The following is a 46,996-nucleotide window of genomic DNA, read 5'->3' on the forward strand; positions in this document are numbered from 1 at the left end:
CTAATGAAGAAGTACTACAGGAACTGGCGCTAGATTACCCGCTACCTAAGTTGATCATTGAGTATCGTGGTCTTGCGAAGCTGAAGTCTACTTACACTGACAAACTACCGAAGATGATCAACGCGGAAACGGGTCGTGTTCACACCTCGTATCATCAAGCGGTAACGGCGACAGGTCGTTTGTCTTCGACGGATCCAAACCTACAGAACATCCCAATTCGTAATGAAGAAGGTCGTCGTATCCGCCAAGCATTCGTTGCACAGCATGGTTGGAAGATTCTAGCGGTCGATTACTCTCAAATTGAATTGCGTATCATGGCGCACCTATCGGGTGATAAAGCGCTTCTGGAAGCTTTCCAACAAGGCAAAGATATCCACGCGGCAACCGCAGCTGAGATCATTGGCGTTAATATTGAGGATGTGACTTCAGAGCAACGTCGTCGTGCTAAAGCGGTTAACTTCGGTCTTATCTACGGCATGAGTGCCTTTGGCTTGGCTAAGCAGCTAGGTATTCCTCGTGGTGAAGCACAGCACTACATGGATACTTACTTCGAGCGTTACCCTGGTGTGATGCAGTACATGGAAGACACACGCAGCGCAGCTTCAGAGCAGGGCTTCGTTGAAACCATTTACGGTCGTCGTCTGCACCTACCTGAAATTCAATCTCGTAATGGCATGCGTCGTAAGGCAGCTGAGCGTGCAGCGATCAACGCGCCAATGCAAGGTACAGCCGCAGACATCATTAAGAAAGCGATGCTGCTGGTTGATGAGTGGATTCAAGCGGAGGGTGATGGTCGAGTTAAGCTACTGATGCAAGTACACGATGAATTGGTATTTGAAGTGGAAGAGTCATCTTTAGCCGAAATTGAAAGTAAAGTACAAGAATTGATGGAATCTGCTGCTGAGCTAGAAGTACCGTTGGTGGCGGAAGCTGGCCACGGTGATAACTGGGATCAAGCCCACTAATCAGTTTTTGACCTTATTGAGCAAATTAGTATGAGCCAGTGCACAAACACTGGCTTTTTTTTGTCTCAAATAAAGTCGGGTTGGGAAAAGAGTTTAGGTGTTTTAATAAAACATTCATGAAAAAAAACTACAAAAATTGTTTTCATTTCTGAGCAATTGTTGTACATTAAATCTCGTAGGGTACAGAGGTAAGATGTTCTATCTTTCAGACCTTTTGTTTCACGTTATTGGATTAGGCTGATTCAGCCGCCCCAGTCAGTATTTGACTGGGGCGTTTTTTCTTGTGCGAAAGAAAAACATTTCCACCCTACAACCCCCCTGAAAAACGCCCCATTTCTAGTGCTTTTATTACGCTTTTTAAGTGCCTTCTTTCTCTCTTTCATTCGTGGTGAATTTGGAATTCAATCAGCAATTGGTAATTTAAATCCACACATAAAATGATTGTTTTATCATTTGAAATAACTTTTATTTTACAAGTTGCCGATAAAGGATTGATCGCTCGCGCCCTATTTATCAGTGCATTGAGTGGGTGAATGCTCAATGTAGTCCATGATTTGCTGTTGTTTTTCTGTGCTGTACTTGAGGGCTTCGGCGGTGATCTGTATGGACTGCGCCATTGAGGAGATATTGTTGGTCGCCTTTACCAAGGTTTGCTGCATTGGCTTCAAGATCAGTAGATAAATCGCGGTTAGGGCGATAATAATCACACCGACAACGGCAACCAACGCGATGATGATTTTGGTTTGGATATCATCGATCAGCGTTTGGCTTGTTTGCTTAAAGGCGGCGCGTGATTGGTCTAAGGCTTGTGGCAGTTGCTTGAGCGAGGTTTTGGTGGTTTCGGCGAGTTTGTTAATGCTTTCAACCGTTTGATTAAGCGCCAGTTGTTGTTCGTCACTAAGGTTAGGGTTATTGACGATGGCTTGCAGTGACTGAGATATCACCTCCAGAGACTGGCTCGCATCTTGAGCATACCTCTCCATGCCATCAAGGTCTAAAGTCATATCAACGTTGATCAGTGGCGTTTCCGTTGCTTCTTTTTCAGAGGCGAGTCCTGAAAATGAAACCATTATCAGTGCCATTGTGGCTAGGGGTATTTTCCACATGAGTGTTCTTTTCTCATTGTACTGTTTATAAAAGTTTGTCTTTTAGTATGGTTCACTTCTGTTGTTTGTAGCGGGTTTATCTTGCTTTTTATTCTTGGTTTTTGAGTTTAAACCGCTAATTTATAGACAAAAAAATACCCCACCTATATAAGGCAGGGTATTGATAAGGTGAGATCTGTTGAAGTCGCGATCGATTCGCTATGTGTTCCCTCTATATATAGAGGTTACTCTGAATCGTTGTGCTCTTCGTTTTCTAGCTCGTCGATGAGTTGTTCAGCAAGCGCTGGAGCAAACCATTCATCCATCTTGTTACGCAGTTGGTCAACACCAATGCCTTTCAATGAAGAGAATACGTCAACGGCGACATCACCACCGAAAGATTCTGCATCTTTGCGAATCTTCAGCAGCTGTGCTTTACGCGCGCCTTGTTTCAGCTTATCGGCCTTAGTTAGCAGTACTTGTACTGGAATACGGCTATCAATGGCCCAGAAAATCATTTGTTGGTCTAGGTCTTTCATCGGGTGGCGAATGTCCATCAATACCACCAAACCTTTTAACGATTCACGTTTTTGTAGGTATTCACCTAGCGACTTCTGCCACTTTTTCTTCATCTCAAGCGGTACTTGAGCAAAACCGTATCCAGGTAAATCGACGATATGACAACCGTCCGTTACTTTAAATAGGTTAATAAGCTGAGTTCGACCAGGTGTTTTACTGGTTTTCGCCAAGCTTTTTTGGTTTGTAACGCGATTTAACGCGCTAGATTTACCAGCATTGGAGCGTCCTGCAAACGCAATTTCGATCCCTTCGTCTTCTGGTAAGTGACGAATATCAGGTGCACTGGTAATGAAATGCGTGTTTTGATAATGAATTTTTACGCTCACTGTTAACTCCATCTCGACTTTGTGTAGTCGATTGATTACTTTTTTGTGAATTTGTGTAAAATAACCGTGCTCGGCATAAGGTCGCCTATTGTACCATGAGTGGCAACATAGAGTGGTACTGGAAGCTTGATAATTATAATGGAATGTCATGAAGAAATTAGCGCTAATTTTGAGTCTTTTAGCCAGCTGCTCAGTATGGGCTCAAGGTAGTATTGAAGCTGGTAAAGCCAAATCACAAACATGTGTTGCCTGCCACGGTGCTGACGGCAACAGTCTGATCACTCAGTACCCTAAGTTGGCTGGCCAACATGAGAAGTACCTAGAGAAGCAGTTAAAAGAGCTTAAGCTAGGTATGACAAGTGGTGGTAAGCAAGGTCGTAATGAACCTGTAATGGGTGCAATGGCGATGCCTCTGTCTGAACAAGACATGGCTGACCTAGCGGCATACTACGCATCTCTGCCAATCTCTAACAACTCTACTCCTGAGAACGTAGTTGAAGAAGGTAAGATCCTATACACAGCGGGCAACGCAGAGCGCGGCCTAACAGCGTGTATCGCTTGTCACGGCCCTCGTGGTAACGGCACCGAGCTGTCAGGCTTCCCTAAAATTTCAGGCCAACACGCAGAATACATCAAGGCTCAACTTGAAAAATTCCGCGATGGTAGCCGTAATAACGACATGAATGCGATGATGCGTGATGTAGCTAAAAAGTTAACAGACGCAGAAATTGATACCTTATCGAAGTACGTTGGTGGTCTACACTAATTTGTCGGTTTCTCGCTCTTAGCCAGAGTGAAGAAATGTACGTTCGAGCGAGATTGAAGAAGACGCCCCGATCAGAAATGATTGGGGCGTTTTCTTTTTTAGGTCATTACCAATAGATATTTGTGATGGTTTATCTTTTTGTGTCTAATTTATCAATGTGTGATCAATTAGTGTTCGAAAGTGTGAAGTCGCACTATTGTAGTCTTTTTGTAACACGGTAAAGTAACCGCCATCAGCTAGGAGCTGACTTAGATACGGATGATCATCTAGTCTAACGGTATAGACAGAAACGGATCAGGCTAGGACAGCCCAGCAACAAGGTGTTAGAAAAGGATAGCCAAAACTCATCAGGACGATGAACAACAAACAAATTTGGCATGGAAAGCACCAATAACAAATGGAGATTTGTGTACCAAGTTGAGTATGCAAATTTTGGCCGATATAGGCAGATTTAGAGAGCGATAGGTTTTCCTATCGCTTTTTTTATTGATTTGATGAAAAAACACCCAATACCTCTCCACTATAAACGCAGTTTCTGGTATGTTTCGCATCCCTGTTTAAGGATGTGCTATGTATACTTGTCCCTTATGCCATCACCAAGGCGTGAATCACTATTTTGAAGACAAACGCAGAGCCTATCTGCAGTGTCAGCAATGTGAGCTGGTATTTGTAAAACCAGATCAAAGGTTAGAAGCAAACGAAGAGAAAGCGCACTATGATCTCCATGAGAACGATCCTAGTGATGCCGGCTATCGCCGCTTTTTATCTCGCATCGCGGATCCATTAACAGACAAAATTTCATCTAACTCACACGGGTTGGATTTTGGTTGTGGCCCGGGCCCTACGCTATCTATTATGTTAGAAGAAGCCGGACACACCATGGAGTTGTACGATATTTACTACCACCCAGAAACTTCTGTGCTGGAGAAAACGTATGACTTTATGACTGCCACCGAGGTGATAGAGCATCTTTACCACCCAGATAAGGTGTGGCAGCAATGGTTGAATTTAGTTAAGCCCAAGGGCTGGATTGGTCTGATGACCAAGCTAGTAATAGACGTGGACGCGTTTGCTGGTTGGCACTATAAGAATGACCCGACACATGTCGTCTTCTTTAGTCGTCAAACATTCCAGTTTTTGGCAGAGCGGGATAAGCTCGAACTCGAATTTATTGGAAATGATGTAATTTTACTGAGGAAGACCCAGTAATGAGCCGTAGTAAAAAATCTAGAAAGCCGGGAGCATATGGTGCTCCTGAAGTTATCGTTACTCGTAACCGTAGCGAATCTGACGTTGAAGGTCGTGAACGTAAGCGTCTGAAAAAGCGTAAAGGCCTAAAATCAGGCAGCCGCCACTCAGATGGTAGCGACGCGAAACAACGTAAAGCAGCACAAGCTCGCGACCCACGTTTAGGCAGCAAGAAAAAAATCCCACTGATCGTTGAACCAGTGAAGAAGCTAACTAAGCAAGAGCGCAAGCTATCTAACGAGCAAGAGTTAGAGATGCTTGAGAATGATCCACAACTGAACACGCTACTAGACCGTATCGAAAATGGTGAAAACCTAGGTGCAGGTCTACAGAAGTTCGTTGATGAGAAGCTTGATCGTATTGAGCACCTAATGGGCCGTTTGGGTCTATTAGAGCCAGAAGACGATGAAGAAGAGTTCTTCGAAGAAACGCCGGTAGTATCGAACAAGAAAGCAAACTCAGATGAAGACTTGCTATCTCAATTCGAAGACATCGACTTAGACAGCTTTAAAGGTTAATAGCCAATGAACGTAACCTTATTAGCAATTGCTGGTGGAATTATCATTCTCGGCTTGGGCTCTTACGCAGGTTACCTTCTACTTCAAGTGAAGAAGCAGACGGAGTTGCAAAAGCAGCATCAAGCACTAGCGATTGAAAAACGTAACGCGACGATTTACGAAAACGTAAATACTTTGTGTCTTGCGGGTATTCAAGGCCAGTGTGATTTGCCTGAGATCAGTATCCGAGTGTGTATCATCATGGATAATGTTCAGGGAGATGAGCGTGTCGATCTTGACGCAGAATATCCGGCCCTTTCCGAGCTGTACCATATTGTTAAAGATATGGCGCGCGGAGAAGAAAGGCAGGAGCTGACAAAGAAAGAGCGCATGCAGCAGAATCTCACACGCCACAAGGCAGAGACTCGCTTGAACGATGCTGTCATCGAGGATTTGAAAAGGTTGCAGGAGAAGGTTAAGCCTCTTAACAACCAAATCAACATCCAGATGATCTAGTCGCTAAGACTATTAAATATAGAGGCTTGTTTACTACCGGTGTTTTTAAGATGAATTATCTTTAACCCGAGTGCTAAATGAGCCTTCTTACCTTTTGCACCTCCGTATTCCGGTGCATTGTTAGTGATCAAGCTAGCAGTTCTGAGTTTTTATCTAGAAAATGGATTTTGTCTTGAAACGACCTTACAGGTCGTGTGGCAAAATAACCCATCTATATTTTAATGTATGTAAATTGATTTGAGAGAGCCTACGTTCTCGCGGATCTAAATTGGAAGTACCGCTATGTCGAGCAAGCCAGTAACAACGAATCAGCAAATCGTTTGGGACCAAGAAATCTTAAACAAGTACAACTATTCGGGACCTCGTTACACTTCATACCCAACTGCGTTGGAGTTCCATGAAGCGTTTACCGTCTCTGATTACGACATGGCGTGTACGCAATACCCAGAGCGTCCACTGTCGCTTTACGTGCATATCCCGTTCTGCCATAAGCTTTGTTACTACTGTGGTTGTAACAAGGTGATTACTCGCCACTCGCACAAAGCGGACGAGTACCTAGATGTGATTGAGCATGAAATCCGCCAACGTGCTTCTTTATTGAATGGTCGCGAAGTGACTCAATTGCACTTCGGCGGTGGTACACCAACCTTCCTAAGCAAGACACAAATCACGCGTCTAATGATGATCCTACGTGATGAGTTTAACTTCACTGCTGACGCTGAGATCAGTATCGAGGTTGACCCACGTGAGATTGAACTCGACGTACTGGATCACCTGCGTAATGAAGGCTTCAACCGCCTGAGTATCGGTGTTCAAGATTTCAATAAAGAAGTGCAAAAGCTGGTTAATCGTGAGCAAGATGAAGAGTTCATCGTCGCTATGGTTCAGCGTGCTAAAGAGCTTGGCTTCCGTTCAACGAACCTAGATTTGATTTACGGTCTACCGAAGCAGACTCAAGCATTGTTCGCTGAAACGCTGAAGCAAGTGCTTGAGATGAAACCGGGTCGTCTATCGGTATTTAACTACGCCCACATGCCACAACTGTTTGCGGCGCAGCGTAAGATTAAAGATGAAGACCTACCAAAAGCTGAAGAGAAGATGGCGATCTTGCAAGATACTATCGAGACTCTAACGGGTGCTGGTTACCAGTTTATCGGTATGGACCACTTCGCGCTTCCAGAAGATGAGCTAGCAGTGGCACAGCGTGAAGGTGTGCTGCACCGTAATTTCCAAGGCTACACGACTCAGGGTGAGTGTGACCTAGTAGGCTTTGGTGTGTCGGCTATCTCTATGGTGGGTGACTCTTACGCGCAAAACCAAAAAGAGCTGAAGAAATACTACGCTCAAGTGAATGACCTTCGTCATGCGCTTTGGAAAGGTGTCGCACTAGATAACGATGATTTACTGCGTCGTGAAGTGATTAAGCAGCTGATCTGTAACTTTAAACTCGACAAGACGATGATCGAATCTGAGTTCGCTGTTGATTTTAATTGTTACTTCAAAGAAGACTTAGAGCTTCTGCAAACTTTCATTAACGATGACTTGGTTGAAGTCGACGACAAAGAAATCCGTGTAACGCTTCGTGGTCGTCTGTTGATTCGTAACATCTGTATGTGTTTCGATAAATACTTGCGTGCTAAGGCTCGCCAACAGCAGTTCTCGCGCGTTATCTAATCACTCGTTCAAGAATAAACACATAAAAAATGCCAGCATCATGCTGGCATTTTTGTATTCGGCTTACTCTAATCTTAGCTTGCTTAGGCAGTAGTCTGTTTGCGGCCTTGTTTAGCGTTAGCAAGGTCAGTCGGCCATTGGTCAAACGGCACCGGGCGACTGTATAGGAAGCCTTGCGCCTGCGGACATTGCAGCTGTTTAAGCAAGTCAGCTTGCTGCTGAGTCTCAACCCCTTCAGCGACTAAGCTAACCTTGAAGCCTCTGGTGATATTGACGATAGCGGCAACAATTGAGCTGTCTAGGTTCTCTTTATCGAGCTTGCTGACAAAGCTGCGGTCGATCTTAAGGCAGTCGAAAGGCAGTTTTTGTAGGTAGGCCAGCGACGAATATCCGGTACCAAAATCATCAATCGCAATTGAGATACCTAATGCTTTGAGTGTCAGCATGTTGTCGATGACCGTTGGGTCGTTATCGACGATTCGCGATTCGGTGATCTCCAAGGTGAGGTTCTTCGCTGGTAGCTTAGTGTCACTCAGAGTCTTCTTCACTAAATCAATGAACCCATTCTCACTAAGCTGGTCAACCGAGAGATTAACGTGAATAGAGAAGTCTTCACTCCACTTGCCTGACTCGATTGCGATGGCGGTATCTCGACAGGACTTGTGCAGGATCTGCTTACCTATGTCGTAGATAAGGCCGCTCTCCTCGGCAAGAGGAATAAACTCTAATGGTGAGATAATGCCTTCATCTGTTACCCAACGCGCTAGCGCTTCAGCCCCTATGGTTGAGCCTGATTCGAGATCGATGATTGGCTGATAAAATGGTTCGAACTGTTGAAGGTCGATCGCTTTATTGAGGCGCGCCAACATCTTGGTTCTATGCCTAGAAGCGTTCCCCATTTCCGGGCTGTAGATACTGACGCGTGCTTTGTCTTGCTTGGCGTTACTCAATGCGATGCTGCTATTACGAAGCCACACGGTAAAATCTTGCTCATTGGACACATGGACAATACCGATTGAGACTTTAATCATCACGCTCTCAGATTCCATTGCAAACGGAGAGGCGAAGGTCTGCAGTAGGCGATTTGCCAGCAGCTGAACGTCACTCTCTTGAGTGACGCTCGGTGCGTAGATAGCAAACTCATCACCACCAGTACGAGCCAGTAGATACTCTGAAGGTAGCATGCCACGTAAGCGTGCCGCGGATATGATCAATAGTTGGTCACCATTGTAATGGCCAAGGCTGTCATTGATGTCGCGGAAGCGGTCAATACCCACCAAGAATAGCGTGCCTTTCTCGTTAGCTGCACTCTTCTTAGCGGCATCGATCAAACCTTCTCTACTATATAGCTTAGTGAGCGAGTCGTAGGTCAGTTGAGACTGCAATTGCTTAAATGAGGCCTTTAAGTTGTTGGCCATTTCATTGAACGCTTCAACCAACATACTGGTTTCATAGATATGGCCAGACCTCGGCATATTGGTATCCCAATCACCGTTGGCAAGGCGCTTTGCCGCATCAGCGGTTGAGGTGATTGGCTGAGTAATACGGTTAAAGGCGATTAAGCCTAGGATGATGCCAATGCAGCTCACGGTAAGTCCAATTAGCCAGCTATTTCTTTGATTTTCAGGCAGCTCGCCAAGCAAGTTGGTTTTGGGTATCGACATACCGATAAACCAAGTGATGCCATGCTCATCCTGGTAGGGAGTGATTTGATTGAAGTACTGTTCGCCATCTAGGGTAAACCTGAAGCGTTGGGCGCCCATATTTTCAATCAAGTGCTGCTGGTCAACGTAGCTGGCGCTCTCTCGTATCACAGGGTTAGCACTCTCGATGGCCAATAAGCGTTGGCCTTTATGTGTTTTTCCTGTCCCCCAAGAAACCACACTGCCACTACCTGAGTGGGCAACCAAGCGTTGCTGCTGATCGATGATGTAGACCGACGCATCGGTTTTTTCTTTCAGTTCTCTCAAGAATGCGTTGAAGGTGTTGATCTTGATATCGCTAACGATAACCGCTTTGAACTCGTTGTCGTCATAGATAGGAGCAAGAGCTGAAAGGGTGATCTCTTGGCGTTCGTCCGCGTTGGCATAGATTGGAGACCATGACGGCTGTTTGTCATTGACCACAGGGCGATACCAAGGACGAACTCTAGGATCGTATCCGGAAATGACCGAGCGAATATCGTCACTGATCTTACTGCCGCGATAGATAACCAGCTGATCTTGAGTGCGGTCATCTTGGAGCATTAAGGTATAGCCGTTGTTGGCCTCTTTACGAAAACCGACATAGTTACCGTCTTCTGAACCAAAGCCGATCACATCTAATTGAGGGACGGCTGTGAAATGGTCAGAAAACTTATAAAGGATGTAGTCTTGAACCTTGCTAAGGTTTCCAGGCTGATACAGCTTGTGATAGCCGATGTTTTGGCTTAACGAGAGGTTGGCGTGAAATGGCTTCTCTAAGAACTCATCTAGGCTTTGATGAACGTTATCTGTGAGTGATGTTAGCTGGCGTGCACTAATATCACTCACCATCTCTTGGTAGCTTTGCTTTTGAGTGAAAACCATTACGCCCATAGTGAACAGAAAAATCAGCACGAAGGGCAGAACCACAGCGGTTCTCAATGTAATTTGTGTTTTCAAAGACATCGTTGCTACAACTTTGGTGAATAGTGTACTGTAATTGTACCGACACTATTCAAACCAAGCGACACTTTTTTGGTTAAAAAGTAGCTGCATCGAGAGTCATATAAGGCCTAGTACAGTTCTTTGAGTTTACGAGTTAGGGTGTTTCTTCCCCAGCCCAAAACCTTGGCTGCGTCTTGTTTGTGACCATTCGTATGGTTGAGTGCAGCCTCTAGCAGTATACGTTCAAACTCCGGAAGAGCATAAGTGAGCAGCTCTTTTTCTCCTGAATCAAGCGCACATTTTGCCCAATTAGCAAGTAGCTGCTGCCAGTTATCTCCAGTACCTGATGGTGCGACGGTTTTTTCTTCCAATAGCTCCGGTGGTAGGTCTGAAGGAAGGATTTCACTACCGCTCGCCATCACGGTCAACCAACGACAGATGTTCTCTAGTTGACGCACGTTACCCGGCCAATTTAGCTGATTCAGCTTGATTATGGTTTCTGGGTGCAGTGTCTTCACTTCCACACCAAGTTCTTCAGCCGCTGAGGCTAGGAAGTGATGAGTCAACTTTTCGATATCTTGTTTACGTTCACGTAGTGCAGGAATGTGAATCCGAATAACGTTGAGTCGGTGGAACAAATCTTCACGGAAATCGCCTTCATGCACTAGTCGCTCTAGATCTTGGTGGGTTGCCGCAACGATACGAACGTCTACCTTAACTGCAGAGTGACCGCCGACACGATAGAACTGACCATCAGAAAGTACACGCAACAAACGAGTTTGAATATCGAGTGGCATGTCACCGATCTCATCCAGAAATAGTGTGCCGCCGTTGGCTTGTTCAAAGCGTCCTTGGCGAACGCTGTTAGCGCCGGTAAAGGCACCTTTCTCGTGACCAAACAGTTCGGATTCGATGAGGTCTTTCGGTATTGCCGCCATATTGAGTGCGATGAAAGGCTTTTTTGCTCTTGGGCTATGACGATGCAAAGCGTGAGCAACCAACTCTTTACCAGTACCCGACTCACCATTAATCAGTACTGATATTGATGAGCGAGACAGACGACCAATAGCCCGAAATACCTCCTGCATTGCCGGAGCTTCACCAATGATCTCTGGCGCATTGGTCTCTTCAGAGGCCTCACTGGCTTGTTCGCGCTTCTGCTCTTGGCTGTGGGCGATCGCTCGTTCTACGAGCGTTAGCGTCTCATCGATATCAAATGGCTTAGGCAGGTATTCAAAGGCACCTTTTTGATAAGCATTGACTGCAGCATCCAAGTCGGAGTGCGCCGTCATGATGATCACCGGGAGGTCGGGAGAGCGCTGATGCACTTGGTGCAATAGTTCGATCCCGTCAATGCCGGGCATACGGATATCAGACACCAGTACATCGGGCGTCTCGCGCTCAAGCGCAAGTAGTACGCTCTCTGCATCAGCAAATGTTTCACACTTTATATCAGCTGATGAAAGTGTCTTTTCTACTACCCAGCGGATAGAGCTGTCGTCATCGACGACCCAAACGTATCCCTTACTCATAATTCAATTCCTTTGCAGCCAAATCTATTGTGATAATCATTGTTTTTATTGTTCTGTATTCGTTCCTTGCCTGAAACTCAGTTTCTCATTGATAGGTGTCACTTCGTTTAAATCGGCAAGTAAATCGTAAATGTGGTGTTCCCTGGCCAGCTCTCAACATCGATTTTTCCGTTGTGCTGGTCGATCAGGTTCTGAGAAATGGATAGTCCCAGCCCCGTGCCGCCTTCACGGCCGCTGACCATGGGGTAGAACAGGGTGTCTTTTAATTCATCGGGGATGCCCGGACCGTTATCGCTGATCTCAATACGTGCCGCGAGTTTGTGTCGCTGACCATGAATGTTGGCTTGATGCACCGTTCTGGTGCGAATAGTAATTTTGCCTGAATCTTGTGCCTTTAAAATCTGCGCCGCATTGCTCACGATATTGAGCATCGCCTGTTCCACCTGCGCTGAGTCCATCACTATTGGTGGCAGGCTTGGATCGTAGTCTCGCTCAATCGCCAGTGTGGATCCGGACTCGAGCTCGACCAACTGTCTGACTTTTTCGAGTATCTGGTGGAGGTTCTCTTCAGACTTGGTTCCCGGCTTTTGTGGGCCAAGTAGGCGGTCGACCAGAGCGCGCAAGCGGTCGGCTTGCTCAATAATGATCTGGGTGTATTCATTCAGCGACTGATCGGGAAGCATCTTTCCAAGTAATTGCGCTGCCCCTCTTAAGCCACCTAAAGGGTTCTTTATTTCATGAGCTAAACCGCGCACTAACAGCTTCGCCGCTTGTTGTTGCGCATGTTGGTTTAACTCTTGGCTAAGGCGCCTTTGCTGGTCTATCTTGCGCATCTCTACGAGCAACAGGGTTTCACGCTGCCAGGTAATTGGACTAACCGTCACCTCAAGCATCAGCGGGCGGTTGTCGACGACAAAGGTAACGTCACTGTCAGTAATGCTCTGGCCGCTTTGTAGAGGTTGAGTTAGAAGCGCTAAGTCGAGCGAGGCGTGTTGGATAAGTTGACTTAATGGGTGATCAACAATGCGTCTCGCACTTTGTGAAAAGAGTTGTTCAGCCGCCGGGTTGGCGTATCGCACGTATAACTGTTCATCGAGCATCAATGTCGAAGTCACCATATTGTCGAGAATGGCGTTGGAAAGATGGTGTGTATCTATGCTGTCGCTTTTGGCTGATCGATTCACTGTTTCGTCCTTGAACTGGTGTTTTTCTCACTGCACCAAATTGGTGCGTAGCTAAGTTCAAGTATGGCGCATATCAATCAGAAGCTAAAGATAATTCATAAAAGTCGCGAAAAGCTGCTGAGAACAGGCAAAAATTGATGTTATTCAGTCTCTTTTAACCTATTGGCCTACTTGATCGTCGCTCGATGTAAATACACGGTGACTGGAGTAGTAGATGCAATAAGCTTGCCGCTTCTATGTGCTTGAATTGCAATGGTGTGAGTGCCACGATCGATATCTTTCAACTGCCAGTTGGGTTGGGTTTGTGGTGCGCCATAGCGTCGCCCATCGAGCATCAATTGCAGCTGCTCGCCAATGCCCAGTTTACGGTTGAGTTCGATTTGAATTGAGATGAAGCCACGATTACTGCGGATAGTTTGGTCGTGAATGGGAGTGAGCATAGTAAGAGCTAATGGCGCTGGGACTTCTCGCTCGGTCTGTTGTGCTTTTGGTTGCTCTTGGCTTGGAATAGCCGAGGCGCTTTGATCGTCAACGGGTTTCGATGGCTCGAATTTAGGTGCGGGTGCTGAGGCTTGAACATCCGGAAGCTCAAGAGACTTAGCACCCTTGCCTGTCGGTGTATCACTAAAATGAAGTACGCCATCTTCATCTACCCAGGTATAAACTGTTTGAGCAGAGCATGAGAATGCGACTGTTAACCCGAACAGGAACAGTATTTTTTTCATATGGTTGGCCCCTTTCACCGTTAGGTGATTTCACGTTTGGCGTTGGTTTGTTATTGATTTTATTGTATTTAGCTCGACAGCCTCTGAGGGCTTTTGTCTATTTTCTAAGGCATGTTACGAAGAAGGAGAGGTTGGGAGAATATAAAAAAGGCCCGCCTGCGAGGCGAGCCTAATATTTAGTCAGCGATTCTTACATGATTGCAGTAAGAAAGCTTATCTACCAGAGATTAAACAGAGTAGTACAGTTCGAACTCAAGTGGGTGAGTTGTCATGTTTACTTTCTCTACATCTTGAGACTTAAGGTCGATGTAAGAGTCGATGAAGTCGTCAGAGAATACACCGCCAGCTGTTAGGAACTCACGGTCAGCGTCTAGACACTCTAGAGCTTCTTTTAGTGAGTAAGCCACTGTTGGGATTTCTGCCGCTTCTTCAGCTGGTAGGTCGTATAGATCTTTATCCATAGCTTCGCCTGGGTGGATCTTGTTCTTAATACCGTCAAGACCAGCCATTAGCATTGCTGAGTAGCATAGGTATGGGTTCGCTGCTGGGTCACCAAAACGTAGCTCGATACGACGTGCTTTAGGGCTTGGTACCACTGGGATACGGATAGAAGCAGAACGGTTACGTGCAGAGTAAGCAAGCATAACTGGAGCTTCGAAGCCTGGTACAAGACGCTTGTACGAGTTAGTTGATGGGTTAGCAAATGCGTTGATAGCGCGAGCGTGCTTGATTACACCACCGATGTAGTAAAGTGCCATTTCAGATAGGCCGCCGTACTTATCACCAGCAAACAGGTTTACACCGTCTTTTGCTAGAGATTGGTGAACGTGCATACCAGAACCGTTATCACCAACTAGTGGTTTAGGCATGAATGTCGCTGTTTTACCAAATGCGTGAGCAACGTTGTGTACAACGTACTTGTAGATTTGAGTTTCGTCAGCTTTCGTTGTTAGCGTGTTGAAGCGAGTTGCGATTTCGTTTTGACCCGCAGTTGCTACTTCGTGGTGGTGCGCTTCTACAACTAGGCCCATCTCTTCCATTACTAGACACATTGCTGAACGGATGTCTTGAGATGAATCAACTGGAGCTACTGGGAAGTAACCGCCTTTAACGCCTGGACGGTGACCTTTGTTACCGCCTTCTACGTCAGAACCTGTGTTCCATGCTGCTTCGATGTCGTCGATCTTGAAGAAAGAACCTGACATGTCAGTTGCAAATTTAACGTCGTCAAATAGGAAGAACTCTGGCTCAGGACCGATTAGAACTGTGTCTGCGATACCTGTAGAGCGCATGTACTCTTCAGAGCGTTTTGCGATTGAGCGTGGGTCACGGTCGTAGCCTTGCATAGTTGCAGGCTCTAGAATGTCACAACGGATGTTTAGCGTTGCGTCTTCTGTGAATGGGTCTAGAACAGCAGATGATGCGTCTGGCATCATTACCATGTCAGATTCGTTGATGCCTTTCCAACCAGCTACTGAAGAGCCGTCGAACATTTTACCTTCTTCGAAGAAGTCTGCGTCAACTTGGTGAGAAGGAATAGAGATATGCTGCTCTTTACCTTTAGTATCTGTAAAGCGTAGGTCTACAAATTTAACTTCGTTCTCTTGGATCAGCGATAGTACGTTTTCTACTGACATCTTGGATAACCTCCAGTGTTATTAATTTGGTATTAGCTCGATTCGGTTGAAACTAGCATTGATTAATGTCTAACAAGTGCATTAATCGATGCTGATTTATCTATTGCCAAAAGCGTGCCAAAAAAAATTATTCCATTAATTTCAATGTGTTACTTGTTTTTCTGTTTCGCCTGTCTCTAGTTTTGCACCAAAATGATCTTTGGTTGCACTATATTGGTGCATTTATTTGTCGATGCACCAATATGAGACAAAAGCGAACACCATTCAGCAATGAATTGCAGACATTGTCAATCCACTTTTGTTATTTAGCCGGAGTTTTGGCGAGTTACTCGCGTACGAGACTTTTTAGAATCCTACAGATTTTGCTAGCCAACACTGTACTGAATCAAAGTTAAGCCAATGTGAATCGCTAACTAAGAAAAAAGCCTTGGTTCAGATCACATATTTCTGGGTTTTTGTCTAGAATCTGGTATATTATTGACCGTTTTTTTAATCAAGCTAGTGGCATTTCCTCTATTTTCAGAGGTCATTTGCGGCTACTTTTATGAGTGAATCGAGAATCCATGTCTACTCCACAGATTGATAAGTTAAGAAATATCGCGATCATCGCGCACGTTGACCACGGTAAAACGACTTTGGTTGATAAACTGCTACAACAGTCAGGCACTCTTGAGTCTCGTGGTGAAGCTGAAGAGCGTGTCATGGATTCGAATGACATCGAAAAAGAGCGTGGCATTACCATTCTTGCTAAGAACACAGCAATCAACTGGAATGATTACCGCATCAACATCGTAGATACCCCGGGACACGCGGACTTCGGTGGTGAAGTTGAGCGTATCATGTCTATGGTTGACTCTGTTCTACTGATCGTTGACGCAGTTGACGGCCCAATGCCTCAAACTCGTTTCGTAACGCAAAAAGCATTCGCACACGGTCTTAAGCCAATCGTTGTAATCAACAAGATTGACCGCCCAGGCGCTCGCCCTGATTGGGTTATGGATCAAGTATTCGACCTTTTCGACAACCTAGGTGCGACTGATGAGCAACTAGACTTCACAGTTGTTTACGCTTCAGCTCTAAACGGTTGGGCAACAATGACTGAAGGCGAAACTGGTACAGACATGGAACCACTGTTCCAAGCTGTTGTTGATACAGTAGACGCGCCAGCTGTTGACCTTGACGGTCCACTACAAATGCAAGTTTCTCAACTAGATTACAGCTCTTACGTAGGTGTTATCGGTGTTGCACGTGTTACTCGTGGTTCTGTTAAGCCAAACCAACAAGTATCTATCATCGGCGCTGACGGTAAGAAGCGTAACGGTAAAGTAGGTACTGTACTAGGTTACCTAGGCCTTGACCGTCACGAAGTTGAACAAGCTAACGCTGGTGACATCATTGCAATCACTGGTCTTGGTGAGCTTAAAATCTCTGACACTATCTGTGACGTGAACAACGTTGAAGCGATGACTCCGCTTTCTGTTGATGAACCAACAGTAACAATGACGTTCCAAGTAAACACTTCTCCGTTCGCGGGTAAAGAAGGTAAGTTCGTAACTTCACGTAACATCCTTGAGCGTCTAGAGAAAGAACTAGTACACAACGTTGCACTACGTGTTGAACAAACAGACGATCCAGACCGTTTCCGTGTATCTGGTCGTGGTGAACTTCACCTTTCTATCCTGATCGAGAACATGCGTCGTGAAGGCTTCGAGCTAGCAGTATCTCGTCCAGAAGTAATCATCAAGAAAGATGAAGATGGCAACCTAACAGAACCGTTTGAAACAGTGACTATCGATGTGCTTGAAGAGCACCAAGGTGGCATCATGGAAAACATCGGTCTACGTAAAGGTGAGCTAACTGATATGTCTCCAGATGGCAAAGGCCGTGTTCGCATGGACTTCATGATGCCTTCTCGTGGTCTTATCGGTTTCCAAACTGAGTTCCTAACGCTAACGTCTGGTTCTGGTCTTCTTTACCACACGTTCGATCACTACGGTCCACACAAAGGTGGCGTAATTGGTCAACGTAACAACGGTGTTCTAATCTCGAACGCAACCGGTAAAGCTCTGACTTACGCATTATTCAACCTACAAGAGCGTGGTCGTCTATTCGCTGAGCACGCAGACGAAGTATACGAAGGTCAAATCATCGGTATTCACAACCGTTCAAACGACCTGACAGTAAACTGTCTGAAAGGTAAGCAGCTAACGAACGTTCGTGCATCTGGTACTGATGAAGCACAGGTTCTTTCGCCACCTATCCGTCACACTCTAGAGCAAGCTCTTGAGTTCATCGACGAAGACGAACTAGTAGAAGTAACGCCAGAAAACATTCGTATCCGTAAGAAGCTTCTTACTGAAAACGAACGTAAGCGTGCAGCACGTCCAGCTAAAGCTTAATTGCTCGCTGACTAGCTTCTAGCTAAGTAAATAAGAAAGCCCTGAGTAGCCAAGCTGCTCAGGGCTTTTGTTTTTTTAGTTAGCTAAGATACGAGTAAACGAGATGCGGGATACGAAGAGCGTGTTCCATCTCTATTCGCAGAGTCGTCACTCCAGAATCGAAGAACGAGATATCAGTAACCTTTTTACGGCTCGGAAGAGATTCCCTATCACGCTCGTGCCTCGCTGCAGGGAATGACGGAAGTTTGTTTGATAGGTTGAGAATAAGCGAGATACGAAGAGCGCGTTTAGATTGGAGATGGCCAAATACTCAGAGGGTGAGTATCTTACGTGCCTGTTCTCTTTTATCCATTTTCTGTCATCGAATCGTCATTCCAGAATTGAGGAACGAGATATCTGGAATCTTTTTACGGCATGGAAGAAGAGATTCCCTATCACGCTCGTGCCTCGCTGTAGGGAATGACAGAAGTCTGTTTGGTGGTTACGAATAAGCGGGATGCGTGATACGAGGAGCGTGTTTAGACTGGAGATAACCAGGTACTAAGAGGGTGAGTATCTTCGGTGCCCGTTCTCTTTTATCCATTTCCTGTCATCGAATCGTCATTCCAGAATTGAGGAACGAAATATCTGGAATCTCTCTTAGATATACACTGGCAGCAGGCAAGATATGCTCACTAAGTTAGAGCGTAGCTTTGATTGCTAGCTGACTTTCAACGAACAGCACTCGCTCAGCGACCGACATAAACGGCACTTCAACTACCTCATAACCAAGCTCTTGATAGACTCTCACCAGCGCGTGGTGAATCTCTAACGCTTCTTCGAATGGATAAGGGCGCACTTCATCTTGAACATAAATGGAAGCCTCTGGGCGGCAGAAGAAGACTTGTGAGTGATAGCCTTGGCTCGCTTCTCGATAGGCCGCATCGATCTCTAGGTTAGCCTGAGCCAAATAGCCACAAATGTCGGGAATGGCGCGATCGAGAAAGGCAATCGGATGTTGATTGGCTTGGTCTTTTTGCTCGCCCATCATACCTAAACAAAGCTCAGCAAAGCCGGGAAGGTCTACCCAAGGTAAGATACCGTCTTCAAGCTGACTTTGCTGTTCTATTAACTGACGAGAGGACTCTGCTAAGGTGGGGTAACCCGCATCAGCCAATGCATTAATCAGAGTGGTTTTTCCGGCGCCAGGGCCGCCAGTTATAATGATTGGATTCATACGGGCTTATCTTGTTTTGTCTTTTTAGGCGTTACTTCTGATTCAGCTGAGCAAGGAACTTGTCCGACTCGGCAATCGCTGCATTCATCTGTTTGATCGCGTACGCGATGTCTTTTTCTAGGCTCATAAACTCACCTTGCAGTGAACCAACCGCACTCGCATTGAGGTTGTGTTTCAGGTAGAGGGTGTTGTCTCGCAGAGTATTGAGTACTGGGTCCATCTTCTTCTCAGCACGCTTCATGGCTGACAGCATGGTTTGGTAAGACGATTTAGTTTCACGCAGTTTTTGTTCACTCGAACGACGTAAGGAATCGCTCGTATAGAGGTCGAGCTCGGCTTGCCATTCTTCAAACAGTGCATCAGACACATCTTCAATCGCAGCGATTCGGTCACTCACATTTTGCGCTGCTTTTTCGCTGTCTTGGTATTTATCGTTTATCTTGTTGTACATGTCTTCTAGTTCGCTGCCACTGAAATTAGTCAGGCTGCTGAGCGCTTCAAGTGCGCTGGTAAACTCTTCCTGAGCATCCTGCTGCGACTCTTTTGCATCTTCTACTCTGTCGACCATGATGTCACGTTTGTGATAGCCCACTTGCTCCATTGCAGAGTAATAAGCGGATTGGCATCCAGTAAGAGTAAAAATAGAGAGGACTATAACTATTAAATAAGGCATCCTTGTTTCCTATAGTTAAATAATATCAATCGTAGTAAATCACTTACTCACTTTGGTTGGTATAGCGGATTATTAATTAAAACTATGAACGAGTTACCAGGGAGTTACAAGTTGAAGATAAGAAAGGTCGGCATACTTAGTATCCAGTATTTTCGCTACCTCTTAGCGCGTATGACGCATGATCGAGTCAATGTGAATGCGGGCTATTTGGCGTACATTACTTTGCTTTCAATCGTACCCATGTTGACGGTTTTGCTCTCTATCTTGTCATCATTTTCGGTGTTCGCGGATGTGGGTATCGTGATTCAAAACTTCATCATTACTAACTTTGTTCCAGCGTCAGGGGATGCGGTGCATGGTGCCTTGTTGGAGTTTGTCGCCAACACGGGCAAGATGACGGCGGTTGGTAGTGTGTTCTTATTTATCGCTGCGCTGATGCTGATCTCTAATATCGATAAGAACTTAAACTACATCTGGCGTGTGACCGAGAAGCGACGTGCAGTATTGTCTTTCTCGATGTACTGGATGGTGCTCACTCTCGGGCCAATCTTGGTTGGGGCGAGCATTGCAGCCACCTCATATGTGACATCACTAAGTTTGCTGCAAAACGAAGTGGTGTCTGGTGCTTTTAATACTCTGATTCGCAAACTCCCTCTGATTCTCTCTTTCTTTGCGTTCTTTGGTTTATACCTATTGGTACCTAATAAGAAAATCCACTTTTCTCATGCAGCTGCTGGCTCTTTGGTGGCGGCATTACTGTTCGAACTCAGTAAGAAAGGCTTCGCTGCTTACATCACTCAGTTCCCTTCATATCAGGTGATCTATGGCGCATTGGCGGCGATCCCGATTCTGTTTGTTTGGGTTTATTTATGCTGGTTGATAGTGCTGGTGGGGGCTGAGGTGACGGCTGCGCTCGGTGAGAAGGAAGAGTGGAGTGAGACGCAAAAAATAATGGTACACTCCACGGATAACGACAAAATCACAGAGCAAGGAAACAACAGTGATAGCACTGATTCAGAGAGTAAGTGAAGCTGCCGTCCGTGTTGATGGCGAAGTAGTTGGTGAGATTGAACAAGGCTTATTAGTACTATTAGGCGTAGAAAAAGGTGACGACGAAGCCAAAGCGAAACGTTTGATGGAACGAGTGACGACTTATCGTGTCTTTGGAGATGAAGACGATAAAATGAACCTCAACGTGAAGCAGGTGAATGGCAAGGTGCTAGTAGTTTCTCAATTCACACTGCCAGCCGACACCAAGAAAGGCACACGAGCAGGCTTTTCTCGTGGCGCTCACCCAGAAGATGCCGAGCGTCTTTACAATTATTTCTCTGACCAATGTGAATCAGTATTGCCAACGGAACGTGGCCGATTTGCAGCCGACATGAAAGTGTCTCTGGTTAATGATGGCCCAGTAACATTCTGGCTGCAGGTTTAAGCTTAAAGGAATAAGCATGTTTAAACTCATAACCCCAACCACCGAAAATCAACTGAACAAGTATTACCATTTTCGTTGGCAGATGTTGCGTGAACCTTGGCGAATGCCTGTAGGTTCTGAGCGTGACGAATACGACGGCATGAGTCACCATCGCATGATTGTGGATGGTCGAGGTCGTCCGATGGCGATTGGTCGCCTTTATATCACCCCAGATCTCGAAGGTCAGATCCGCTACATGGCGGTAAAAAACTCTCGCCGTAGCAAAGGCATGGGCTCACTGATTTTAGTCGCACTAGAGTCGCTGGCTCGCCAAGAGGGCGCTAAGCGCCTGGTGTGCAACGCGCGAGAAGATGCGATCTCATTTTATGAGAAGAACAGCTTTGAGCGTCGTGGTGAGATTAACGACCAACGTGGTCCTGTTCGTCACCAACAGATGGTGAAGCCGCTTGATCCAATGGCAGATGTTCTGCGTAAGCCTGAGTGGTGTAATGAGCTTCAGCAGCGTTGGGAGCACCAGATCCCTATCAGCGACAAGATGGGCATCAAGATTAACCAGTACACAGGTTATCAGTTCGAGTGTAGTGCTCAGCTGAACCCAAATCTGAACCCACACAACACCATGTTCGCAGGCTCTGCTTTTACGCTAGCAACACTGACTGGTTGGGGAATGACATGGCTATTGATGAAAGAGCGCGGTCTGACGGGCGACATCGTTCTAGCAGATAGTAATATTCGTTACCGCCATCCCGTGGAGCAAAACCCTGTCGCCTCTACTTCTTTAGATGGTATCAGTGGTGACTTGGATCGCCTTGCATCAGGAAGAAAGGCACGCATCATTATTCACGTGACCATCCACAGCGGTGACGTGGAAGCGGTAGAGTTTACTGGTACCTACATGCTGATCCCTGACTATAAGAAGATCCTGTCGAGTGATAGCAAGGTGAGCGAATAATTTCACGCTTGATGTTAGGTTGAGTTATTAATTGAAAGCGCTACTCCTCTGGAGTGGCGCTTTTTTGTTGGCAGTCATTAATCGCTGTGTACTCCGGTTGATCAAGCTTGCCAGAGATTTGGTTACATGGGTCGGACAGCATAACTGAGAGAGTGTGTTGCTCTGCTTTGAGTAGGTCTAGCTCTCCAGAAGCCTCACCCTTGAGCGTTTGAACTCTTTGTGAACCTTCCTCTGCAGCGGATGCACCAATAATGTGCATCGGTTGAAGCGTGAAGCGACCACGGTCAAAACTCGCGTTGAATTCAGGGATTTCAAACACGTTATCGGTCGAGGTTTCAGAAAGCTTATCGTTAAAGGTCATCACACCCTGGCGAACGCTGCCTTTAAGTTGACCTGTGGTTGAATAGCCCAACATGAGCGAATCACCGTAGAGACCAGAAGCTTGAAGCTCAAATTCACTATAACCTGTTGCATCGAGTGGTAAGTCGAGTTGCTGCAACATGGGTGAGATAGGCAAGCCATCGGCTGAGATGTCTATGCTCCATGGCTTACTGATTTGGTTAAAATTGAGTGTCGCATTAGCTTCAATGTAGCCATTTCTGAGAGGTGCAAACAGACGTGTCAGCGTCCATTTCCCTTGTTCGCTATTCATTTCAACCACAGGCTGTGCGCTGAGAATATTTTTGTAGCTGGCATCATTGGCGCTCGCCATCAGTTTCCCTTGCCACAAACCTAGCTTTCTATCTTGCAGCAGTTGAACTTGGTGTCCTTCAATGTGCAGCCCAGAGACTTGCCAGTAAGGCTTTTGTGCAAGCTGGATAAGTTGGGTGCGTTCTACATTCAATCGTTCTATAGAGACTTGCTGAAGCTCTTTAAGCCAAGGTAATAGGCGCATGGCTGGCAGAGTTTGATCTTGGTTTTCTGTGACCCATTTAATACCTTGCAGATCGAGCTGCGCTAATTCAATGCTGCTGGGCGTGACTTCGCCGTTGAGCTGAACGGTGCCTTGCAGGACTTGAGCGTAGAAATCTTCAATCTGTATCTGGTTTGGCTCTAGGCTTAGCTTGATATTTGGCTCGACAAACATGTCATCATCAACAGTGACTCCTTCGGCTTGCAGGGAGAAAAGCGCTTTCTGTTGTCTCCACAGTTCGAAAGGTAACTTGATGCTTTCTAATGAAGCATCAAAGGCTGCAAGATGTCCGCTTTGCCATTCGATGTCGCTACGTAAAATATCTAAGCTGTTGATATGGTTGATACGAATGCCCGCCACATCCCACTCTTTGCTCAATAGGCTCTGAGTTTGCTGCTGGTTGAGGCGTAAGCCATCAACGGTAACGTTCACTAATGACCAATCATGCTTATATTGCTCTGCTTGCCCAGAAATTTTGGCTCCGCGCCACTCAAACGAAGCGCCATAAAGGGTGCTGTCGCTCGCTTTAAGGTCAAGGTCGATCAGAAGGTTATCGAAGGCTTCACCTTGCCAATAGAGTTGCGAAGCGGAAAGTTGGGTTTTGCCGTAAGGCAGCAGTGTTTGATTATTGCTAAAGGTTGGCTCGGCGATCTGCAGGTCGATGCCTCGCACATTAAAGCTGTTGGTTGAAAAATCCAGGTTATTGATCGCCAACTGGCGGAGCTTGAGCTTTTGTTCGGTTAACAGTGGTGAGAGCGTTTCTAGATCGTTCGCTTCTAACTGGATACCACTGATTAATACAGAGTCTAAGACGAGTTTGGCTTCAATGAGAGAGTCAGGGCTGAGCCAGAGATCGACCTTATCGATATACAGAGGTGGTTGCTTTTCTGGTTGGGTATAGGTGATTCCCATTAGGGTGATGTGATAAGGCGCTTGATATTCGACATCTTCAATGATCACCGGTTGGTCAACCGTGTGCTTGATAAAAAAGTTAGCAACATCCGCACGGTATTGAGTCTGTAGGCTTAATAGCAACGCTGCGATAACCGCAACGGCGATAGCCAACACAATGCCGAACACCATGAATACCTTTTTCATTCCCTGAAAGCCTTACATTTCAATAGTCTTAAAACAGAGTGGAACAAAAAGGGGCAAGCATCAACAAAAAAGCCCCTCAAAAGAGGGGCTTGCTACAAAAATATCGTTTTAAATGGGCGTTCGCTTTTGGCTAAGCCCGAGCAGATGCTTGGACTAGTCGAGTTGTGGGCCTGCCGCAACCAGTGACTTACCTTCAGCGTTGTCAGTGTACTTATCAAAGTTATTGATGAAGCGTTCTGCTAGATCTTTCGCTTTGCTTTCCCATTGTAGTGGGTCTGTGTATGTGTCGCGTGGGTCTAGGATCGCTGGGTCAACATCGTGCAGCGCTAGAGGTACTTCTAGGTTGAACATAGGGATAACCTTAGTCTCAGCCTTGTCGATAGAACCATCTAGGATAGCGTCGATGATGCCACGCGTATCTTGGATAGAGATACGTTTGCCAGTACCGTTCCAGCCCGTGTTTACTAGGTAAGCTTCAGCGCCAGCTGCTTCCATGCGTTTTACAAGTACTTCAGCGTACTGAGTTGGGTGAAGCGTTAGGAACGCCGCGCCAAACGCTGCAGAGAAGGTTGGAGTTGGCTCTGTGATGCCGCGCTCTGTGCCTGCTAGTTTCGCTGTGAAACCAGATAGGAAGTGGTACTTCGTTTGCTCTGGAGTCAGTTTAGAAACTGGTGGTAGTACACCAAATGCATCAGCAGTCAGGAAGATAACCTTTTGAGCGTGACCTGCTTTTGATACTGGCTTAACGATGTTGTCGATGTGGTGAATCGGGTAAGAAACACGCGTGTTTTCTGTTTTAGAACCGTCATCAAAATCGATAGAACCATCGCCACGAACCGTTACGTTTTCTAGCAGTGCATCACGACGGATTGCATTGTAGATTTCTGGTTCTGCTTCTTTAGAAAGACGGATCGTCTTCGCGTAACAACCGCCTTCAAAGTTGAAGATACCGTCGTCATCCCAGCCGTGCTCATCATCACCGATTAGTTCACGTTTAGGGTCTGTTGATAGCGTTGTTTTACCTGTACCAGATAGGCCGAAGAATACCGCTACATCGCCTTTCTCGCCAACGTTCGCACTACAGTGCATTGAAGCAATACCTTGCAGAGGAAGTAGGTAGTTCATCATTGCGAACATGCCTTTCTTCATCTCACCGCCGTACCAAGTACCACCGATGATTTGAACTCGCTCTGTTAGGTTGAAAGCAACGAAGTTCTCAGAGTTTAGGCCCTGTTTTTCCCAGTTAGGGTTAGTTGTTTTAGCACCGTTCATTACCACGAAATCAGGTTCGAACGTTGCTAGCTCTTCGTCAGTTGGACGAATGAACATGTTCTTAACGAAGTGCGCTTGCCACGCTACTTCTGTGATAATACGTACACTTAAGCGTGTATCTGGGTTAGCACCACAGTAACCGTCGATGACAAACAGGCGCTTGCCAGATAGCTGAGTTGTTACAAGCTCTTTTAGCTCATTCCATACTTCAGTTGTGATCGGTTTGTTATCGTTTTTGCCTTGATCTGACCACCACATGGTATCGCGGGTCGTGTCATCTTTAACAATGTACTTATCTTTCGGTGAGCGGCCAGTAAAGATACCAGTGTCAACAGCAACAGCACCTAGTTCCGTTACTACGCCTTTTTCGTAGCCTTCCAAACCTGGCAGTGTTTCTTCAACGAATAACTGCTCGTAGCTAGGGTTGCGAAGAACTTCGGTAACGCCAGTAAGTCCGTGCTTAGTTAGATCAATTTGTGCAGCCTTAGTATGTTCCATAACGGTCATAGGTGCTCCTTGTAGGATATTTTGTAGGGATTTTGTATTAATTTTTTATTGTTATCTGCTCACCATGCTAGCAACGAGACTCGGGGGAAACAGGGATACAGCTCAAAAAATATCCATATTAACCATGGGGTTTTAAGTGTCTCGTCACATATTGGCCTAACTAGTCTATCCTGTACGCAAACCTTTGCGCTAGGGGCGGGAACATTATTAATTGATTAAAATTAAGCGGTGATTTTATTACGAGATGTTACGAAGTTTGCGCTATTTTGATCACAAAAAAGGCCAGCTTAGTGCTGACCTTTTTGGGGTAAATTACGTGTTTTTGGTACGACGTAAATTAATGAACCGTATTGCTGCCTTTATCTGCTGCTTCTGCATACAGTGCATCAACATCGTTCTTATCGAACGAGTAGTTCGTACCACAGTAATCACAGTGAAGAGCAACGCTACCTTCAGTACTTAGGATGTCGTAAATCTCTTCTTGAGCAACGGTAATGATCGCTGCTGCGCTGCGTTCACGAGAACAGCCACAGAAGAACTCAACTGGTTGTGGAGTGAACAGCTGTACTTTCTCTTGGTTGTACAAACGGTAAAGCAGTTCGTTTGCTTCAAGAGAGAATAGCTCTTCGTTTTTCACTGTGTCTGTTAGTTGTTCTAAGTGCTCGAAGTCATTTGGAGTACCAGTGCCATCAGGCATAACTTGCAGCAACATACCTGCAGCGTGTGCTTTGCCTTCGTGCTCACCAGTACGTAGCCATAGACGAGTCTTAAGCTGCTCAGAGTTCGCGAAGTAACCTTCAAGTACTTGAGCTAGTGTGTCGCCTTCAAGACCAACGATACCTTGGTAGCGTTCACCTTTCTTAGGATCGATAGTGATCACTAGGTGGCCTTTACCCATTAGGTCGTGTAGGCCAGCATCGTCAGCAATTTCGCCTTCAAAGCGAGCAACACCACGGATCTTCTGGTTATGGTCGCCATTAATAACTGCTAGAGATACCGGGCCATCACCTTGTAGCTGCATAGTGATAGAGCCTTCAAATTTTAGGGTCGCAGTCAGTAGCGTAGTTGAAACCAATAGCTCACCCAGCAGCTTTTGTACTGGAGCTGGGTATTCCTTGCTAGAAATAATCTGTTGGTACGCTTCATCCATTTGTACCAATTCACCACGTACTGATAGGTCTTCAAATAGGTAGCGATTTAAAACATTGTTTGCCATTTGGCTATTCCTTCTAGCTTATTGATGCTTGAACTTGATGATGTCACGACGTTGCTTTTTATCAGGGCGACGCTCTGGAGCTGGGTTATGTGCATGCAGTTTACGCTGTTTTGCAAACTCTTCTCTTTTTGCCAAGCTCTCGGTGGTTTCTTCATAGAGGGTTTGAGCGATCGGTGCTCCACCACGATGGGCTGAGATTTTCTCGATCGTTACCGTCTTTTCTTCATTACCTTGGCGCAGTGTAATAACTGCCCCAAGTTCGACAATCTTACTTGGCTTGCTGCGCTGACCATTATAGTGGACTTTGCCACCATCGACCATGTTACGAGCAATAGACCGAGTTTTGTAAAAGCGTGCTGCCCACAACCATTTATCGAGTCTGACAGCTTCATTAGAAGTTTTCATATAGGGCTGTGCCTTATTAAGTGAGAAATGAATGCGGTTTAACTGTAGTGAACAGTGCGCAACATGTTTTTGATGATGCTTATCACATTAGGTAGAAGTTTTATGTGGAGGCGGTTAGCATTTTTTTCAAGTCATATTGCAAAATCGCTATGTAATGCCGATTTATCGATTTGCTATGATATAGTTCAAGATCTTATGCTTATATAAGCTCGGTATCGAACGAATGAATAAAAAAGCTGAAAGTTTAATAGTTTGCAGCGTTTGTTGTCATGAGAAGGGGCAAGGGAAGTGAACTTTTTAGAGCTCAAAAATCGTATAGGAAATTCTCCTATGTTGAGCCGCTTATTAGATAATGGATTTGTGCTTCAGCAGAAACTGAGTATCGCCACTTGTTGTGTACTCATTGCCGCTTCAGCATGGATTTTAGGACAACTTGTCTGGTTTGTTGAACCTGCCGAGCAAACGGTTGTGCCTTGGAAAGCAACGGTGTCGTCGTCTGCTACGCCTCAGTCGACTCTCGATATCTCTTCTTTACAACAGAGCAACATGTTTGGTGCCTATAACCCAAGCAAACCCGCAGTGGTTGAGCAACAAGTGATTCAAGATGCCCCCAAGACACGCCTTAACCTCGTCTTGGTTGGTGCGGTTGCCAGTTCTAATCCTGAATTGAGCTTAGCGGTGATTGCCAACCGTGGTACGCAAGCGACTTATGGGATCAATGAACAGATAGAAGGCACCAGAGCTAAGCTAAAAGCCGTGTTAATCGACCGCGTGATCATTGATAACTCAGGTCGTGATGAAACGCTGATGCTAGAAGGTATTGAGTACAAGCGTTTAGCGGTATCAGAACCTGCACCACGTCGTGCCTCTTCTTCAGTTCGTGGTAATAACCCGGCTTCTGCAGAAGAGAAGCTTGATGAGATTAAAGCGAAGATAATGAAAGACCCGCAACAAATCTTCCAATATGTTCGATTGTCTCAGGTGAAACGCGACGACAGTGTGATCGGTTATCGTGTGAGCCCTGGCAAAGATTCAGAACTTTTTAACTCTGTTGGGCTCCAAAACGGAGATATTGCAACTCAGTTAAATGGTCAAGACCTGACAGACCCAGCCGCAATGGGCAACATATTCCGTTCAATCTCAGAACTGACAGAGTTAAATCTGGTCGTTGAGAGAGATGGACAACAACATGAAGTGTTTATTGAATTTTAAAACTTTGCGTCTAACGAAAGACGAAAGTGTAGGAGAAGTACGTGAAGCATTGGTTTAAGAAAAGTGCATGGTTATTGGCAGGAAGCTTAATCTGCACACCCGCAGCCTTCGCTAATGATTTTAGTGCCAGCTTTAAAGGCACTGACATTCAAGAGTTTATTAATATTGTTGGCCGTAACCTTGAGAAAACGATCATCGTTGACCCATCGGTGCGCGGAAAAATTGATGTGCGCAGTTATGACGTACTCAATGAAGAACAATATTATAGCTTCTTCCTCAATGTATTAGAGGTTTACGGCTATGCGGTCGTTGAAATGGACTCAGGTGTTCTGAAGATCATCAAGGCTAAAGACTCTAAAACCTCTGCCATTCCTGTTGTCGGTGATCGTGATTCTATCGCGGGCGACAGCGTAGTAACACGCGTTGTTACCGTTCGTAATGTCTCGGTTCGTGAGCTTTCTCCTCTGCTTCGTCAACTGAACGATAATGCGGGCGCGGGTAACGTTGTGCACTACGACCCAGCGAATATCATTCTAATCACTGGTCGTGCGGCGGTCGTAAACCGCTTAGCGGAAATCATCAAGCGTGTTGACCAAGCCGGTGATAAAGAGATCGAAGTGGTTGAGCTAAAGAATGCTTCAGCCGCTGAAATGGTGCGTATTGTTGATGCGTTGAATAAAACCACCGATGCGAAGAACACACCAGCATTCCTACAACCTAAGCTGGTGGCCGACGAGCGTACCAATGCAATTCTTATCTCTGGTGACCCTAAGGTTCGTAGCCGTTTAAGAAAGCTGATTGAGCAACTTGATGTCGAGATGGCAACTAAGGGTAATAACCAAGTTATCTACCTTAAATATGCAAAAGCAGAAGACTTAGTCGATGTACTGAAAGGCGTGTCGGACAACCTGCAATCAGAGAAGCAAACTTCAACTAAAGGCAGCTCATCTCAACGCGATAAAGTCGTGATTTCAGCGCACAGCGATACTAACTCGTTAGTCATTACCGCACAGCCAGATATCATGAACGCGCTACAAGATGTGATTGCTCAACTAGATATTCGTCGTGCTCAAGTATTGATTGAAGCCTTGATTGTTGAAATGGCAGAAGGTGACGGCGTTAACCTTGGCGTGCAATGGGGTAACCTAGAAACGGGTGCCATGATTCAATACAGTAACACCGGTGCATCAATTGGCCAGGTTATGGTTGGTATAGAAGAAGCAAAAGACTCGACAACCACGAAAGCGGTTTACGACTCAGACAATAACTTCTTGCGAAATGAAACCACAACAGAAAAAGGGGATTATTCGACATTAGCTTCCGCTCTTGCTGGCGTAAACGGTGCCGCAATGAGTGTGGTGATGGGCGACTGGACAGCCTTGATCAGTGCAGTTGCGACCGATTCAAACTCAAATATCCTATCGTCTCCAAGCATTACTGTGATGGACAATGGCGAAGCGTCGTTTATCGTTGGTGAAGAAGTACCGGTTCTTACTGGCTCGACGGCGGGCTCAAGCAACGACAACCCATTCCAAACGGTTGAGCGTAAAGAAGTGGGTATCAAGCTTAAAGTGGTTCCACAAATCAACGAAGGCGACTCAGTTCAGTTGAATATTGAACAAGAGGTGTCGAACGTATTGGGTGCGAACGGCGCAGTCGATGTTCGTTTTGCCAAGCGTCAGCTAAATACTTCAGTGATTGTTCAAGACGGTCAAATGCTGGTTCTTGGTGGTCTAATTGATGAACGTGCATTAGAGAGTGAGTCTAAGGTGCCACTATTGGGCGACATCCCGGTGCTCGGTCATCTATTCAAATCAACCAGTACTCAGGTTGAGAAAAAGAATCTAATGGTATTCATCAAGCCAACCATCATTCGTGATGGCATGACAGCCGATGGTATCACTCAGCGTAAATATAACTTCATCCGCGCTGAACAGCTGTACAAGTCAGAGCAGGGCCTGAAATTGATGGATAACGACAACATCCCAGTGTTGCCTAAATTCGGTTCTGAGATGAATCACCCGGCTGAAATCCAAGCCTTCATTGATCAGATGGAAACAGAATAATGGCTGAATTGGTAGGGGCGGCACGAACTTATCAGCGCTTGCCGTTTAGCTTTGCGAACCGTTACAAGATGGTGCTCGAGTATCAGCACCCAGAACGTGCTCCGACACTGTATTATGTTGAGCCTCTGAAATCGGCGGCGATCATCGAAGTGAGCCGTGTAGTGAAAAATGGTTTTACACCACAAGCGATCACTGCAGACGAGTTTGATAAAAAACTGACCGACGCGTACCAACGTGACTCTTCAGAAGCGCGTCAATTAATGGAAGACATTGGTGCTGACAGTGATGACTTCTTCTCGTTGGCGGAGGAGCTGCCACAAGATGAAGACTTGCTTGAGTCTGAAGACGATGCGCCAATCATCAAGCTAATCAACGCGATGCTGGGGGAGGCGATCAAAGAAGGTGCTTCGGATATCCATATCGAGACCTTTGAGAAGTCGCTATCGATCCGCTTCCGTATTGATGGTGTGTTACGTGATGTTCTCGCGCCAAGCCGTAAATTGGCGCCGCTGCTCGTGTCACGTGTAAAGGTTATGGCGAAGTTGGATATTGCGGAAAAACGCGTGCCACAAGATGGTCGTATTTCACTGCGTATTGGTGGCCGAGCAGTCGATGTTCGTGTATCAACCATGCCTTCATCACACGGTGAGCGTGTGGTAATGCGTCTGTTGGATAAAAACGCGACCCGCCTAGATCTGCACAGTTTAGGTATGACGGCAGAGAACCACGAGAACTTCCGTAAACTCATTCAACGTCCGCACGGCATTATCTTGGTAACGGGTCCAACAGGTTCGGGTAAATCCACAACCTTGTATGCAGGCCTGCAAGAGCTCAACAGCAACGAACGCAATATCCTTACCGTTGAAGATCCAATCGAATTCGATATCGATGGTATTGGTCAAACACAAGTGAACCCTAAGGTTGATATGACCTTTGCCCGTGGTTTACGTGCGATTCTTCGTCAAGACCCGGATGTGGTGATGATTGGTGAGATTCGTGACTTAGAGACTGCGGAGATTGCCGTTCAAGCTTCTTTGACTGGTCACTTAGTGATGTCGACCCTCCATACCAATACTGCAGTAGGTGCCATTACGCGTCTACGTGATATGGGTATCGAACCATTTCTTATTTCCTCTTCACTGCTTGGTGTGTTGGCGCAGCGTTTAGTTCGTACTTTGTGTAACGACTGTAAAGAACCGTACGAAGCGGACAAAGAGACCAAAAAGCTATTTGATTTGAAGAAGAAAGATAGCCTAACGCTGTATCATGCGAAAGGTTGTGAGGCGTGTAATCACAAGGGTTATCGTGGCCGAACTGGTATTCATGAGTTGCTGATGGTTGATGAGTCGGTACAAGAGTTAATTCACAGCGAAGCCGGTGAGCAAGCGATCGAAAAATCGGTTCGTAGCACAACCCCAAGTATTCGCGATGATGGCCTAGCTAAGGTTCGTCAAGGTATCACTTCACTAGAAGAAGTGATGCGTGTGACCAAGGAAGTCTAGTATGGCGGCATTTGAATACAAAGCACTGGATGTCAAAGGCAAAAGCAAAAAGGGCTCGATTGAAGCGGATAACGCTCGTCAGGCTCGCCAGCGCTTAAAAGAGCAAGGCTTAATGCCGGTTGAAATGGCTGAAGCCAAAGCAAAAAGCAGTAAAGGAGGCAGCGCGCCTTCTACTGGTTTTAAGCGTGGTATCAGCACGCCAGACCTTGCTTTGATTACTCGCCAAATTTCTACATTGGTTCAATCAGGCATGCCGCTAGAAGAGTGTTTGAAGGCCGTGGCAGAGCAATCGGAGAAGCCTCGCATTCGCACTATGTTATTGGCTGTACGCTCTAAAGTGACGGAAGGCTATTCGTTAGCGGATAGCTTAGCTGATTACCCGCACATCTTTGATGAACTGTTTAGAGCAATGGTGGCGGCAGGTGAGAAATCTGGGCACTTAGATGCGGTACTAGAGCGATTAGCCGACTATGCAGAAAATCGCCAAAAGATGCGCTCTAAGCTGCTGCAAGCGATGATTTACCCTGTGGTGCTGGTGGTGTTTGCGGTGACTATCGTTTCGTTCCTATTAGCAACGGTAGTACCCAAGATCGTTGAACCAATCATCCAGATGGGACAAGAGCTTCCTCAATCAACCCAATTTTTATTGGCATCGAGTGAATTTATCCAAGATTGGGGCATCCAATTACTGTTGCTGATCATTGGTGTGATTGTGTTGATTAAGACCGCGCTCAAAAGACCGGGCGTTCGTCTAAGTTGGGATCGCAAATTGTTGAGTATCCCGCTGATCGGCAAGATAGCGAAAGGTATCAACACCTCTCGCTTTGCTCGTACACTTTCAATCTGTACCTCAAGTGCGATTCCTATTCTTGAAGGGATGAAAGTGGCGGTTGATGTAATGTCGAACCACCATGTCAAACAACAAGTATTACAAGCATCAGATAGCGTGAGAGAAGGGGCGAGCCTGCGTAAAGCGCTTGATCATACTAAGCTCTTTCCGCCGATGATGCTGCACATGATTGCTAGTGGTGAGCAGAGTGGTCAATTAGAGCAGATGCTGACTCGTGCAGCCGATAACCAAGACCAAAGCTTTGAGTCGACGGTAAACATTGCGTTAGGCATTTTTACCCCGGCACTTATCGCTCTGATGGCAGGTTTGGTGCTGTTTATTGTGATGGCGACTCTGATGCCAATGCTTGAAATGAACAATTTAATGAGCGGCTAATTCCGTCCATAGAACGTTTTTGGATTATCGAGAGAAGGACAATATTCCCCTCAACTCGTTGTCTGTAATTTGGAGAAAATAATGAAAAACAAAATGAAGAAACAATCAGGCTTTACCCTACTAGAGGTGATGGTGGTTGTGGTTATCCTTGGCGTATTGGCGAGCTTTGTTGTACCTAACCTATTGGGTAACAAAGAGAAGGCTGATCAACAAAAAGCCATCACAGATATCGTGGCACTAGAGAATGCGCTAGATATGTACAAACTGGATAACAGCGTGTACCCAACAACGGATCAAGGTCTTGATGCACTGGTTTCTAAGCCAAGCAGCCCAGAGCCTCGTAACTACCGCGACGGTGGTTACATCAAGCGTCTACCTAACGACCCATGGGGCAACGAGTACCAATACCTAAGCCCTGGCGATAACGGCACTATCGACATCTTTACACTTGGCGCTGATGGTCAAGAAGGTGGTGAAGGTATTGCTGCGGATATCGGTAACTGGAACATGCAAGACTTTCAGTAAGCCTAGGCTTATTGTCGCTTGACGCCGTTATTTGATGGTCGGACGTAAACATATGGAGTCTGCAAGGTGAAAACTACGCACAAACAGCCAGGTTTCACCTTGATTGAGATTCTTTTGGTGTTGGTATTACTTTCAGTAACGGCGGTCGCAGTGATTGCGACCATTCCTACCAATAGTAAAGATGTCGCCAAAAAATACGCTCAAAGTTTCTATCAACGAGTTCAGTTACTTAGTGAAGAAGCGATTTTGAGTGGGCTGGATTTTGGCATTCGCATCGATGAAAAGAAATCGACCTATGTTCTGATGACGCTGAAGTCTGAAGGTTGGCAGGAAGTCGAATTCGAAAAAATACCCTCTTCAACAGAGTTACCGGAAGATCTTGCTCTATCACTCAGCTTAGGCGGTGGCGCATGGGCAGACGATGATCGGTTATTCAACCCAGGAAGCTTATTTGATGAAGATATGTTTGCTGACCTTGAAGAAAAAAAGAAGCCTAAGCCACCACAGGTTTTCATCTTGTCGAGTGCTGAAGTGACACCATTTACACTCTCTTTCTACCCCAACACAGGCGATACCATACAAGATGGCTGGCGTATTAAAGTGTCGGATAATGGTGTGATTCGATTGTTAGAACCAGGAGAAGAAGATGAAGAGGAATAACCGTTCTCCTTATCGCTCTCGTGGTATGACGCTGCTTGAGGTGTTGGTGGCGCTTGCGATCTTTGCTACTGCGGCGATCAGTGTGATTCGCGCCGTAACTCAGCACATCAATACATTGAGTTATTTAGAAGAAAAAACCTTCGCGGCTATGGTCGTTGATAATCAAATGGCCTTGGTGATGCTACACCCAGAGAAGCTGAAAAAGACACAAGGTACGCAGGAGCTAGCAGGTCGAGAGTGGTTTTGGAAAGTTACCCCAATCGATACGGCCGATAATATGCTAAAAGCTTTTGATGTCAGCGTGGCAACCAGCAAGCAAGCTTCTCCAGTCGTTACGGTGCGCAGCTATGTGGTTAACTAAAAGCATGACGGTAAATAACAGTATGGCTCGCAAACAAGGTCTATCTTCAAAAGGGAGAGGTTTTACCTTAATTGAAGTTTTGGTCTCAATCGCTATCTTTGCCACACTGAGCATGGCGGCCTATCAAGTAGTGAATCAGGTGCAGCGAAGCAACGAGCTTTCAGCTGAGCGCAGTGCTCGTTTGAACCAACTGCAGCGCAGTTTAGTTATCTTAGATAATGATTTTCGCCAGATGGCAGTGCGACAATTTCGTACTGATGGTGAAGAAGCATCACCTAAGCTGGTTATAATCAAAGAGTATTTATTGGACTCCGATAGCATTGGTATCGTGTTTACTCGCCTTGGCTGGCACAACCCACAGCAGCAGTTTCCTCGAGGTGAAGTGACGAAAGTGGGCTACCGTCTTAAAGAAGAGACGCTTGAACGCCTGTGGTGGCGCTACCCAGATACACCCGCTGGGCAGGAAGCGGTCATCACCCCTTTGCTTGATGAGGTTGAGGCCTTGGAGTTTGAGTTCTACGACGGAAAGCGTTGGGGTAAAGAGTGGCAAGGCGATAAGTCGTTACCAAAGGCGGTGAGACTTAAGCTGACGTTAAAAGATTATGGTGAGATAGAGCGAATTTATCTGACACCAAGTGGCACCTTAGATCAGGTTGGTGGCGATTCAAGCAGTGACTCCTCAGATAGTAGCGAGGGGGGCGGTGATGCTTCGAACTAATCAGCTTGTACTAACAAGACGTTCGCTAGGGCGTAAGCAACGTGGTGTCGCGCTGATCATTATCCTGATGTTACTGGCGATTATGGCAACCATTGCAGGCAGCATGTCGGAACGCTTGTTTACTCAATTCAAACGCGTTGGTAACCAGCTGAATTACCAACAAGCTTATTGGTATAGCATTGGCGTTGAAGCGCTTGTACAAGATGGTATTAGGCAAAGCTACAAAGACAGTGATACGGTCAACCTAAGTCAGCCATGGGCATTGGAAGAGCAGGTATACCCATTAGATTATGGGCAAGTTAAAGGGCGTATTATTGACGCACAATCTTGTTTTAATCTCAATGCATTAGCTGGAGTAGCAACCACTTCTAGCAACCAGACACCTTACTTAGTGACGGTTTGGCAGACCTTATTGGAGAACCAAGACGTCGAGCCTTATCAAGCTGAGGTTATCGCGCATTCAAGCTGGGAATTTGTCGACAGCGATACTCGAGCAACCTCTTCGGCAGGCGTCGAGGACAGCACCTATGAGGCGATGAAGCCACCTTATGTCGCAGCAAACAGTTTAATGGCGGATGAGTCTGAGCTTAGAGCGGTGTATCAGGTGACTGGTGAGGTCATGAATAAGGTTCGTCCTTTTGTGTGTGCCTTACCGACCGATGACTTTCGACTGAATGTGAATACATTGACTGAGCAACAAGCGCCGTTATTGGAAGCGATGTTTGCACCTGGCTTAAGTGAGTCGGATGCGAAACAGCTGATTGATAAACGCCCGTTTGATGGCTGGGACACCGTAGATGATTTCATGGCCGAGAGCGCCATTACCGCGGTCAGTGCTGAAGTCAGCAAAAAAGCAAAAGCATATTTAACTGTAGATAGTGCCTATTTTGAGCTAGATGCAGAGGTTTTAGTTGAGCAATCTCGTGTACGTATACGAACGCTTTTCTATAGTAGTAATCGAGAAACAGTGACGGTGGTACGCCGTCGTTTTGGAGGAATCAGTGAGCGAGTTTCTGACCGTTCGACTGAGTAGCGAACCACAGAGCCCAGTGCAGTGGTTAGTTTGGTCGACAAGCCAACAAGAAGTGATAGCAAGTGGTGAACTGTCTAGCTGGGATCAGCTTGGTGAGTTAACGCCTTACGCTGAAAAACGCAGTTGTATCGCTTTATTGCCGGGAAATGAGTGCTTAATTAAGCGTGTTGAGATCCCGAAAGGTGCTGCTCGCCAGTTCGATTCTATGCTGCCGTTTTTATTAGAAGACGAAGTCGCGCAAGATATCGAAGACTTACATCTGACTATTTTAGATAAAGACGCAACGCATGCCACCGTGTGTGGTGTGGAACGCGAGTGGCTGAAGCAGGCGCTGGATACTTTCCGCGAAGCTAACATTATCTTTCGTAAAGTATTGCCTGATACCTTAGCGTTGCCTTTAGAAGATCAGGGCATCAGTGCGCTGCAGATCGACCAACATTGGTTATTGCGTCAAAGCAACTATCAAGCAGTGTCGATCAATGAGGCGTGGCTAGCGATGTTCTTACAAAGCGATTGGGTTGCCTTAGATGACGAAGAGCAGTCACCAACGATTTTTAGCTACACCGCACTGCCAAGTGATGACATTCAACAGCAAAGTGGCATTGAGTGGCAAGCCAAACCTGCTGAACTGGTTATGTCTTTACTGAGCCAACAAGCCATCACAAGTGGCGTAAACTTACTGACTGGCACCTTTAAAACCAAATCTTCATTCAGTAAGTACTGGCGCGTATGGCAAAAAGTAGCGATTGCTGCTTGTTTGCTGGTGGCAGTAATCGTCACTCAACAAGTCTTAAAGGTTCAGCAGTACGAGGCACAAGCTGAAGCGTACCGAACGGAGAGTGAACGTATATTTAGAAGCGTACTCCCGGGTAAGCAACGTATTCCGACGGTTAGCTACCTTAAGCGTCAGATGAACGACGAAGCTAAGAAGTATGGTAGCTCGGGTGATGGTGACTCCTTACTTGGATGGCTAGCGTTACTGCCAGAAACCTTAGGACAAGTGAAAGCCATCGAAGTGAATAGTATTCGCTACGACGGCAACCGCTCTGAAGTGAGATTGGAAGCGAAGAGTTCTGACTTCCAACATTTCGAGACTGCGCGAGTGAAACTAGAAGAGAAGTTTACCGTTGAGCAAGGGCCATTGAATCGTAATGGTGATGCCGTATTTGGTAGCTTTACCCTTAAACCCCGTCAATAAACTGCGTAAGGAGATCAGTGATGAGAAATATGATTGAGCCACTCCAAGCGTGGTGGACTTCAATAAGTCAAAGAGAGCAACGATTAGTGATCGGTTGTTCCATTCTATTGGTGGTAGGTATCGTGTACTGGGGGCTATTGCAGCCGCTTAGTCAGCGAGCTGAGATGGCACAAAACCGTATTCAAAGTGAGAAGCAACTGCTGACTTGGGTAACCAATAAAGCCAACGAAGTGGTGGAGCTGCGAGGAAGTGGTGGGATTGTTGCTAGCCAGCCTTTAAACCAATCTGTGCCAGCTTCTATGCGTCGTTTCAAGATTGAATTAATTCGAGTTCAGCCGCGTGGCGAGATGCTGCAAGTCTGGGTGAAACCTGTGCCTTTTAATCAGTTTGTAGATTGGCTGACATACTTGAAAGAGAAGCAGGGTGTCGAAGTTGAGTTTATGGACATTGATCGCTCCGATAACCCAGGGGTTATTGAGGTCAACCGACTACAGTTTAAACGAGGTTAATGTGAAACGCGGTTTATCTTTGAAGTTAGGTTTACTTTTTGGCGGCATCTTTATTGTCTTTTTCTCGGTTAGTCTGTTGCTGCACCTACCGGCCTCTTTTGTACTCAAACATGCACCGGCTGTGCGTGGCTTGAATATTGAAGGTGTTGAAGGAACGGTTTGGCAGGGCAGCGCCAATAATATCGCCTGGCAGCGTGTTAATTACGGTTCAGTGCAGTGGGACTTTCAGTTCTCTAAACTCTTCCAAGCCAAAGCTGAGTTAGCGGTGCGCTTTGGCCGTAATAGCGACATGAACTTGTCAGGAAAAGGACGCGTTGGGTACAGCATGAGCGGTGCGTATGCGGAAAACTTAGTCGCATCAATGCCTGCTGCTAACGTGATGAAGTATGCGCCAGCGATTCCAGTCCCGGTTTCAATTGGTGGACAAGTAGAGCTGACGATCAAGCATGCGGTTCATGCTCAACCTTGGTGTCAGTCTGGAGAAGGCACTGTGGCTTGGTCTGGTGCTGCAGTCGACTCGCCAGTGGGTTCGTTGGATCTTGGCCCTGTGATTGCTGACATCACTTGTGAAGATAATACACTGGCAGCCAAGGGCTCTCAGAAGAGTGCTCAAGTGGATAGCGAGTTCTCTGCGAATGTTACACCAAATCAAAGCTACACCTCGGCAGCATGGTTTAAACCGGGTGCAGAATTCCCACCAGCGATGCAGAGTCAGCTGAAATGGCTTGGTAATCCAGATAGCCAAGGTAAGTACCAGTTTAGCTATCAAGGGCGCTTCTAGTTAGCTTCTTAATAACTAAGTTCCGCTGGTTATCCGACAACAAGATATAAAAATGGGCACCTCATCGAGGTGCCCATTTTATTTGAATATCAGATTGTTATGAGGCTAAGTGGGTTTAGTCTTTACCTTGTAAGATCTCGGCCCATGGTAAGTCAGCATCACCCAGTACAATGAAGTTCGGGTTCTCAAGCGTCTCTCTTTCATTATAAGAGAGTGGTTCTAATTGCGTGCTCAAGATGCGTCCCCCCGCCTCTTCAACAATGCATTGCGTCGCCGCGGTATCCCACTCGCCAGTAGGCCCAAGGCGTAAGTAACAATCGACAGCACCTTCTGCGACCAGACAGGCCTTCAAAGCTGCTGAGCCTAATGGCACTAAGTCATAGTTCCAAGCAGGACTCATACGGCTAGTAATACGATTGATGTCTTGGCGACGGCTGATCGCCATTGCAATAGATTGGTTTGGTAGCTCATGACGATGCGTTTTGATTTTGACGCTGTCGTTAAGGTCTGGAATCTTCCACGCCCCTTTACCGCTGTAGGCGTAATAGCTCACACCAGAAACTGGAGCATACACCACACCCATTACCGGCTTGTTGTGCTCAATTAGGGCGACAATTGTCGCGAAATCACCGCTTCTTGCGATGAACTCCTGTGTTCCGTCTAGTGGGTCAACCAGCCAGTAGCGGTCCCATTGTGCGCGCTTTTCTAGGCTAATGTCAGCGGCCTCTTCAGATAGTACAGGGATATCTGGCGTGAGCTCACTCAGTTTTTTCGAGATCAGTTTATGCGCTGCCAGATCGGCACTGGTGACTGGAGTGTCGTCACTCTTGGTGAACTCTTCGTAATCTTTCTTTTCGTAGATCTCTAAAATGAGCTGGCCTGCAGAGCGAGCAACCTCAATCACAGAGGGTAGGAGATGAGACAAATCTTTTGTTGTTGGCATAAATATTCTCTTACTCTTCGAGCGCTTATGGCTTTAGTTATTATTTAGCGAGCGAAGGGTCAATAGTAGGGCGGTAATACTGCGAGCTTCACAGAAGTCGAGATGCGTTAATAGCTCTTCGGCTTGAGCAAGCGGCCAGCGCACAATGTCCAGTGGTTCAGGTTCATCACCTTCTAGCTTCTCTGGGTAGAGGTCTTCTGCGATAAACAGCGTCATTTTGCTAGAAAAGTAAGAGGGAGCGAGAATCACTTCCTTGAGTGGAGTGAGCTTGTTAGCACCAAAGCCAACTTCTTCTTTGAGTTCACGAACCGCAGCGTCACTTGGTTGTTCACCTGGATCAATCAGTCCTTTCGGAAAGCCGAGCTCGTAGCGTTCAGTTCCCGCTGCATATTCACGGACTAATAGAATATCGCCTTGCTCAGTAATCGGAACCATCATCACTGCGTTGCGCCCGCTAGGCTTCATGCGTTCGTAAGTGCGCTCTTCACCGTTTGAAAAGCGTAAGTCGAGAGACTCGATAGAGAATAGTCTTGATTGAGCGACAGTTTGTTTAGCCAAAATCTCTGGCTTGGTCCTTTTTGTCATTGCGCTCGCTCCTTAGCTCATTTGAATTCTTTCTTGTAAAGTCATTCTAATATAGGGGAAATGACCTTGAGTTCCTAGATCCGAGTTTTCATATCCGAAAATTATTGAAGCAGGAATCGATTACGATCACTTGAATACCTTACTCAAGATGGTAACGAGGTGAAAATATTGCTGGATAACAAAAGAGTATAGAGAGAACGTGGTAGTCCTAACTTGCTCATCCATATAACAAAAAAGGTTGACGCTTGCGCATCAACCTTTCAAAAAATTATTCATACTTAATCAGAGGTTAGTAGTAAGAGTGCTCACCACGATCGTGCTCTGTTGCATCACGAACAGCAGTCAGTTCACCTTCGAACTGTTGAAGAAGTTCTTTTTCGATGCCTTCTTTTAGCGTTACATCAACCATAGAACAACCGTTACAACCACCACCGAATGCTACGATAGCTGCGCCGTCTTCAGTGATTTCTACCAAGCTAACGTGACCACCGTGACCAGCAAGTTGTGGGTTAACTTGTGTTTGAATTGCGTATTCAACACGTTCTAGAAGGGGGGCATCGTCTGCGACTTTACGCATCTTAGCGTTTGGTGCTTTAAGTGTTAGCTGTGAGCCCATTTTGTCAGTAACGAAGTCAATTTCAGCTTCATCTAGGAACGGTAGGCTTAGCTCATCTACGTATGCAGAGAAAGCTTCGAATTTAAGCTCTGTGTCAGACGCTTCAATAGCATCTGTAGGGCAGTAAGAAACACCACACTCTGCGTTTTGTGTACCCGGGTTTACCACGAACACACGAATGTTTGTACCTTCAGGCTGCTGTGACAGCAGATTGGCAAAATGAGTTTGAGCTGTTTCTGTAATAGTAATATTTGACACGACGAATACCTGAGTAAATTTGTAGGCTATTAGCGCCATTCTACTCCTGTCAGATTTGTAATTCAGCCCTTTTTTGTTGGATTGCTGTACAAGTAGCGACTCACGCCAGTTATCCAGAGGGCTCAGGAGTGCGGCAGATGCAGTAAATATCAATCCTTTTCACCCCTACTTCAAGTAATAATTGGCATAATTGATACACAGTACTGCCTGTGGTTACAACATCATCAATTATCGCGACATGCGAGTAATCCATCGCTGAGAAGCTGGTGTTTTTCATCGCGAATGCACCTTTCAAATTACTTTTTCTGGCTGATTTAGTTAATCCTTGCTGCGAACCGGTTGAACGGATGCGCTTGAATAAAACGGCATGCTCCACCTTGAGGTCTTGAGCGGTGTAACGCGCCAGTAGCTGACTTTGATTAAAACCACGATGAAAGTATCGACGCCAATGTAAGGGAACACTGGTGACGAGAGATGCTGGTTCTTCGATGCGTGACGCGAGCAAGGTCGACAAATCTCGAGCAAACCAGAATTTATCGGCATACTTCATCTGTTGGATATAGCCTGCGGTTGGAAAGGTGTAATCACCAACACAATAGAGCCGATGCCAAGGGGGTGGGGCAGCCAAGCACTCACCGCATTGCTCGACGGCTGTGACCGTTTTCAGTCCGCACCTTTGACAGCGAGGCACGAGCTCGAACAGTTTTAGGCAACTATCACACCATCGAGGGTGGTGATCATTAGGCTGTTTATCTAGCTTGCAGAGGTGACATTGAGGTGTGACCAGACGTGGTGTGTGTTTTTGTAGCCAATCGGATAACATAGCTCGCGATGCTTTTGGGTTATGGTGTTCCTTTTGCTCACCATACTGAAAAGTGCAGGTTATCGCTGATGGAAAAAGTAGGGAATATTGAGAATGAGTGACGCGTTATATTGGCATGTTTCAGGGCAGGGACCCGATTTGGTGTTAGTCCACGGCTGGGGAATGAATGGTGCAGTCTGGCAGCAAACCGTAAATGCGTTAGAGGCTGATTTCCGAGTGCACGTTGTCGATTTGCCTGGTTACGGTCATAGCTCTCATTGTCATGCTCAAGATCTTGAGGAGATAGCCCAGCAACTATTGGCCGAAGCTCCTAAGCAAGCTATTTGGGTCGGTTGGTCACTTGGTGGCTTGGTCGCAACGCACATGGCATTGCATCATCCCGATTATGTAAGCAAGTTGGTGACGGTTGCTAGTTCACCGAAATTCGCTGCCGCAAAAGAGCCGGTACTATGGCGCGGCATCCAACCCAACGTATTAACCGCGTTTACGGAACAGTTGGTTGAAGACTTTCAAACCACCATCGAACGTTTTATGGCCCTGCAAGCCATGGGCAGCCCTTCGGCAAGGCAAGACGTAAAACAGCTTAAGCAAGCGGTACTGTCCCGCCCATTACCAAACCCTGAATCATTATTGGCAGGACTAAAGATGCTGTCTGATGTCGATTTAAGAGAACAATTACCGGAGATTTCCGTTCCTATGCTGCGCTTGTACGGTCGATTAGACGGGCTGGTGCCAATCAAGGTCGCTAAAGATCTGGGCAATGCACTACCTCACACCGAGCAGTACATCTTCACTCAATCCTCGCATGCACCGTTTATGACGGAAGCGGATGCCTTCTGCAGTGAGCTAGTCAGTTTCGCACAAAAATAATTGCTAAATTTATCACCATCTTGGTCGATATATAATCTAACCAATGCACTGCATGATACTCAGACATCTCTCTCTCACCTGAGCAGAGTGCAGTAACTTGGGCCATACATGTTGTGCTAACTCAGTACAAGAGTGTTATGGCAGCAGCAATGGGCGATTCTTGAGGAGAGTTCGCGATGATTGTGTCACCTGCAACTGCAGTGAGTGTGCCACTAATCGCCCCGTCCGTTAATGTGCAAACAGAGCAAGTTGCGCGTGATAATAAAGTCCGAGAACCTGTTGCTCCCGCAGTAGCATTGGCGAGAACCAATGCAGAGCGCAAGGTAAAGTCGGACGATAAACGAAGGCAGCAGTCGGCTTGGGATCCTTCAGACCATCCAGGTTATGAAATGGAGAACGAGTCAGAGGCCAATTCGGTTAGCCAAGAAGAGTCACAAGATCCTTTTGATAGGCTGTTTAGCTTGTTGGCGCTAAGAACATACAGTGCTGACCAAGGAAAAGGCTATACCATGCGTTTCCGCCTGCCAAAGCATGTTTTAGATGCGGCGATTCAGGAGGGACAGATGGAGAAACGACGTAAGGTCATAAAGTATCATTATGGTCATGCTGTTGCGCCTCATGCTCCATCTGAAATGTTAGTAGTGCTATGAATCGATAATTCATGATTCAGCTAAATTTCGATGTCTTTTTTGAACAAATAATAAAAAACCTGCATACCCTAAGGGATGCAGGTTTTCTGTTTTAGGCGAATCTGTTTTTCAAATGCGCTATTGGATTATTTTTTCGCTTTAGCAAAAGCAGCTGCGAATGCACCGCCCATTGCGCCATTTTGTTGTGGCTCTTCACGACGGCGTTGTCCACCTTGCGAGTGTTGATTCGGGCGGCTTTGCGTGCGAGGTGCACTTGAACGTTGAGCTCGGTTGTCTTGTCCCGGCTCGTCTTTCATACGCATGCTGAGTGCAATACGTTTACGCTGAACATCCACTTCCATCACTTTCACTTTCACGATGTCACCCGCTTTAACCACTTCACGTGGATCAGAGACAAAGCGATCAGTAAGCGCTGAAATGTGAACTAAACCATCTTGGTGAACGCCAATATCGACGAAGGCACCGAAGTTAGCCACGTTTGATACCACACCTTCTAGAATCATGCCCGGCTCTAAGTCTGAAACGCTGTTTACGCCGTCGGCGAAGGTAGCAGTCTTGAACTCTGGGCGAGGGTCACGGCCGGGCTTATCTAGCTCTTTGATGATGTCAGTCACCGTAGGTACACCAAAGTTTTCATTGGTGTAATCAATCGCGTGCAGGCCACGTAGGAAGTCTGTGTTACCTACCAGAGACTTGATGTCTTTCTGGTTTTTCTTAGCGATGTTCTTAACCACTGGGTAAGCTTCTGGGTGCACCGATGATGCATCTAGCGGGTTCTTGCCGTCCATGATACGCAGGAAGCCAGCACACTGTTCAAAGGCTTTTGGCCCCAAACGAGCGACTTTTTTCAGTGTCGTACGCGCTTCGAAGCGACCATTTTCATCACGGTAGTCGACGATGTTCTGAGCAATAGCGCTAGAAAGGCCAGCAACACGGGTCAGTAGTGCTGCAGAAGCCGTATTCACATCAACACCCACCGCGTTTACACAGTCTTCGACAATCGCATCTAGGCGCTTAGCAAGCATGGTTTGGCTTACATCGTGTTGGTATTGGCCCACACCGATCGATTTAGGGTCAATCTTCACAAGCTCAGCTAGAGGATCTTGTAGACGACGCGCTATAGACACAGCACCGCGCAGCGATACGTCCATATTCGGGAACTCTTTCGCTGCTAATTCAGATGCTGAGTACACCGATGCACCGGCTTCGCTAACGATGATCTTTTGCGCTTTTAGGTTGCCACGTTTAATCACATCAGCCACAAAGCTGTCGGTTTCGCGTGAAGCGGTACCGTTACCAATCGCAATCAGGTCAACGTTAAACTGACGAACCATTTGCTCAACAATGTGAGCTGATTTGTCGTATTGCTTTTGTGGTGGGTGAGGGTAGATGGTCTCTGTCGCGAGAACCTTACCTGTTGAATCAACAACCGCGATTTTCGAACCGGTACGTAAGCCTGGATCTAGGCCTAACGTTGCACGAGGGCCTGCAGGCGCAGCCATCAGTAGGTCTTTTAGGTTGGTGGCGAATACTTCAATCGCTTCGATCTCTGCACGCTCTTTCATCGCGCCCATGAGTTCGGTTTCCATGTGCATAGAAACCTTAATACGCCATGCCCAGCTGATCACTTGCTTACGCCATGCATCTGCAGGTGCACTGCTTAAAGTAATACCGTAGTGATCAGAGATGATGTTTTCACAGTAAGAGCCACGAGCGCCTTCTTCTTGCTCAGGATCGGCATTCATCGCCAGTGTTAGGAAGCCTTCATTTCGGCCACGTAACATCGCAAGTGCACGGTGAGACGGCACTTTGCTGAGTGTTTCGTTGTGCTCGAAGTAGTCTTTGAACTTCTCACCTTCTTGCTCTTTACCTGTCACCACACGAGCGACTAGCTCTGAGTTGCGCGTTAGGTGTTGGCGAATCTTTTCTAGTAGGTTTGCGTCTTCCGCAATGCGTTCCATGATGATCGCACGAGCGCCATCGAGCGCGGCTTTGGTATCGGCAATGCCTTTATCGTTGCTGATGAAGTTAGCCGCTTCCGTTTCTGGATCGTGCTGTGGTTCATTCCACAGTGTGTCGGCAAGTGGTTCTAAACCCGCTTCAATCGCGATCTGGCCTTTAGTGCGGCGCTTTGGTTTGTAAGGTAGGTATAAATCTTCTAGACGAGTCTTGCTGTCGGCTTGAGTGATATCACGCTCGAGTTCTGGCGTGAGTTTACCTTGGTCTTGAATCGACTTAAGAATTGTTTGGCGACGATCATCAAGTTCACGAAGGTAAGAAAGGCGACTATCAAGGTTACGTAATTGGGTATCGTCTAAGCCTCCCGTAACCTCTTTACGGTAGCGGGCAATAAAGGGAACGGTATTACCGTCGTCAATTAGGTTTACTGCGGCGGTGACTTGCTCAGAACGAACATTCAGTTCTTCAGCGATCAGTCGACAGATAGCTTGGCTCATCCGATGAATCTCTTATTTAATATCGTGACAAATACATGGGGGTGAGCGTACGCTTTTTCTAGCTTTGACTGTGTAATTATCCTGTCAGAAGTCGAATTTCCGTTTGTGATACCCGCTTTGTGCGAGATCTCTTACAAGTGATGTGAGACTAAGTCACTTTAAACTCAGAAAATTGTCCCAATTAATATATAAGTTAATGATTTAATTGGCTTTTGTGTTTGTGGGCGAATTTCCCACCTGAAATGTTTTTTAGGACTATCTAGGAAACGCGGCCATTTGCCGTAATATTTAACTTGTCGACAGGGAGTTGGCAGGAACAGGAAAAAGCCTAACGGACTAGGTATCTTCAGGATGAAGATTTGATTACTTAGGATGAGTGGTCAGCAAGGAAGTGATAATCTCTGGATGAGATTCGCCAGTCAGGATGACAGGCTAGAATGGACACCGCTAGGATGGCGATGAACAAAAAGGAAATTGGTTAAAGGATTTAGCCACTATCAAGGAAAGATGCAGGGAGCACCTTATCTCGAAGAGATAAACAGTAGCCGGATTGCTGCG

Annotated in this window: 42 protein-coding genes; 24 read left to right on the top strand and 18 right to left on the bottom strand. The window is 46.3% G+C overall.

Going from position 1 to position 46,996, the window contains the following annotated elements; translation table 11 throughout:
* Positions 1–965: DNA polymerase (locus BCT81_RS06005; protein ID WP_241908172.1), on the top strand; the 965-nt coding region annotated here is incomplete at its 5' end.
* A 506-nt stretch (positions 966–1,471) separates the two neighbouring features.
* On the opposite strand, the gene BCT81_RS06010 is transcribed toward BCT81_RS06005, so the two are convergent.
* Positions 1,472–2,071 (bottom strand): GTP-binding protein, encoded by a 600-nt coding sequence (locus tag BCT81_RS06010; protein ID WP_102423522.1) that lies wholly within the window; start codon positions 2,069–2,071, stop codon positions 1,472–1,474.
* A gap of 224 nt (positions 2,072–2,295) precedes the next feature.
* Positions 2,296–2,955 carry a ribosome biogenesis GTP-binding protein YihA/YsxC gene (yihA, locus tag BCT81_RS06015; protein WP_032498332.1) on the bottom strand — a complete coding sequence of 220 codons (660 nt, stop codon included), beginning with the start codon at positions 2,953–2,955 and terminating at the stop codon, positions 2,296–2,298.
* A 148-nt stretch (positions 2,956–3,103) separates the two neighbouring features.
* Here yihA and BCT81_RS06020 point away from each other — a divergent pair, with 148 nt between their 5' ends.
* The 5 genes from BCT81_RS06020 (at position 3,104) to hemN (ending at position 7,656) form a co-directional block, all read left to right on the top strand.
* A complete protein-coding gene (locus BCT81_RS06020; protein ID WP_102423523.1) occupies positions 3,104–3,721 on the top strand; it encodes a c-type cytochrome in 618 nt (205 codons plus the stop codon).
* 570 nt (positions 3,722–4,291) lie between these two features.
* Entirely contained in the window at positions 4,292–4,930 is a 639-nt protein-coding gene (locus tag BCT81_RS06025; RefSeq protein WP_102423524.1) for a class I SAM-dependent methyltransferase, read from the top strand.
* Positions 4,930–5,487, top strand: coding sequence for a Der GTPase-activating protein YihI (yihI, locus tag BCT81_RS06030; RefSeq protein ID WP_102423525.1), 558 nt, complete (start codon positions 4,930–4,932; stop codon positions 5,485–5,487). The genes BCT81_RS06025 and yihI overlap by 1 nt, the downstream gene beginning before the upstream one ends.
* Positions 5,488–5,493: 6 nt before the next feature.
* Complete coding sequence (locus tag BCT81_RS06035) at positions 5,494–5,982, top strand: DUF2489 domain-containing protein (protein WP_008218483.1); 489 nt, start codon at positions 5,494–5,496, stop codon at positions 5,980–5,982.
* 282 nt (positions 5,983–6,264) lie between these two features.
* Positions 6,265–7,656, top strand: a complete 1,392-nt coding sequence (hemN, locus tag BCT81_RS06040; protein ID WP_102423526.1) for an oxygen-independent coproporphyrinogen III oxidase — start codon at positions 6,265–6,267, stop codon at positions 7,654–7,656.
* Between the two features lie 83 nt (positions 7,657–7,739).
* On the opposite strand, the gene BCT81_RS06045 is transcribed toward hemN, so the two are convergent.
* The 5 genes from BCT81_RS06045 to glnA all read right to left on the bottom strand — a co-directional run bounded on the left by BCT81_RS06045 (position 7,740) and on the right by glnA (position 15,361).
* Entirely contained in the window at positions 7,740–10,304 is a 2,565-nt protein-coding gene (locus BCT81_RS06045) for an EAL domain-containing protein (RefSeq protein WP_102423527.1), read from the bottom strand.
* 107 nt (positions 10,305–10,411) lie between these two features.
* Positions 10,412–11,815 carry a nitrogen regulation protein NR(I) gene (glnG, locus tag BCT81_RS06050; protein WP_102423528.1) on the bottom strand — a complete coding sequence of 468 codons (1,404 nt, stop codon included), beginning with the start codon at positions 11,813–11,815 and terminating at the stop codon, positions 10,412–10,414.
* Positions 11,816–11,922: 107 nt separating this feature from the next.
* Positions 11,923–12,999 (bottom strand): nitrogen regulation protein NR(II), encoded by a 1,077-nt coding sequence (gene glnL, locus BCT81_RS06055; RefSeq protein WP_061033103.1) that lies wholly within the window; start codon positions 12,997–12,999, stop codon positions 11,923–11,925.
* 167 nt (positions 13,000–13,166) lie between these two features.
* Positions 13,167–13,724 carry a DUF4124 domain-containing protein gene (locus BCT81_RS06060; protein ID WP_102423529.1) on the bottom strand — a complete coding sequence of 186 codons (558 nt, stop codon included), beginning with the start codon at positions 13,722–13,724 and terminating at the stop codon, positions 13,167–13,169.
* Positions 13,725–13,951: 227 nt separating this feature from the next.
* Positions 13,952–15,361, bottom strand: a complete 1,410-nt coding sequence (gene glnA, locus BCT81_RS06065; protein ID WP_004741473.1) for a glutamate--ammonia ligase — start codon at positions 15,359–15,361, stop codon at positions 13,952–13,954.
* Between the two features lie 563 nt (positions 15,362–15,924).
* Here glnA and typA point away from each other — a divergent pair.
* Complete coding sequence (typA, locus tag BCT81_RS06075) at positions 15,925–17,760, top strand: translational GTPase TypA (protein ID WP_008218470.1); 1,836 nt, start codon at positions 15,925–15,927, stop codon at positions 17,758–17,760.
* A gap of 679 nt (positions 17,761–18,439) precedes the next feature.
* On the opposite strand, the gene BCT81_RS06080 is transcribed toward typA, so the two are convergent.
* On the bottom strand, positions 18,440–18,976 hold the full coding sequence (locus BCT81_RS06080; protein ID WP_102423530.1) for an AAA family ATPase: 537 nt from the start codon (positions 18,974–18,976) through the stop codon (positions 18,440–18,442).
* A 31-nt stretch (positions 18,977–19,007) separates the two neighbouring features.
* Entirely contained in the window at positions 19,008–19,649 is a 642-nt protein-coding gene (locus BCT81_RS06085; RefSeq protein WP_102423531.1) for a DUF2959 domain-containing protein, read from the bottom strand.
* Positions 19,650–19,733: 84 nt separating this feature from the next.
* Here BCT81_RS06085 and BCT81_RS06090 point away from each other — a divergent pair, with 84 nt between their 5' ends.
* The 3 genes from BCT81_RS06090 to BCT81_RS06100 are packed head-to-tail and all read left to right on the top strand — an operon-like array spanning position 19,734 to position 22,036.
* The gene (locus BCT81_RS06090) at positions 19,734–20,678 is read left to right on the top strand and encodes a virulence factor BrkB family protein (RefSeq protein WP_102423532.1); all 945 of its coding nucleotides are present in this window, start codon (positions 19,734–19,736) and stop codon (positions 20,676–20,678) included.
* On the top strand, positions 20,650–21,084 hold the full coding sequence (dtd, locus tag BCT81_RS06095; protein ID WP_004741469.1) for a D-aminoacyl-tRNA deacylase: 435 nt from the start codon (positions 20,650–20,652) through the stop codon (positions 21,082–21,084). The genes BCT81_RS06090 and dtd overlap by 29 nt, the downstream gene beginning before the upstream one ends.
* A 16-nt stretch (positions 21,085–21,100) precedes the next feature.
* Positions 21,101–22,036, top strand: coding sequence for a bifunctional GNAT family N-acetyltransferase/hotdog fold thioesterase (locus BCT81_RS06100; RefSeq protein WP_004741468.1), 936 nt, complete (start codon positions 21,101–21,103; stop codon positions 22,034–22,036).
* Positions 22,037–22,076: 40 nt separating this feature from the next.
* Here BCT81_RS06100 and BCT81_RS06105 read toward each other — a convergent pair whose 3' ends face one another.
* The 4 genes from BCT81_RS06105 to hslR form a co-directional block, all read right to left on the bottom strand.
* Entirely contained in the window at positions 22,077–24,047 is a 1,971-nt protein-coding gene (locus BCT81_RS06105) for an AsmA family protein (RefSeq protein ID WP_102423533.1), read from the bottom strand.
* Between the two features lie 153 nt (positions 24,048–24,200).
* Positions 24,201–25,826 carry a phosphoenolpyruvate carboxykinase (ATP) gene (pckA, locus tag BCT81_RS06110; RefSeq protein ID WP_102423534.1) on the bottom strand — a complete coding sequence of 542 codons (1,626 nt, stop codon included), beginning with the start codon at positions 25,824–25,826 and terminating at the stop codon, positions 24,201–24,203.
* 337 nt (positions 25,827–26,163) lie between these two features.
* Entirely contained in the window at positions 26,164–27,042 is an 879-nt protein-coding gene (gene hslO / locus BCT81_RS06115) for an Hsp33 family molecular chaperone HslO (protein WP_061033109.1), read from the bottom strand.
* An 18-nt stretch (positions 27,043–27,060) separates the two neighbouring features.
* A complete protein-coding gene (gene hslR / locus BCT81_RS06120; protein WP_004741464.1) occupies positions 27,061–27,447 on the bottom strand; it encodes a ribosome-associated heat shock protein Hsp15 in 387 nt (128 codons plus the stop codon).
* A 330-nt stretch (positions 27,448–27,777) separates the two neighbouring features.
* Here hslR and gspC point away from each other — a divergent pair, with 330 nt between their 5' ends.
* The 12 genes from gspC (at position 27,778) to BCT81_RS06180 (ending at position 39,237) form a co-directional block, all read left to right on the top strand.
* Positions 27,778–28,659, top strand: a complete 882-nt coding sequence (gspC, locus tag BCT81_RS06125) for a type II secretion system protein GspC (protein ID WP_061033110.1) — start codon at positions 27,778–27,780, stop codon at positions 28,657–28,659.
* A 41-nt stretch (positions 28,660–28,700) separates the two neighbouring features.
* The gene (gene gspD / locus BCT81_RS06130) at positions 28,701–30,725 is read left to right on the top strand and encodes a type II secretion system secretin GspD (protein ID WP_102423535.1); all 2,025 of its coding nucleotides are present in this window, start codon (positions 28,701–28,703) and stop codon (positions 30,723–30,725) included.
* Positions 30,725–32,227 (top strand): type II secretion system ATPase GspE, encoded by a 1,503-nt coding sequence (gene gspE, locus BCT81_RS06135; RefSeq protein WP_102423536.1) that lies wholly within the window; start codon positions 30,725–30,727, stop codon positions 32,225–32,227. Before gspD ends, gspE begins: the two co-directional genes overlap by 1 nt.
* Before the next feature lies 1 nt (position 32,228).
* Complete coding sequence (gspF, locus tag BCT81_RS06140) at positions 32,229–33,452, top strand: type II secretion system inner membrane protein GspF (protein ID WP_102423537.1); 1,224 nt, start codon at positions 32,229–32,231, stop codon at positions 33,450–33,452.
* Between the two features lie 81 nt (positions 33,453–33,533).
* Positions 33,534–33,977 carry a type II secretion system major pseudopilin GspG gene (gspG, locus tag BCT81_RS06145; RefSeq protein ID WP_004741459.1) on the top strand — a complete coding sequence of 148 codons (444 nt, stop codon included), beginning with the start codon at positions 33,534–33,536 and terminating at the stop codon, positions 33,975–33,977.
* A 66-nt stretch (positions 33,978–34,043) separates the two neighbouring features.
* Positions 34,044–34,637, top strand: coding sequence for a type II secretion system minor pseudopilin GspH (gene gspH / locus BCT81_RS06150; RefSeq protein WP_102423538.1), 594 nt, complete (start codon positions 34,044–34,046; stop codon positions 34,635–34,637).
* The gene (gene gspI, locus BCT81_RS06155; RefSeq protein ID WP_004741457.1) at positions 34,624–34,998 is read left to right on the top strand and encodes a type II secretion system minor pseudopilin GspI; all 375 of its coding nucleotides are present in this window, start codon (positions 34,624–34,626) and stop codon (positions 34,996–34,998) included. The genes gspH and gspI overlap by 14 nt, the downstream gene beginning before the upstream one ends.
* Positions 34,985–35,716 (top strand): type II secretion system minor pseudopilin GspJ, encoded by a 732-nt coding sequence (gspJ, locus tag BCT81_RS06160; protein WP_102423539.1) that lies wholly within the window; start codon positions 34,985–34,987, stop codon positions 35,714–35,716. The genes gspI and gspJ overlap by 14 nt, the downstream gene beginning before the upstream one ends.
* Positions 35,703–36,749 (top strand): type II secretion system minor pseudopilin GspK, encoded by a 1,047-nt coding sequence (gspK, locus tag BCT81_RS06165; RefSeq protein WP_157938860.1) that lies wholly within the window; start codon positions 35,703–35,705, stop codon positions 36,747–36,749. Before gspJ ends, gspK begins: the two co-directional genes overlap by 14 nt.
* On the top strand, positions 36,718–37,947 hold the full coding sequence (gspL, locus tag BCT81_RS06170) for a type II secretion system protein GspL (RefSeq protein WP_102423541.1): 1,230 nt from the start codon (positions 36,718–36,720) through the stop codon (positions 37,945–37,947). The genes gspK and gspL overlap by 32 nt, the downstream gene beginning before the upstream one ends.
* A gap of 20 nt (positions 37,948–37,967) precedes the next feature.
* Complete coding sequence (locus BCT81_RS06175) at positions 37,968–38,456, top strand: type II secretion system protein M (RefSeq protein ID WP_061033118.1); 489 nt, start codon at positions 37,968–37,970, stop codon at positions 38,454–38,456.
* A gap of 1 nt (position 38,457) precedes the next feature.
* Positions 38,458–39,237, top strand: coding sequence for a type II secretion system protein N (locus tag BCT81_RS06180; RefSeq protein ID WP_102423542.1), 780 nt, complete (start codon positions 38,458–38,460; stop codon positions 39,235–39,237).
* A gap of 115 nt (positions 39,238–39,352) precedes the next feature.
* On the opposite strand, the gene cysQ is transcribed toward BCT81_RS06180, so the two are convergent.
* From cysQ to BCT81_RS06200, 4 genes are all read right to left on the bottom strand, one after another.
* Complete coding sequence (gene cysQ, locus BCT81_RS06185; protein ID WP_102423543.1) at positions 39,353–40,180, bottom strand: 3'(2'),5'-bisphosphate nucleotidase CysQ; 828 nt, start codon at positions 40,178–40,180, stop codon at positions 39,353–39,355.
* A 33-nt stretch (positions 40,181–40,213) separates the two neighbouring features.
* Positions 40,214–40,765 carry an ADP compounds hydrolase NudE gene (nudE, locus tag BCT81_RS06190; RefSeq protein ID WP_102423544.1) on the bottom strand — a complete coding sequence of 184 codons (552 nt, stop codon included), beginning with the start codon at positions 40,763–40,765 and terminating at the stop codon, positions 40,214–40,216.
* Positions 40,766–41,054: 289 nt separating this feature from the next.
* Positions 41,055–41,639, bottom strand: a complete 585-nt coding sequence (nfuA, locus tag BCT81_RS06195) for a Fe-S biogenesis protein NfuA (protein ID WP_004741449.1) — start codon at positions 41,637–41,639, stop codon at positions 41,055–41,057.
* Between the two features lie 109 nt (positions 41,640–41,748).
* Positions 41,749–42,462, bottom strand: coding sequence for a ComF family protein (locus BCT81_RS06200; RefSeq protein WP_171730403.1), 714 nt, complete (start codon positions 42,460–42,462; stop codon positions 41,749–41,751).
* A 93-nt stretch (positions 42,463–42,555) separates the two neighbouring features.
* Between BCT81_RS06200 and bioH the strand changes: the two genes are divergently transcribed.
* Together bioH and BCT81_RS06210 are read left to right on the top strand one after the other, a co-directional pair.
* A complete protein-coding gene (gene bioH / locus BCT81_RS06205) occupies positions 42,556–43,332 on the top strand; it encodes a pimeloyl-ACP methyl ester esterase BioH (RefSeq protein WP_102423545.1) in 777 nt (258 codons plus the stop codon).
* Between the two features lie 176 nt (positions 43,333–43,508).
* The gene (locus BCT81_RS06210) at positions 43,509–43,982 is read left to right on the top strand and encodes a hypothetical protein (RefSeq protein WP_004741446.1); all 474 of its coding nucleotides are present in this window, start codon (positions 43,509–43,511) and stop codon (positions 43,980–43,982) included.
* Between the two features lie 125 nt (positions 43,983–44,107).
* On the opposite strand, the gene BCT81_RS06215 is transcribed toward BCT81_RS06210, so the two are convergent.
* Positions 44,108–46,438: a Tex family protein gene (locus tag BCT81_RS06215; protein WP_102423546.1), complete on the bottom strand. Its 2,331-nt coding sequence runs from the start codon at positions 46,436–46,438 to the stop codon at positions 44,108–44,110.
* Positions 46,439–46,996: the final 558 nt, after the last annotated feature.

Source organism: Vibrio sp. 10N.261.52.A1, assembly GCF_002876325.1.
Lineage (GTDB): Bacteria > Pseudomonadota > Gammaproteobacteria > Enterobacterales > Vibrionaceae > Vibrio > Vibrio chagasii.

What these genes read in the sequence shown, in the direction of transcription:
- BCT81_RS06010 (WP_102423522.1), bottom strand. Translation starts at nt 2,071, where the DNA reads ATGTGGAAAATACCCCTAGCCACAATGGCACTGATAATGGTTTCATTT.
- BCT81_RS06020 (WP_102423523.1), top strand. Translation starts at nt 3,104, where the DNA reads ATGAAGAAATTAGCGCTAATTTTGAGTCTTTTAGCCAGCTGCTCAGTA.
- BCT81_RS06025 (WP_102423524.1), top strand. Translation starts at nt 4,292, where the DNA reads ATGTATACTTGTCCCTTATGCCATCACCAAGGCGTGAATCACTATTTT.
- yihI (WP_102423525.1), top strand. Translation starts at nt 4,930, where the DNA reads ATGAGCCGTAGTAAAAAATCTAGAAAGCCGGGAGCATATGGTGCTCCT.
- BCT81_RS06035 (WP_008218483.1), top strand. Translation starts at nt 5,494, where the DNA reads ATGAACGTAACCTTATTAGCAATTGCTGGTGGAATTATCATTCTCGGC.
- hemN (WP_102423526.1), top strand. Translation starts at nt 6,265, where the DNA reads ATGTCGAGCAAGCCAGTAACAACGAATCAGCAAATCGTTTGGGACCAA.
- BCT81_RS06045 (WP_102423527.1), bottom strand. Translation starts at nt 10,304, where the DNA reads ATGTCTTTGAAAACACAAATTACATTGAGAACCGCTGTGGTTCTGCCC.
- glnG (WP_102423528.1), bottom strand. Translation starts at nt 11,815, where the DNA reads ATGAGTAAGGGATACGTTTGGGTCGTCGATGACGACAGCTCTATCCGC.
- BCT81_RS06060 (WP_102423529.1), bottom strand. Translation starts at nt 13,724, where the DNA reads ATGAAAAAAATACTGTTCCTGTTCGGGTTAACAGTCGCATTCTCATGC.
- glnA (WP_004741473.1), bottom strand. Translation starts at nt 15,361, where the DNA reads ATGTCAGTAGAAAACGTACTATCGCTGATCCAAGAGAACGAAGTTAAA.
- typA (WP_008218470.1), top strand. Translation starts at nt 15,925, where the DNA reads ATGTCTACTCCACAGATTGATAAGTTAAGAAATATCGCGATCATCGCG.
- BCT81_RS06080 (WP_102423530.1), bottom strand. Translation starts at nt 18,976, where the DNA reads ATGAATCCAATCATTATAACTGGCGGCCCTGGCGCCGGAAAAACCACT.
- BCT81_RS06085 (WP_102423531.1), bottom strand. Translation starts at nt 19,649, where the DNA reads ATGCCTTATTTAATAGTTATAGTCCTCTCTATTTTTACTCTTACTGGA.
- BCT81_RS06090 (WP_102423532.1), top strand. Translation starts at nt 19,734, where the DNA reads ATGAACGAGTTACCAGGGAGTTACAAGTTGAAGATAAGAAAGGTCGGC.
- BCT81_RS06100 (WP_004741468.1), top strand. Translation starts at nt 21,101, where the DNA reads ATGTTTAAACTCATAACCCCAACCACCGAAAATCAACTGAACAAGTAT.
- BCT81_RS06105 (WP_102423533.1), bottom strand. Translation starts at nt 24,047, where the DNA reads ATGAAAAAGGTATTCATGGTGTTCGGCATTGTGTTGGCTATCGCCGTT.
- pckA (WP_102423534.1), bottom strand. Translation starts at nt 25,826, where the DNA reads ATGACCGTTATGGAACATACTAAGGCTGCACAAATTGATCTAACTAAG.
- hslO (WP_061033109.1), bottom strand. Translation starts at nt 27,042, where the DNA reads ATGGCAAACAATGTTTTAAATCGCTACCTATTTGAAGACCTATCAGTA.
- hslR (WP_004741464.1), bottom strand. Translation starts at nt 27,447, where the DNA reads ATGAAAACTTCTAATGAAGCTGTCAGACTCGATAAATGGTTGTGGGCA.
- gspC (WP_061033110.1), top strand. Translation starts at nt 27,778, where the DNA reads ATGTTGAGCCGCTTATTAGATAATGGATTTGTGCTTCAGCAGAAACTG.
- gspE (WP_102423536.1), top strand. Translation starts at nt 30,725, where the DNA reads ATGGCTGAATTGGTAGGGGCGGCACGAACTTATCAGCGCTTGCCGTTT.
- gspF (WP_102423537.1), top strand. Translation starts at nt 32,229, where the DNA reads ATGGCGGCATTTGAATACAAAGCACTGGATGTCAAAGGCAAAAGCAAA.
- gspG (WP_004741459.1), top strand. Translation starts at nt 33,534, where the DNA reads ATGAAAAACAAAATGAAGAAACAATCAGGCTTTACCCTACTAGAGGTG.
- gspI (WP_004741457.1), top strand. Translation starts at nt 34,624, where the DNA reads ATGAAGAGGAATAACCGTTCTCCTTATCGCTCTCGTGGTATGACGCTG.
- gspJ (WP_102423539.1), top strand. Translation starts at nt 34,985, where the DNA reads ATGTGGTTAACTAAAAGCATGACGGTAAATAACAGTATGGCTCGCAAA.
- gspK (WP_157938860.1), top strand. Translation starts at nt 35,703, where the DNA reads ATGCTTCGAACTAATCAGCTTGTACTAACAAGACGTTCGCTAGGGCGT.
- BCT81_RS06175 (WP_061033118.1), top strand. Translation starts at nt 37,968, where the DNA reads ATGAGAAATATGATTGAGCCACTCCAAGCGTGGTGGACTTCAATAAGT.
- cysQ (WP_102423543.1), bottom strand. Translation starts at nt 40,180, where the DNA reads ATGCCAACAACAAAAGATTTGTCTCATCTCCTACCCTCTGTGATTGAG.
- nudE (WP_102423544.1), bottom strand. Translation starts at nt 40,765, where the DNA reads ATGACAAAAAGGACCAAGCCAGAGATTTTGGCTAAACAAACTGTCGCT.
- BCT81_RS06200 (WP_171730403.1), bottom strand. Translation starts at nt 42,462, where the DNA reads ATGTTATCCGATTGGCTACAAAAACACACACCACGTCTGGTCACACCT.
- bioH (WP_102423545.1), top strand. Translation starts at nt 42,556, where the DNA reads ATGAGTGACGCGTTATATTGGCATGTTTCAGGGCAGGGACCCGATTTG.
- BCT81_RS06210 (WP_004741446.1), top strand. Translation starts at nt 43,509, where the DNA reads ATGATTGTGTCACCTGCAACTGCAGTGAGTGTGCCACTAATCGCCCCG.
- BCT81_RS06215 (WP_102423546.1), bottom strand. Translation starts at nt 46,438, where the DNA reads ATGAGCCAAGCTATCTGTCGACTGATCGCTGAAGAACTGAATGTTCGT.